This window comes from Thermoanaerobaculia bacterium (genome assembly GCA_018057705.1).
GTDB lineage: Bacteria > Acidobacteriota > Thermoanaerobaculia > Multivoradales > JAGPDF01 > JAGPDF01.
The window spans coordinates 92501-137908 of record JAGPDF010000004.1 but is presented as its reverse complement, the minus strand read 5'-3'; the positions used below and the strand labels follow the sequence as shown (position 1 = coordinate 137908).

The window sequence follows — 45408 nt, the reverse complement described above, 5'->3', positions numbered from 1 at the left end:
CGGCAGAGTGCGCGAATGCCCGGTGCTCGGCGTCAAGTTCGCTCTCCTCGGCCACAACGCCGAACGCGGCGCCGCCGGCGCGAGCCTGCTCAACGCCGAGCTCGCCGTGGCGACCGGCTGGTGGGCCTCACCGGCACCTTAGATCCCCGCCCCGGCAGCCGACCGGAGAGCGATCTTGCGAGCCCGGGCTGTCCCTTCTCGAGACGTGAAGGCGGAAAGGTCAGAAAGAGCTCCCTCGAGCTGCTCACGGGTCCGACCTCCGGAGTAGATTGACCAGAGCTCTGTTCGCGAGGAGGTGTCGCCGTGCGTCGACTGTCGAACCCGGCTCCCGGCAATGGTTTCCGGCGCTCCCTGGTGCCCGCGATCCTGGTGGGGGTCGCGCTCGCAGCCTGCGGCCGCCCTCCCGGTTCGCCGATTGTGCCCGACGAGGCCGCGCTCGCGCTGTCCGAGCCCGGTGCGCCCTACCGGCCTGCTGCGCCGACCGACTCCTGGACGGGGGGGTTCTCGTTTCAGAATCGCGTCTGGGTCGTCGAGAGCTCGAACGCCGTTGCGATCCGCTCGGTGCGGATCTTCCTCTGGGACGGCACGCTGGTGATGACTGGCCCGGGATCGGAACCGGCCTTCGGGCGCTGGATCTTCGAGCGCGGCAGGCTGCGGATTGTCGAAGCGGGGATCTCCTACGAAACCGACATCCTGGAGAGCTCCGGCAATCGGCTCCATCTCCGAATGAAGAGCCCCGGAGAGCCGGTGCTCCTGGAGATGCGCGACGCCCGCCCGCCCTGGGTCGACGCCGAAACGCGCTGAGCTCGCCGTGGCGACCGGCTGGTGGGCCGCCGGCTAGCGAGACAGGTGTTCCGCAGCCTCGGCGCGCCGACGGATCGCGGCGAGCCAGGTTCGGCGCAGGAAGGCGCTGCCGGGGTAGATCAGGCGCCAGTAGGCGGCGAAGCGGCGGCGGGCGCCGGGGCTCGTCGCGACGATGCGGGTCGAGGTCGACAGGCGCACCCAGCCGTCGCTGTCCTCTGTCCAGCGGAAGTTCATCGCCGCCTTGGCATAGCCAGGTGCGGTCAACGCCGCGAAGGCCTCGACGCCCGGGGCCGGCGGCGGTTGCGGCACTTTGCCGGTGGGAGCAATGACCAGGGTGCCGACGACGATCTCGCCCGGGACACGGGAGAGCTCGATGAAGCCGGCGCTGGTGGCGACAGCGAGAAGCGGGCGGTCGGACGGCGGCGCGAGGATGCTCGGCTCCTGGCGACTTCCGGGCAGGCGCGGATTGCGGATCCAGGTGAGCGTGCGGAAGCCGCGAATCTCGCCGGCAGTGACGGCGTCGATGGCCGCCTCGACCGCCGCGGCCGAAGCCCGGATACGCGTCGAGTGGACCTCGGAGAATTGCCACTCGGGGATCGCCGCGTCGAGCCGGGTCGAGGGCGCCGCGATGCGCGCCGTCCTCGCCGGCAGGAGCAGCGCAACCCCTGCGAGCAGCACCAGGCAACCGCCCAGCAGCAGGAACGTCGTCAACGACGGCTCACGGCTTGCGCGGCGCCGGCAGGTGCTGGCCGCCCTGGTGCAGGGTGAGCGAAGTGGCGCGCCCGTTCTCGAGGACGAAGTCGATCTGCGCGTCGACGAGCTTGAAGAAGAACCGGATCGTGGACTCGGGGTAGATCTCGAGCTTCTCCTGTCCGGTCGCCTGGGCGAAGAGATGATCGCCCTCCTGGGTGATGGCGATGTCGAAGCCCGGCGCCAGGGCGTAGACGCCGACCAGGGCAGCGTACGCCGCGCTATCGACCGCGACCTCCTTGAGCGGCGGTGGCACCGGCTCGTCGGTGCGCAGCGAGCGGAAGACCGGCCCGATTCCCTGGTCCACCATCAGGGCGACGACGCTGCCGCCGGCGCCGCGTGCGAAGCGCACCGGCGTCCCGCTGTCTGCGGTCTCGAAGGCGTCGGGCCCGATCGGCACGAGCGTCCGGAGATCGCCGCCGGTGCGCTGCAGACGGAGGGTCTCGCCGTCGCGGGAGACGATCCGGCGCACTCCCGAACGCTCCGGGACGAGGTAGACGCCGATGTAGGCGTCGAGCTCGGCGGCGGAGAGCTTCAAAGGGGCAGGCTTCTCCTTCTGTGGCACGCCGAGAACCGATTCGGCGACCCGATGCGCGAGGTCGTGGGTGTCCTGCGTCGGATTGTTCGAGAGGATCACGACGAGCAGCTCCTCGCCGGGCACACGCAGCAGGTCGCAGGTGAAGCCGTGGATGCCGCCGCCGTGCTCGTGCGTCGGGCGACCCGCCACCTCGGTCATGGCGTTGCCGAGGCCGTAGCGCGTCGCGACGCCGTCCTGGTCGCCGCCGCGAAGGACCGCGGAGGTGAACATCCGATCGCGCGAGGCCGGCGAGATCACCCGGCCGGCCTCGAGCGCGTCGCTCCAGCGCGCCAGATCGTCGACAGTCGACATCAGGGAGCCCGCGGCATAGGGCTGGGTGAGCGAGAGGTAGGGGGCGTTGGCCCAGCCCTCGGGTCCCTTCACGTAGCCGGCGACACGGCCGCGCACGATCTCTTCCTGGTGGCCGTACCGCGAGTCGGTCATGCCGAGCGCAGCGAAGAGCTCGCTCTCGACCACCTCTTCGTAGCTCTTGCCGGTCACCTTCTCGATCACCGCGCCGAGCAGGACGTAGCCCGAGTTGCTGTAGCTCCAGAGCGTCCCCGGCGGAAAGTCGAGCGGTTTGCTCTCGAAGAGCGCCATCAGCGTCTCGAGGTTCATGTCTTCGCGCCAGCGCGGAATCCACTCCGGCATATCGGTGTAGTTGGGCACCCCGGCGGTGTGGGCCAGCAGCTGCTCGAGCGTGATCGTCGCGCCGCCGAACGTGGCATCGGGAAGAAACTCTGTCAGCGGGTCGCTCAGGGAGAGCCTCCCCTGCTCCGCGAGTCGCAGCACGACCGCCGCGGTGAACTGCTTGGTCACCGACCCGATCTCGAACACCTGCTCCGGCACCACCGGAACTCCGAGATCCATCTGCGCCATTCCGTACCCCTTGCGCAGCACGATCTCGCCCTTCCACTTCACCAACACCGCCGCCCCGGGGCCGTCGGCGGGATAGGCCGCAGCCAGTAACGCGTCGGCTGCTTGGCGAACCTCGTCGAGGGGGGCGCGGTCCGCGGCGGCCGACAAGAGTGCGGGCAGGAAAGCGGTCAACAGGGCCAGAACTGCGATCGGTCGGCGCATGGAATCTCCGAGGGGGAAGAGCGGTCGCTTTCGCGCCATTCTAGCTACGGTTGCGCCGCGGAGTCGTAGCGTCGGCCGCGGTGGCGAGTGTCCTGGCGTGGCGCCCGAGGGCTGCGGCGAGCTCCTCCGGCTCTCGAATCTCGAGAGCGAACGGCAGGCGGGCGAGCTCGCGGGCGAGCCAGTTCAAGTCGTCGGTCTGGGAGTGGAGGAGGACGCCGCCGTTCACCTCCTCCAGTGTGCCCAAGGTTGCGAAGATCTGCCGCTTGGCCGTGGCGAGGTCGGTGTGGAGGAGGACCTCGGCGCGGTGGGCTCGGGGGAGGGTGGCGATGGCGGTCGAGATCGCGGCCAGGGTGTCGAAGTTCTCCGGGCGCGCGAAGGTCCGGCTGGTGCGCGCCACGCTCGGAATGCGGTCGACGCGGAAGGTGCGCGGGCCTTGCCGCAGGTGGCAGTGCCCGACGACGTACCAGCAGCCGCCGCGGTAGGCGAGGCCGTAGGGGTCGAGGTCGCGCTCGGTGCGGCTCCTGTCGGCGGCTTCATAGACCACGTGCACCGTGCGCTGCGCCTGCGCCGCGGCGGAGAGCGTCGCGAGGACGTGGCCTGCGGCCGGCGGACCGCTCGCCGGGAGGTCGAGCTGCATCGTCTCGTCGGCGGCGCGCAGGCGGCGTTTGAGGTCGGCCGGCATGACCCGTTCGAGCTTCGCCCGGGCGCTCGTGAGGCCGGCTGCGGTCTCGCCGAGGCCGAGCGCGCTCGCCGCCAGGAGACCCAGCGACAGCGCCAACGCTTCGTCGTCGGTGAAGAGCATCGGCGGCAGCTTGAAGCCCGCGACCAGGGCGTAGCCGCCGCCGGCGCCGCGCTCGGCGGTCACCGGGATGCCCATCTCTTCGAGCGCGACGATGTAGCGTCGCACCGTGCGCCGATCGACGCCCAAACGGCGGGCGATCTCGGCGCCCGAGAGCTGCCCGTGCGCCTGCAGCAGCTCGAGGACCGCGAGGATCCGGTTGGTCGGTGAACCCACCCTGGAAGGGTATCAACGAATAGGGCGGTATTCGCCCTCTATCGAATCCAGACTCCTCCTGTACGCGGGACTCCTTCCCGCGCCACGCATCGCAGGAGTGCTGCCATGGCCCCGGCTTCGTCCCTCTGGATCTTCTTCGGACTCGTCTTCGGCATCGTTCTCCTGCCCGGCCTCGACATGGCCTGTGTCCTCGCGAGTTCGCTCGGCGGCGGCCGGCGCGCCGGCCTGGCGTCGGTCGGCGGCATCGCCACCGCGGCGGTCGCGCATGTCGCGATCGGCGCCCTGGGGATCGCGGCGATCCTCGGTGTGGTGCCGGGCCTCTTCAACGCGTTGCTCGTTCTCGGGGCGGCCTACATCGCCTGGATCGGCCTCGCGCTCGCCCGCAGCGGCGTGACCCTGGCGGGCAGCTTCGGTAGCGCCTCGGGAGAGGGCGGGGCGGCGGGACGGGCGGCGAACGCGGTGACCACAGCTTACCGGCGCGGCATGGTGACCAATCTGCTGAATCCCAAAGCCTACGTCTTCATGCTGGCGGTCTTTCCGCAGTTCGTGCGCAAAGAGTGGGGGCCGGTCTGGGCGCAGGCGATCGTTCTCGGCGCCATCATCATCGTGACCCAGCTCGCGGTCTACAGCCCGCTCGCGCTCGCCGCGGCGCAGGCGCGCGGCTGGCTCGTCGATCGCCCGCAGGCGCTCGCGTCCGTCGGCCGCAGCATCGGAATCCTGCTGATCGCCGTCGCGCTGGTCTCCCTGTTCGAAGGCTGGCGGGGAGCGACCTGACTCAGGTTCGGCTTTCCCTGTCCCTTCGCCGGGCGATTCGGCGGATTCGGATCAGGAGGCTGCCATGGGCTGGATCGAAAAGGGTTGGGAGGAGCTGTCGAAGCGCCTGCGCGTGGCGCTCGAGCCCTATCGTGACGGCGAGGAGCTCGTCGGTGTCGTGCATGCCAATCAGCTGGGCCTCTTCTCGGCGCAGCTCTTTGCGATCGGGGTGACGCCGACGCGGCTCATCCTCCTGCCGCTCGATCGGCGGAGCGCCGCGGCCGGCGAGCCGGTCGTGCTGCGGGCAGCCGACATCGAGGCCTCGGCGATCTGGGGCTGGGGCGGGTCGGTCGGCGACTGGATTCAGGCGAGCTCGGGCCAGCAGCTCCGCTTCACCGCCGCCGGGCGGAAGTACAAACTGATGGTTCTCGGCGGCAACCTCCTCGAAGACGCCCTCTCCGGCCCCAGCCAACGCTCCGGCCTCCAAGCCCTCCTCGATTTCCTCCTCGCCGCCAGGAGCTGAGCCAGCTCCCGAGCGGGTCGTCGGCGCCGGCCTGGAGTTGGGGGCTCGCCTTTCACTCTTCGCCTGAATCCGGCGCGCCCGAAGCTCGAGGCGCTCGGCCGAGCTCCGAGTGGTGAGATGCCCTCCAGCGTCCTCGCGACGCCAGATGCAGAGGGCGATTTACGTCTTTACCCTGTGTCGTTGGACTTCCCCGAAGACGATCAGGTCAGCTGGAAAAAGGTTGACCAGGAGTGGCATTAATGGCACCATCGCTCGACAGGCGCTCTGCGGCACTTCTCCCTCGCCTGGAAGAGACACCCGGGAGCGTGACCTTTGCCGAGTTGCGGCGGTTCTGCGTCGCGGTTTTCGGGAGGGGCGGGAGGGGCGGGAGGGGCGGCGAAGGAAGGCAGGGCGGCGGAAGCCACCTGCTTTTTCACACGGGCCTGCGGGAGTTTCCGATCGTGAACATCCAGCCGCGCGGGAAGATGGCGAAGCCCTACCAGTGCCGGCAGGTGGCACGGGCCGCGAGGGCATGGCTCGCGAAAGGAGAGGGTTGAGGATGGAGCTCTCGGATCGATACTCCTACCGCGTCTTCTGGTCCGAGGAGGACGGCGAGCACGTCGCAGTTTGCGCAGAGCTACCCGGTCTCTCCTGGCTCGACAAGAAGGCGGAGCGGGCCCTCTCGGGGGTATTGCGCGCGGCACGCGAGGCGGTCGAGCTGCTACGCGAGGAGGGTGGGGCGGTGCCCGAACCGCTCATCGACCGGCGCTACAGCGGGACCTTCAAGGTGCGGATTCCCCCCGAGATCCACCGACGCCTGGTGCTCGAGGCCGAGGAGCAGAACATCTCGCTCAACCGGCTGGTCTCGGCGAAATTGAGTGCGCCGCTCGAGCGCCCCCCGGGTGCAGATCTGCGGGAGGCTCCGGCGAGGTATCGCGCCCCGCGTCACCCGCGAGCCTGACAGGAGTTGCGACTTCGGTCGCCCACTTGGCCCCGACTTCCGGTAGAAGCCGCACCTCCGAAAGAAGCACCTTCTCGGGGAGCCCTGACATGTCCGCACCTGTACCGATCTGTTTTCGCACCGCAGCCCTGGCGCCAGTCGTCCTCCTTGCGCTCGTCGCTCTGGCCTCGCCGGCGAAAGCCGTCGATGGCGATGGCGACCCGACGTTTCGCGGCACGGGCTGGTTCGTCGCCGATGTGCCGAGCCTCGGCGGCAAGGCCGCGGCTGTCGCACCCGACGGGCGGTTGCTCATCGGCTACACCGCCAACATCTCCGGCACCGATCGCGACCTGCGCGTCATGCCTGTGCCGGATACCGGCATCACGACTCACTGCCCGACGCTTCACCCGGACCTCGGCGGAACGAACGACGACCGCTTGCTCGACATCGCGGTCCATGGCAATCACGTCTATCTTGCCGGCCGAGCGGACGGGCCACCGGAAGATCCCGACCCTCAGGGAGTCATCGGCGCCTTCGACCTCGGAACTTGTCTGCTCTGGCCGACGTTCAGTGGCCCCGCCGGGCTGGCGTTCAACCCCGATCAGCCCGAGGAGCTTCCCGCTATCGCGATCGACTCTTTCGGCGCCGTGCGCGGGGCGCTGCTCTACGGACCCGCCGGCGACCGGGCGTTGGTGTCCTTTGGGCTCACCCCCAACGGAATCATCGACGACTCCGAGGTGGTGGACTTCGCCGCCTTTGGCGCCACGTCCTTCGAACCCAAGGGAATCGCCTTGCAGCCGAACGGCAAACGGATCGTCGTCGGCACGATGGTCCTTGCGGGTGGAGATCGGGACATCGGCGTCGCTCGATTGACGTCGAGCGGCGCCCTCGACACGAGCTTCAGCATCGACGGTCTCGCCGGCTTCTCCTACGACATCGTCGACTCCGGCGACGATGAAGGTCTCGCGGTCGCGGTGCTGCCCGGCGGGAGCATCGTCGTCGCCGGTCGGGTCGAACGGGCCTTGGGCTTCCAGGCGGCCGTGGCGATCCTCACCCCGACGGGGGGATTCCAGAACTCATTCGGGTTGGTCGGGCGCTACGCGTTCGATTTCCTTGCGCCGGATCGGCTGGACACCATTCGCGCTCTCGTCCTGCAGGGCGACGGCAAGATCGTCGTCGCCGGTTCGACCGCTCCGCTGGCGCCCCTGACGGACTCCGACTTCGCCCTGGCGCGGCTCTCCATCTCCGGCAGCCAGCCGCTCGATGCGAGCTTCGGTGGGGGAGGGACGGAGCGCGTCATCTTCGACCAGGGGGGCAACCTCGCCGACGTCGCCTACGACCTCACCCTCGGACAGGGCGGGAAGATCACCGTCGTGGGCGCCGTCGCTACCGACAACGGCACCGCCATCGCCGCCGCACGCCTCAAGAACTCCTACATCTTCGCCGACGGTTTCGAGTGGGGAAACCTGCTCGGCGGCGAGTGGGGCGGCGTCTGGGGTGGCAACGAGTAGCCGGATCGCGGGACGGCGCCCCGGCGGATAAGATTCGCCCGCGATGCGCGCGAGCCGATTCCTGCCGCTGTTGATTCTGCTGAGCCTCGCTCCCCTCCCGGCCCACGAGCCGCACAAGCCGGCGCTGCCGGCCGGTTCGGCGGCGGTCGCGGTGGCGGCGATCCCTCTCCCCGAAGGCTGGGTCGAGAGCCGGCCGCCGGCGGGGGCGGGGGCGTTCGCGCCGATGCTCGTGGCGGATGGGGACGGCTTCCTCGCCACCTGGATCGAACCGGTGACGCCCGCGGGGCACCGCGTTCGCATCGCCCGCTGGGATGGCCGCTTCTGGACCTTTCCCGCGACGATCCGCGAAGGTGCCGGCCTGTTCGCGAACTGGGCCGACGTGCCCGGGGTCGTGCGCGCGCCGGACGGTGCGCTCTACGCCTGGTGGCTCGAGAAGTCGGGCCCCGACACCTACGCTTATGACGTGCGCCTCGCGCGCTCGACCGACCAGGGTCGGACCTTCGAGCCTCTCGGGACGCTGCACGAGGACCGTTCGCCGGTCGAACACGGTTTCGTCTCGGCGGTGCGCGAGCGCGCCGGAGTGCGGTTCTACTTTCTCGACGGGCGGGCGACTGCGGGCGGCGGGCCGATGCAGCTGCGCACCGTCCTCGTCGAAGGGGATCGAATCGGTCCGTCCGAGCTCGTCGACGAGAGCGTCTGCGACTGCTGCGCGACTGCTGCGGTGGAGCTCGCGAACGGCTCGGCCGTCGCCTATCGCGACCGCACCGCGGGCGAGATCCGCGACGTCCAGGTCGTCCTCCGGCCGGAGGGCGCGGCGCCGCTCACGCAAGCGCCCGCCAAGGATGGCTGGAAGATCGCCGGTTGCCCGGTGAACGGCCCGGCGCTCGCCGCGAACGGCAGCCAGCTCGCGGTCGCCTGGTTCTCCGCCCCTGGTGACCGGCCGCGCATGGCCGTCGCGCGCTCGGCCGACGGCGGCGCGAACTGGAGCGCGCCGGAAAGCGTCGTCTCGTCCAAGCCGATGGGTCAGCTCGCGCTGGCCCCGCTCGACGCCGGTTTCGCCCTCTCGTGGTTGGAGGGAATCCCCGGCGGCTCCGAGCTCCGCCTGGCACGCCTCGAAGGCAGCGGCAAGCCCGGCCCGTCGCAGGCCATCGCCCGCACCGGCGCCGGCCGGAGCGCCGGCATCCCGCGCCTCGCCGCAGCCGGGAAGCCCGGGAAGCGGCTGGCACTCCTTTGGGTAGATGCCGGGAGTCCGAACGCGCCGATCCTGCGGTTCGCGACCCTGCCGGCGAACTAAGGCAGCTGAGATCTGGGGCTCGAACTACAAGCCCTGTCCGAGCAGCTCAGGATGGTCTCAGTCGAGGCGATCGGTCTCGGCCTCCTGGGGACACGCGAGGCTCTCGAAGATCTCGCTCAAGACGAAGTGGTCCGAACCGGCTCCCTCGGCGGGGCAATACATGACGACTCGTCGACCCCGATCGCGGGTGAGGTGGAGGTACTCGACATGGGCACAGTCGGTGACATGACTCGTGAAGTAGCCCAAGTCGTCGATGGAGCGCTGGGTTACGACGTTCAGAAGCAGCGCACTCTCGGCGGCGCTCAGCTCTCGCGACGCGCCCTGGCAAGTGAGTTGCCCCACACCCTTCGCGAACCGGATTTCGCGCCAGGATCTGCCGCTCCAGTGGCCCTTGGAAATCCAGGCGAAGATCTCGTCCGGGCCATCGGCGCGAAAGAGGTCCTGCCGCAGCGCGAGCTCCCGCTTCGAGATCGCGGAATCAGAGAGGCCTTTAGGGTCGCCAGGTACCGAGTGACCGAGAATCCAGGCCCGTCCCGGGTACTTCTGCCAGAGAATCTCGCGCGCGGTGACGCCGTCGTTTGTCTCCAGGTACCTCTCGGTGGCTTTGGAGACCGCGTCATCGGAACCCAGCAAGAGAGGCCTCACGAGCGAAGGTGGGAGCTCATGGTCGACGATGCGGGCCGCTGCGAAGAGCGCGATCCGACTCTCGGAGCTCCCCTCCTGGAGCACCTGTCGAATTGCCCGCGAATCCTGGAGCATGATCGCCCCGATTCCCTTCGAAACGCCCTCGCGCAGAAGCGACTTCCGAAGCAGCTCGAGGGCATTCGCGCGGACCGCCTCTCTTCGTAGCAGCAGCGCTGACGTAGTTGCGGCGTCGAGTCGCCCTGAGAGAAGGGCTTCAACGAAGTACTGGTCCAGAGCGTGGGATGTCCAGTCCGCGAGCAAGTGCTTCAAGCTCTCCGCCGTCCCCGGCTTGGTTGCTTCCAGGGTTGGGATGCGCGCCAGAAGCGACTTCGCCAGCTCTTCGGAGGGTTGAAAATCGCTCCTGACAACGAACTCGCCGATCTGCACAGCGAGGTCAAGCGGCGCCTCGCTTCCCATTGAAATGCGAGATTCGTAGATCTGCTCGCGGCCCGAGGCGGTCGAGGATTGCTCCGCGAAGCGCTCGATAGCATCGGACATCTCTACGACTGAGAATCCTCCGATCTCGACAAGTGCGCGAATGATTGCGTGCCGGAAATAGAACTCCGTTTCCCGCTGGAGAGCTAGTCGGAGGGCTGGGATCCCCTCGCGAGCGCCAAGACTCCCCAGCGTATCGGCAATGTACTGCGACCATTCGTCGCCGCGCTCGAGGGCGAGAATGAGCCCTGGAATCGCCTCCCTCAGTCCGACTTCATCGACGCTCTGTATCAGTCGAAGCCGGTCGGGAGCGTCGGACCAGGTCGGATCCGAGATCCATGGCAGTAGGGGACGCAGAGCATCCTCGCGGGCGCTCTCGAGCTGAAACCGGATCAGGATCCCGACTGCGTGGTCGTGAACAATTCGATTTGGACTTCCGACGAGTTCCGAGATGCGGGGGATCCAGAGGTCGGGGTCCTTCTCGACCGCGGTTGCGAGAGGAGCGAAGCCCCAGGAATCGTCCTGGAGATCTCCGAGGGAAGGGTTCTCCAGGAGCTGGTAGAACCAGGCATCGCGTCCATCCCAATTGGAGCTCAGGAGTGCCCGAATGGCGGAGTCGACCGCTCGTCCAGGAGCCTCAGCGTTCTCGGCAATTTGCCGGAGCTGATCCCGGAGCTCCGCGGCATGGCCGGCGTCGCGGTTGGCTTCCGCTCCTTCGTAGAGCAAAGCAAGGGCGAGGGCTGCGGTCCGCGGCGCATCACTGCGCGCGAGCTCCTCGAGAACGGGCGCGGCCGCCTTCCAGTCTAGTGCTGCGAGCGCTTCCAGGTGATCTGAGGCCTCGACGTAGCCGTCCTTGTCGATCGCCAGGCGAGCCGATCCGATCAGGTCGTCCCGGAAATACTCGCTGTGCGTCATCAGCCAGTCGTGAACGGCGGACTTCCAGGGCTCTTCGCACCAAGCCTCGCCGACGGATCGGTCATAGATGTTCTTTACGGCACTGAACACCTCTCGTTCCAGAGGCAGAGTCGGGATCAGGTCCGGCAGACGCGCAGGGTAGGCGGCGACGGCGTGGAGCAGAGCCGCTGTCGGGGGGTGAATGGCCTGGTTTCTCGGCGGGCGAAACCCAATGGCCCAGTATCCAAGAAGCGAGAGCTCGCTTCCCGCTCGGAGATCATCGGGGTCGGGTGGAGTTGGCTCGCGATACTGCATCGCGCGCTCAAACATGACAGGAGAAATCATCGCCAGCAGGTCATCGAGCATCGCGCCGGGCGAGTCCTTGCCGGTATCGAAGCCTGCCAAGGCGCTGGCGAATGTGAGCAAGCAGAGTCCGAGACAACAGGCTGATCGCAGCGAGGTTCTTCTCACAACCTCAAGCCTACGCCTTCGGCGGCGAGTCGCCGCACACGCTGAAGTACCAGCCGACTTGGCGGGCAGGAACGCGACTTGCCGCACCTCCGGCGTCAGACTCACTGGCAGCGACTTCGATTGACTCGCAGGGATCCCGGACCTATCCTGCCCGCGTGCCCTTCCGAGCCGGACAGTTCGCGGTAGTGGCGGCCCTCGCGATGGGAGTTCCACTGTTCGCCGATGCCGTGCCCGGCTGCCCGGCGAGCTTCGAGGATCTCGACGGCGTCGCGACCTATTACTTCGGCGACGGCGGCGGCAACTGCTCCTTCGCGCCGTCAGCGGACCTCATGTACACCGCGGTCGCGGCGCCGGACTGGGCGGGTTCGGCCGAGTGCGGGCGTTGTCTCGAGGTCTGGGGACCGGAGGCGCGCATTGTCGTGCGGGTGGTCGATCAGTGCCCGGAGTGTCCGTCCGGCCACCTCGATCTCTCGCCTCAGGCATTCGACCTCATTGCCGATCCGATCCAGGGCATCGTGCCGATCTCGTTCCGGTCGATCCCCTGCCCGGTCGCCGGCAATGTTGTGATCCATCAGAAGGACGGCGTCAACGCCTGGTGGTTCGCCATCCAGATTCGCCAGCATCGCTACGCGATCGCGACGGTCGAGCTGCGCGAATCGGGCTCTTCGACCTGGCAGCCGATGGCGCGCCAGGACTACAACTACTTCCTGCTCACCTCGGGCCCCGGTCTCGACTTCCCAGTCGACCTGCGGATCACCGATGTCCACGGGCATGCGATCCTCGAGAGCGTCGCGGCCGTCGCACCCGAAGGGGACACCCCAGGAGTCCACCAGTTTCCGCGCTGCGTCGGCCTCTTCGCCGACGGCTTCGAGAGCGCGACCGCCGCGCCCTGGTGGAGCTCCGGCACCCCTTGACCGGCTGCTGAGAGGTCCGGGTGGAACCGCGCGTGGCCTCGGCGCACCCTGGCCTGTCGTCTTCGCGGCCCTCCCGCCGTTCTCGAAGGAAAGCCCGGGCCTGCCGCCCGGGTTGAACTTCTCCGGAAGGAGAGTCCCATGGACTGCCAGAATCGCAGGTCCGCTCGCTCGCAGCCGCCATCGTTCGCCGCCCTGGCTCTCCTCGGAGCGCTCCTCGGTGCGTTCCCCGGTCTTGGGGCCCAGCCGGCGCGGGCCCTGGAGGTCGTCGAAGGCAAGGCGATCCTCGCCCACCCTGCCGGCAAGGCGGTGATCGAGGCCGGGAAGCTCCTCGAGGCGGGCCGGCTCGCCGAGGTCAAGAAGGCGAGCGCCAAGGATGTCCGCGACGAGTGGGCGGCGACGTCCGCCGCCGACCAGAAGGCGGCGGCGGAAGAGGCCGCCAAGAGCGCCCCCGCAGCGAAAGTCCTCGCAGCGGAGATCGCCCGTGGCGGCATCCTGACGGACTACGGCGACTCCGCGATGCTCCGCTCCGAGTCGGCGGACGGAAACAGCACCATCATCGCCTTCGTCGCGCTCGAGGACGGCAAGTGGAGAGTTACCGCCGGTCCGAAGACGATCGACACCACGCCGATCGAGGAGACCGCGCCGCCGATCGAGGGTGCGGCGATCCTCGAGCACGAGATCGGCAAGGCGGTCGTCGCCTTCGCGAAGGAGATCGCCGCCGGCAGGTTCGACGCCGCCGAGGCACTGCGCAGCGGTCCGGCAAGAGCCAAGCGGGCCACCGAGTCGGCGCAGGAGCGCAAGGAGAGCGACGCCTACTGGAAGTCGACCCTGCCGGCGCCCGCCGTTCTCGCCGACCAGATCCGCACCGGCGGCAAGATCACGTTCGTCGGTGAGAAGGCCTATCTTTCCGTCAGCCAGAACGTCGTCACCCCGAACGCCGACGGCAGCACCAGCTATTCCTCGAGCTCCATGTCCGTGCCGTTCGCGCTCGAGGGCGGCAAGTGGCGGGTCGCGGACTGAGCTCCGGCGCCCGGCTTGCCGTAGGCTCGGGGCGTGGAGATTCGGTTCCGAAGCCGGGGGGGAGGCGCGCGGTGTGCCGTTGTCGCCGCGAGCCTGGGGTTGCTCCTCGGGGGTTGCCGTGCCGCGCCGGAGGACGGACCGCAAGGCGGCTCCCAGCTCGACCTGCTGGCTCTCCTTCCAGAAGCGGAGCCGTGGTGTGAGACCGCGGAGCTCGACCTCGGTACGGCCGCTCCGGAGCCGGCCCTCATCGGCGGGTGGGGCGCGCCGTCGCGAGAGGTCGACACGTACCTTTGGGGCGCGGGTGAGCGCTCCGAGCTCACCCTTCGCCGCGCCGACGCGCGCGCCTTCCGCATCCGGATGCGCGGCTGGGCGCATCCGCGGCTGCCCGAAGGGCAGGACGTCGACCTTTCCCTGAACAACGTCGCTCTGCCGCGGGTCCGCCTCGGAGCCGCGCCGCAGTCGGTCGAAGTGGAGGTCCCCGAGGGCCTGGCGCGGCCCGGGCGGAACCGCCTGGTGTTCACCTATCCGGTCGTCGTCCCGACCGGTCGCTACGGTCAGCTCTACGGTCCGGCGTGGGACGGGTTCCGGTTCGACGGCGCCCGCGGCTCCACGGCGCCTCTCGCGCCGGCTGCGCCGGGAGGCGCGCTCGAGCTCCCTGCCGGCTGCGGGATCGACTTCTGGCTCGAGGCGCAGGGGGGCACGAGCCTCGTCGTCTCCGGCGTCGAGGAGCGCGGCGGAGCGCGACTCGAAGCGGACGCCGAGTGTGAAGGCGAGCCCGCGAGCTTCGGCGGCCTCGAGCGCTCGCGGCGCGGGCGGCGTGAACGTCCGCTGCGTGCCGCCGGTCTCTCGGTGGTGCCTTGCCGCGTCACGCTGCGCGCGGTGCTCGGCGCCGCAGGCGACTCCGCCGCCGCGGTGCGAATCGGCGCAGCCGGCGTGCACGGCGGGTTGCCTGCGCCCGAACCGCCTCGGCTCGCGGCGCCTGCGGCAGCCGCCGGCGCTGCCCCGGAGCCGAGCTTCGTGATCTACCTCGTCGACGCCCTGCGGGCGGACCGGCTCGGTGCCTACGGCGGTCCGCCGGGGCTCACGCCGGCGCTCGATCGCTTCGCGAAGCGGGCCGTGCTCTTCGAACAGGCGCGCGCCCAGAGCTCGTGGACGCGGCCGGCGGTCGCCTCGCTGTTCACCGGTCTCGCACCGCCGCGGCACGGCGCCACCGACGTCGAAAGCCGCCTGCCGGACGAGGTCGTGACGCTCGCCGAGCGCCTGCGCGAGCGTGGCTATCGGACGGGTTATGTCACGGCCAACGGCAACACCACCGAGGCCTTCGGCTTCGGCCAGGGCTTCGACGTCTTCCGCTGGCTTCATGGCCGGACCGAAACGGAGAAGGTGCGTTGGCGGTCGGTGCACGCGGCGGCACGGGAGTTCTTCGACAGCTTGCCGGCGGCGATGCCCTTCTTCCTCGTCCTGCACACCGTCGAGACCCACGCGCCGTACCGCCCCTCCCCAAAGCACCGCGCGCGCTGGGCGCCGGCGGCCGACCGTCAACTGGGGGAGCGCGACACGCTCGTCCTGCTTCCCGGGCAGGGGCCCGGGGAGGCGATCGTGCGCCAGGTGGGCGAGCTCTACGCCGCCGAAGTCGCGGACGCCGACGAGGGCTTCGCCGATCTCCTTCAGCTTCTGGCGGAGGCCGACCGGCGCGGGCGGCGCGCGCCGGCGTCGGTCCTCTTCCTCTCCGATCACGGCGAGGAGCTCTTCGACCATGGCAACGTCGAGCACGGCCGTACGCTCTACGAGGAGCAGCTGCGGATCCCGTTGCTCTGGTCCCTGCCGGACGGTGCCGGAGAGAGTGGAGACGCCGGGGGTGCCCCAGTTCCCGGCGCCGGCCGCAGGGTCGCTCTCCCGATCGACCAGATCGACATCGCGCCGACGCTGCTCGAGCTCGCGGGCTTGCCGCTCACGCCGGAGCTGCAGGGCCGCAGCTTCGCGGCCTTCCTGCGGGGTGGCGCGCCGCCGGCGCCGCGGTCGTCGGCGGCCTGGCTCGAGCGCCTGCACTTCCGCCAGGAGGCGGTCGCTTCCTCCGGCTTCAAGCTGATTCGGGATCTGCAGCCGCCCAGCGTGACCGCGATCGCCAGCGAGGAGCTCTTCGACCTCGCCGCCGATCCGCGCGAGCGCCAGCCGCTCGGCGAGGCAGGGGCGCTGCGTCTCGACTCCCTCCGAGCGCAGTTGCGGCGCTGGCGGGTCCTCACCGGCGCGCCCCTGGAGGCCGAGACCGCGGCGATCGACGACCGCCTGCGGCGCGAGCTCCAGGCTCTGGGCTACATCCAGTAGGCAGTTTGAAACGCTGGCGGTGGCGGTGCGTAGAATGGTCCAGGGAGGAGAAAGTCCATGGCCGAAGTTCGACTGCGTCGTTCGCGGGAGCACAAGGTGGTGGGTGGGGTCATCGGGGGCTTCGCGGAGTATTTCGACCGCGATCCGGGTCTGCTGCGGCTGCTGTATGTGCTGATCTCGATCGTTTCGGCGGCGTTCCCCGGCATCTTCGTCTATCTGATTCTCTGGGCCCTGATTCCCCAGACCGAAGCGTCGCGCGCGGTGGAGAGTCGCACCGCCTCCGATCCGATCGCAGTTCCCTGATTTCACGACCTTGCCCGAGGAGGGCGCCATGCTTCGAGCTCCAGACCTGTTCCGATCCAGCCTCGTTCTCGCGACGGCACTCCTGGTTTCGCTCTCCGCTGGGCCTCTCGGGGCGGCCGAAGCGAGCCCGGCCGCGGAGCGCGCGGTGATCGAAAAAGTGGTGACCGACGCCTACGTCGACGGGGTGCACAACTTCCGCGATCCGGCGGCGATGCGCCGCGGCTTCCATCCCAGCTTCGAGATGCTCTCGCTGCGCGACGGCAAGCTCGCCCGGTTGACGCTCGACAACTGGATCGAAGGGATGGAGGCGCGGAACTTGAAGGAGCCGCCGCCCAAGTTCTCGCCCGACGCGCCGCGCGAGACCACGGCGAAGTTCGTGGCGGTCGAGATCGCCGGCACCGCCGCGACCTGCAAGGTCGAGATCTGGCGCGGCGGCAAGCAGCTCTTCACCGACTTCCTGGCTCTCTACCAGTTCGCCGACGGCTGGAAGATCGTCGGGAAGACCTTCTACCGCCATCCCTAGGCGAGCTGGCCGTCAGTTCCGGCGCGCCGTGGTCTCCGGGTGGAAGGTCTGCCAGGAGTGCCAGAACTCCTGATAGCCGGGGAGCGGGGTGAGCGCGGTCCCGGCGCCGGGGCCGTCCAGGGCGACGCCAGTCTCGCTCCAGGAAGTGCCCGTCGAGCGGTCGCGGAAGCGGGAGGGGTCCGCGGTCGGCTCGAGGTCGACCGGGACGGCTCCGGACCGGGCATCGAAGACGAAGAACGAGGCGCCGTCGGCGCCCAGCAGCAGGACGACCGGCAGGTCGCCGATCCGATCCTGGATCACCCGCTCGCGGACGAGCTCGTTCCAGTCGAAGGCGCGCGCAACGGCACCCGCGATGACCCCTACCACCCAGGACTTCTCGCGCCAGCTTTCGCGATCGCGGCCGGTGAGCGCGCTCTCGTTCGTCCCGTCGTCGAAGCCTGCCATCCGCGCGTAACGGTCGGCGAACGCCGGATCGGGGTCCATGACGTCGGTCTCGGGATGCAGCGCCGCCCAGGCCGCCCAGGTCATCTGGCGCGAGGGGATCTCCTCGAGGCGCTTGCCTGCGCTTGAACCGATGACCGCTTCTCCGGTCGCCTGGCGCCACCAGCTGCCGGTCGTCGCATCCTCGAACAGCGCATTGAAATGGTCCATGCCGACCAGGCGGAAGCTCTCGACCTTGCCGTCGACGACCGGTCGAAAGACCCTGCCGGTGCGACAGACCGTGCAGTAGGTGACCATCACCGGCTGCCCGGCGACGACGTCGCGCACCTGGTGGTGATAGCCGATATAGCGGATCGGGTAGGCGCGCGAGCGGCGGGCACCGTCGGAAGCGACGAGCTCGATGCCAACAACCAGGGCGGAGGGCGGCAGAACCTGCGAACCGGCCTCCCGAAGTTCCCGGGCCGAAACGAAAGTGAGCTCCGAAGGCTGACGGAACATGACATCGGCCGACATCGGGCCGTTCACTTGATAGGTGGCGGCGCCCAGGCCGGCCAGCCCGAGCAGGGTGGCGATCCGCGCCCCCCGGCCGCCGCGCGCGAGGATCCGTGTCGCTGCCCAGAGGGCGACGGCGCCCGCGGCGATGCGGATCCCCCAGATGGCGCGATGGAGCGCGAAGGCGAGAGGAAGTGTCTGACCGCGCTGGCTGCCGGGGAAGGGCAGGATCCAGTAGACGCGCAGGATTTCAGCCGTGAGCAGCAACAGGAGCGCCGCGAGGAGGATCCAGCCGGTGGTGCGGACGGTGGTGCGCATGGTGATCTCTCCGGCCGGAAAGGCGACGACGCTCAGGCTTCGGCGGTGACGAAGAAGCTGGGGACGAAATCCGCCGCGATGCCGAGTGCGGCGAGGGTCCGGTAGTGCGAGCGCAGCTCGTCCTGAAAGGCGAGCGGCGCCCCGTTCGTGCCGTCGTGCTCGGCGACGAAACCGTCGTCGAGAAAGAACCGGTTCACTGCGTCGCCCAATGGCAGCAGGATCTCGGGCAGCTTGTAGTCGGGGAGCGCGGCATGGAAGGCGAGCCTTCCGAACCCGGCTTCACGCAGCATCTCCGCGAGCTCGGCGCGGGTGTAGGTGAAGCTGCGCAGCGGCTGGCCGCTCGCCGCCTGCCACTTGCGCAGGGCGAGCTCGCGGTCGAAGACCGCCACCTGCGACGCCCCGATGTGGTCGTCGGCTGCGCCGAGAAGGTACTTCAAGCCCAGACGATTCTCGATGCCGACGACCAGCTGCCCCTGCGGCGCCAGCAGTCGCCGGGCCCGCGCCAGGAATTCGACCTGCAACGCCCGCGGCTCGCCCGCGCGGAACTTCGGCACCCACTCGAGGACGCCGATACAGCAGGCGAGGTCGAACCGGGTCTCGAACTCGACGTCGAGGAAATCGGCCTGAACGAAGCAGAGGTTGGCGTCGACCCCCTCCTGCCGGGCGGCGGCGCGAATGAAGGCGAGGCGCTCCGGCGTCGGCTCGAGCGCCGTGACCGGGCCGAGATGGGCGAGCGGCAGGGCGATCTGACCCCAGCCCGAGCCGATGTCGAGGATCCGTGCGCCGAGAGGCGGCGGAAAGCGGCGGAAGAAGAGGTCGCGGGCGGGCGAGGTCACGATGGCGTGCAGCCACGGGTAGCTCTCGGCATAGCGCTCGGCGACGACCTCGCGCCAGGGCTCGCCCGCCTCGACCCGGTGCACGATCGCGAGCAGATCCGCGGCGCCGGTGTCGCGATAGGCGTCGCCCTGCCCGCTGGCGAACCAGGCCTCTCCGCCGCGTAGATGGACCGGCTCACCCCGGTGCTGAAACTCGATCATCGGAGCGCCCGCAGCGGTCGCGCCGCCGTGCGGCAGGAGGGAGCAGAGGTCGGTCGCATAGGCATCTTCCGACCGCCGATCGTATCGCTCGCGGCGCCCTTCTGGGTGCGGGAGAGCGCTGGCGCCGCCCAGCCCGATCCTCCGGCGGGGTGCCGGCGGGCTGCCGGCCCGGGGTTGCCGGACGTCTCAACCGGCCCGGGCCCTCCCGGTGGATGCACTGGCAATCCGGCCTCCGACCGTTACAATCGGCCAAATGACGGGACCGACCGAACGGCGCAGTGCGGGGCGGAAGCGGATTTCGGAGCCGGGGCCGCTGCGTCCGGTGACCGCAGGGCGATGGAGTTGCCTGCTCGCGGCAGGACTCCTGGTGGTCGCCTGCACCGGTAGCCCGTCGCCGCAAACGACCGCCGGCGCGGCGAGCCCGGCGGCGCCGGGCGGGTCGGCCGGGGCGGCCGGGGCGATCGCGTCGGGACCGGCCGGGTCTACGGGTGCGGTGCCGGTGCCGCCGCTCGCGGCCACGTCGTCCGCCCCCGTCGCGGACGGTGCACTGGCGCCGGCGAACGGCGCCGCCCAGGGGGTCGAGGAGCCGGGTTCGCTCGAGTTGCAGCCGGGAGACGAGGTCGAAACCGATGCCGGCCTCGACGGCGCTGCTGCCGTCGAGGCGGTCGCCGGAGACGATCCCGGCGCGCTCCTGCACGAGGCCATGGATGCCTATGCCTCCGCCGGGGTCTCCTGGGACCGCGGCGCCGCCGAGGAGGCGATCGCGACGCTCGATCACGCCTATGGGCTGCTGACGCGAATCGTCCTCGATCCCTCGCCGACCGGCGATGCCGTGCTCTCGAAGGAGAAGGACAACCTGCGGCGGCTGATCTCGCGGCGCATCGTCGAGATCTATGCCGCCCGCCAGACCTCGCTCGGCGACACCCAGGCGTCGATTCCGCGCGACATGAACCCGGACGTCGAGCGCGAAATCGCGAGCTTCCAGGGTCGCGAGCGCGCCTTCTTCCTCGAGGCCTACCGGCGCTCCGGCCTCTACCGGCCGATGATCGTCGCGCAGCTCCAGGAGGCGGGCCTCCCCGAGCAGCTCGCCTGGCTGCCGCTGGTCGAGAGCGGGTTCAAGGACCGGGCGCTCTCCTCCGCCCGTGCCCTCGGTCTCTGGCAGTTCATCGCTTCCACCGGATACCGCTACGGGCTGGACCGATCGAACTGGGTCGACGAGCGGATGGACCCGGAGAAGTCGACCAAGGCGGCAGTCGCTTATCTCACCGCCCTGCACGACCTGTTTGGTGACTGGCTGACGGCGCTCGCGGCCTACAACTGCGGCGAGCACGCGGTTCTGCGCCAGATCAACAACTCCAAGGTCAGCTATCTCGACCAGTTCTGGGACCTCTATTCGCGCCTGCCGCGCGAGACGCGGCGCTACGTGCCGCGCTTCCTCGCCACGCTCGCCATCCTCGAGGACCCGGCCCGCTACGGTTTCGAGCTCCCCGAACCGTACGCGCCGGTCCCTTACGAGACGACCGAGATTGCCCGGGCGACGCAGCTCGAGGCCCTGGACCGCGCACTGGCGCTCGAGAGCGGCACCCTGGCACGCTTGAACCCGGAGCTGCGCCGTAACGCCACGCCGAAGGAGCGCTACCTGCTCAAGGTGCCGCTCGGCACGGGTCCCGCGCTGGTGGCGAGCCTCGAGACTCTGCCGAAGTGGGAGCCACCGGCGGAGAGTGCGCAGGTCGAGGGCGCGACCTATCGCGTGCGGTCCGGAGATACCCTGTCGGGAATCGCGGCGCGCCACCGCACGAGCGTGTCGGCGATCAAGTCGGCCAACAACCTGCGCAGCGACCGCCTCGCCCTCGGGCAGCGCCTGCGGATCCCCGGCCGCGGCGGCAGCACCCGGTCCCCGGCGGCCGCGACATCTTCCGCAAGTCCGGCCAGCCCCGCCGGCGTCGCCCAGGCCGCAGCCGCCGCCGGGCCGGTCGCTCCGGCCGGCTCCGAGGTGCGCCATCAGGTGCGCTCCGGCGACAGCCTCTGGCAGCTCGCCTCGCGCTACGGCACCACGGTCGAGCGCATCCGGTCCGACAACGGCCTGCAGGGCAACGCGCTGCGTCCCGGCCAGGTCCTGGTGATCCGCGGCGTCGGAACGGCCGCGGCCGGCGGCGCCTGATCCTGAAGCTGTCCCCGCAGTGGCGCGAGCGGCCGGACGGCGCTCCAGAGCCAGCAGTGCGTGGAGTTCGCTGCCGGCCATCCGCCGCCGGCCGCCTGCGATAGACTCGCTCCGCCGTGCAGGCCCCCCTCAACTTCGAGGATCTTCCAGTTTCCTCTTCTCCCCTGCGGGCCGCGGTCCTGGGCTCGGGGAGCGGGGGAAATGCCGTCGTTGTCGAATCGGACGGTTTCCGGGTTCTCATCGACGCGGGCTTCTCCTGCAAGGAGCTCGAGCGGCGGATGCGCCTCCTCGGAATCGCCCCAGAGACGATCTCGAGCGTGCTCCTGACCCACGAGCACGAGGATCACGTCAAGGGAGTGGACCGTTTCGCCCGAAAGCACAAGCTCCCCGTCTTCCTCACCGCCGGGACGATGCTCGGGACCGTCCTCGGCGAAGAGGTCGTCCCACGCACGGTGCGGATCGAATCGGGCCGGCCTTTCGAGGTCGGCCCTTTCGCTGTCGAGGCGTTCTCGATTCCCCACGACGCCCGTGAGCCGGTCGGATTCGTCCTCCAGGACCGGGCCGGCCGGCGGCTGGGACTCGCGGGGGACATCGGCTGCCGCACGCAGCTCGCCTGGGGCCGGCTCGCCGACCTCGACTGCCTGCTGCTCGAAACCAACCATGACCTCGAGATGCTCCGCAGCGGCCCCTATCCCTGGGCGCTCAAGCAGCGCGTCGCCGGACGCCACGGGCATCTGTCCAACCGCGAGGCGGCGGACGGCCTGCCGGAGCTCCTCGCCGATCGCCTGCGCTTCGTCGTGCTCTACCATCTCTCGCGCACCAACAACCTGCCGGCGCTCGCCGGCGCGGAGGTCGCCGAGACCCTCGCGCGCGAAGGGTCGGCGGCCGAAATCGTGATCAGCAGTCAGTTCGAACCCTCTTCGTGGCTGGAGGTGGGGGCGTGAGGCCGGAAGCGGCCGCCCCGCCGGAGAGCCGCGCGGCAGAAAGGCGGGTGAAGTATGCGGGCTAAGGTGACGGTTTATCCGCGGCGCGAGATTCTCGATCCGCAAGGCAAGGCGATCCGCACCGCGCTGCAGCGCGTCGGCTTCGCGGAGGTCGTGGAGGTCCGGGCCGGCAAGAGCTTCGAGATCGACCTCGGTCCGGTCGAGCCGCAGCAGGCCGCCGAGCGCGTCGCCGCGATGTGCGAGCAGCTCCTCGCCAATACCGTGGTCGAGGAGTACGCGATCGAGATCGTCGGCGAAGCGCCAACGGGCGCGAAGCCTCCCGGCGCAGCGCCAACTGGCGCGGAGCCATCCAACAAGGCGCCTGTGGGCGCGGAGCCTTCCAACGCCAGGGGGAAGAGCTCGTGAGGTGCGGCGTCGTCCTCTTCCCCGGATCGAACTGCGACCACGACGTCTACCACGTGTTGAAGCACGTGCTCGAGCAGGACGTGGTCTACCTCTGGCACGAAGAGACGACGCTCAAGGGCTGCGACTTCATCGTCCTGCCGGGCGGCTGGTCCTACGGCGACTACCTGCGCGGCGGCGCGATGGCGGCCCTCTCGCCGGTGATGCAGTCGGTGCGCGAGCACGCCGCGAAGGGCGGACCGGTGCTGGGCATCTGCAACGGCTTCCAGGTGCTCACCGAGGCGCGCCTCCTGCCCGGAGCGCTGCGCCGTAACCGCGGACTGAAGTTCGAGTGCCGCGACACCTTCCTCCGGGTCGAGAGGAACGATCTCGATTTCACCAGCTGCTACCGGAAGGGACAGGTCCTGCGGCTGCCGATCGCCCATGGCGAAGGCAACTACGAGCATTTCCCCGAGGAGCTCGACCGGCTCGAGGCGAACCGGCAGATCGTCTTCCGCTACGTCTCGCCGGCCGGTGAGGAGGAGGACAGCTGGAACGCGAACGGCTCGGCGCGGGCGATCGCCGGCATCGTCAACGAGGCCGGCAACGTCCTTGGGCTGATGCCACACCCGGAGCGCTGCGCCGAGGAGGTGCTCGGCAACATGGACGGCCTCGGCCTCTTCCAGGGCATCGTGCAACCCGCGGCGCGCCTGGTCGGAGCGGCGCGATGACCGCCCCCAATGCCGCGACGCCCGCCGCGAACCCGCCGGTGGCCACGGCCGCCGAGCCGGTCGTCACCGTCGAGCTCGCCCGCGAGCACGGCCTCACCGCCGAAGAGTTCGCGCGGCTCCAGGGCTTTCTCGGCCGCAACCCGACGCTCACCGAGCTCGGCATCACCTCGGCGCTCTGGTCGGAGCACTGTTCGTACAAGTCGTCGAAGGTCTATCTGCGCGAGTTCCCGACTTCGGGTCCGCGGGTGCTGCAGGGGCCGGGCGAGAACGCCGGCGTGGTCGACATCGGGCACGGCTGGGTGGCGGTCTTCAAGATGGAGAGCCACAATCACCCGAGCTTCATCGAGCCGTTCCAGGGCGCCGCGACCGGCGTCGGCGGGATCCTGCGCGACATCTTCACGATGGGCGCCCGACCGATCGCCTGCATGGACTCCCTGTCGTTCGGCGAGATCGACGCGCCGCGCATGCGGTCGCTCGTCGACGGCGTGGTGCGCGGCATCGGCACCTACGGCAACTGCATGGGGATCCCGACGGTCGGTGGCGAGACGCGCTTCCACGCCGGCTACAACCAGAACATCCTGGTGAACGCCTTCGCGCTGGGCGTGGCCCGCCGCGAGCGCATCTTCAAGGCCAAGGCCTCGGGGCCGGGCAACACCATCCTCTACGCCGGCAGCCGCACTGGCCGCGACGGCATCCACGGCGCCTCGATGGCTTCGGAGTCGTTCGACTCCGAGAGCGCGAAGAAGAAGCCGACCGTGCAGGTGGGCGACCCGTTCGTCGAGAAGATTCTGCTCGAGGCCTGCCTCGAGGCGATGCGCTCGACCGCGATCGTCGCGATCCAGGACATGGGCGCCGCCGGCCTCACGAGCTCGATCTTCGAGATGGCCTCGCGCGGCCAGATCGGCTTCGTGCTCGACCTCGACAAGGTGCCGCTGCGCGAACCCGGGCTCTCGGCCTACGAGATGATGCTCTCGGAGTCGCAGGAGCGCATGGTCCTGGTGGTGAAGCGCGGCCGCGAGGAGGAGATCGCCAGGGTCTACCGTAAGTGGGGGCTCGAGGTGGCGACGGTCGGCGAGCTGCGTCCCGGATCGCGTGCCGAGATCCGCCACCGCGGCAAGGTCGCTGCCGAGATGCCGATCGCCCCTCTCACCGACGACGCGCCGGTCTACGAACGCCCGGTCGCCGTGCCCGCCGACCTCGCGCGCCGCCAGCAGGCGCCGGAGATCCCGCCGGTCACGAATCCGGCCGCAACGCTCGAGGCGCTGCTCGGGACGCCCGAGCTCGCGAGCTCGGAGTGGATCTGGCGCCAGTACGACCACACCGTGCGCACCAACACGGTCATCGGACCGGGTGGCGATGCGGCGGTGCTGCGGCTCAAGGGGACCCCCTCCGGCCTCGCCATGACCTCGGACGTGAACCCGGTCTACTGCGGGCTCGATCCGCGCCGCGGCGGCATGCAGGCGGTGGCCGAGGCGGTGCGGAACCTCGCCTGCGTCGGCGCCGATCCGGTCGGCGTCACCGACTGCCTCAACTTCGGCAACCCCGAGAACCCTGAGATCCTCTGGCAGTTCCGCGAGGCGGTGCGCGGCATCTCCGAGGCCTGCCGCGCCTTCGCGGTGCCGGTCATCTCGGGTAACGTCTCGCTCTACAACGAGACCGAGGGCCGCTCGATCCCGCCGACCCCGACGGTGGCGATGGTCGGGGTGATCGACAATCTGGGCGAGATGCCGGTGGCGCACTTCCGCAAGGCCGGGGATCGCATCGTCCTGCTCGGGACGGACCGTTCCGAGTTCGGCGGCTCGGTCTACCTGCGGCTGCTGCACGGCATCGAGCAGGGGATGCCCCCGGCGGTCGATCTCGCCGCGGAGGCGCGCCTCGCGCGGCTGCTGCGGCAGGCGATCGCGGGCAGCGCCGTCCATACAGCGCACGATCTTTCGGAGGGCGGCCTGGCCTTGGCGCTCGCCGAATCCTGTATCGGCGGCTTCGGGGCGGGCCAGACGGGTGCGGCCGGGCTCGGGGCCAGCATCACCGTCGAACTTCGGCCGCTCGACCTCTTCTCGGAGACGCAGGGGCGGGCGCTCGTGGCGGTGCCTCCGGCGCGGCTCGAGCGCCTGATGCGATTGGCGGAGGAGAACGGTGTGCCGGCACAGGAGGTCGGCGAGGTGGGCGGCAGCGACCTGGTCATCGTAGCCGACGGCGAGACGCTCCGGTCGCCGGTCGCGCGGCTGCACGAGATCTGGTCGACGGCGCTGCCGAAGGCGCTCGGACTCTAGGAACTGCGGCAGGGCAGGGGACTTCAGGGAGGCGGGGCGAACGGACCATGTGCGGCATCTTCGGCATCGACAACGCGGACGACGCGGCGAACCTCGCCTATCTCGGCCTCTATGCGCTGCAGCATCGCGGCCAGGAGAGCTCCGGCATCTGCGCCTGGGACGGCGAGCGCATGCACGTCGAGCGCGGCATGGGGCACGTTGCCGAGATCTTTCCGGACAAGGTGCTGGCGCGCCTCCCGGGGCGGCGGGCGATGGGCCATACGCGCTACTCGACGGCCGGCTCATCGGTGGTCGCCAACGCCCAGCCGATCGTGGTCAAGACCTCGATGGGGCCGGTCGGCATCGTGCACAACGGCAATCTCACCAACGCTGCGGCGATCCGCGCCCAGCTCGAACAGGGCGGCTCGATCTTCCAGACCACCAGCGACACCGAGGTCATCCTGCACCTCATGGCGCGCAATCCGCGCGCCGACGTCGTCGAGTCGCTGATGGTGGCGCTCGCGGAGGTCGAAGGGGCGTATTCGCTCCTCCTGGTCACCGACAGCTGCCTCATCGCGGCGCGCGATCCGCACGGTTTCCGGCCGCTCGCGATCGCCGAGTTGAACGGCTTCTACTGCTTCGCCTCGGAGTCGTGCGCCTTCGACCTGCTGGGAGCGAAGAAACTCCGGGAGCTCGAGCCCGGCGAGGTCGCCGTTTCGCGCGGTGGCCGGCTCGAGTCGTTTCGCCTGGCGCAGAAGGCCGAGCCGTCACGCTGTCTGTTCGAGCACGTCTACTTCGCGCGGCCCGACAGTGTGGTCTTCGGCGACTCGGTGGCCGAGGTCCGCCGCCGGCTCGGCGCGCAGCTCGCGCGCGAGGCGCCGGCCGCCGCCGACATCGTCGTGGCGGTGCCCGACAGCGGCCTCTATGCCGCGGTGGGCTACAGCCGAGAATCGGGTCTGCCGTTCGAGCTCGGCATGACGAGGAACCACTACGTCGGCCGGACGTTCATCGAGCCCAAGCAGTCGATCCGCAACTTCGGCGTCAAGGTGAAGCTCAACCCGGTGCGCTCGATCATCGCCGGCCGGCGGGTCGTGCTGATCGACGACTCGATCGTGCGCGGCACGACCTCACGCAAGATCGTGCGCATGATGCGCGAGGCCGGCGCTGCCGAGGTCCACCTGCGCATCTCCTCGCCGCCGACGCGCTGGCCCTGCTACTACGGCATCGACACTCCGCGCCGCACCGAGCTCATCGCGGCGCAGCAGAGCGTCGAAGAGATCCGCGCCTTCGTCGAAGCCGACTCGTTGGGCTACCTCTCCCTCGAAGGCCTGGTGGGCTGCATGGGCGGCGCCAAGGCGAGCTACTGCACCGCCTGCTGGAGCGGCGACTACCGCGTCCCCATCTCCGCCCACGACCGCCGCCAGAGCCTCCTCTTCCCCATCCGCGCGGAAGAGGAGTCGTAGCCGCTGGCCTCGACGCGGGTTGCGCGCCTGTCGCCCCCTCGGCCGGAACCCCGTTCTTCGATGTATGGGCGACTCCAGGTGGAATCGGCAGGAACGGAAGCACTCGGTGGGCGGGCGGGGAGCCCGGAGAGTCGCTCTTCTGCTGGTCGTCTGCACCGGCCTGCATCCGGGCGTGCTTCCCGCTCTCGCCCAGGAGGGCGACCCCGACCCGACCTTCAGTAGCGACGGCCGGGCGTACGTCACCTGGGGCGCGGAGGCGCGCAGCACGGCGGTCGAGGCGTTCGGGAACGGCAAGCTCCTCGTCGCCGGCGCCCTCGGTGCGGGTCCGAATGTGTTCGACGAATGGGCCGTCATGCTGCTCGGGCCGACCGGACTCCCGGATCTCCTCTGGTCCGGGAGCTTCGTCCCCTTCGATTTTGCCGCCGACGGCAGCGACGCCGTCGGGCCGATCCTCGACCTTCGGCGCGACGCGTCGGAGCGCACGCTCCTCGCGGGATCGGTCCTCGTCAGCGGGCAGGATTCGGACATCGTCCCTGCCCTGGCGCGCCTCACGGCGAGTGGCGAGCTCGACCCGACTTTTTCCGGCAACGGTCTGCAGGTGATCCCGGTACCGGCCGGCTGGTACTTGAACAGCATCGCGGCGGCGGAGATTCTCCCCGACGGCCGCGCCTACTTCGTCGGCACCTGCCAGTCCTGCTCGCCGGGCGGCGGTGTCAGCGCCTTCGCGCTGCGCACGTCGGCCAACGGAAACCCGGATCCCTCTTTTTCGTTCGACGGCTGGACGACTTTCTCGCTGGTCGTGGCGGACCTCACCTTCGGCCGGGCGCTGCGCACCGACACCGCCGGGAAGCTCACGGTGGCCTGCGCGGGGTTCAACAACGGCGCCGACTGGTCCAGCGTCCTGGTCCGCTTCGACGCGGTCGGCCAGCTCGACGTCGCGTTCGGCGGTGGCGACGGTGTCGGAAATCTCCTCGGCCCACTCGAAGGGCTACCCACCGATCTCGAGATCGATCGCGGCTCTGGACAGATCTACCTGTCGATCGGTAGCTCCTTCGACATCGCGAACGGCGGCATTGCGGGATTCACCGGGAACGGCAGTGTCCGCAGCGATTTTGGCGTCAACGGACTCGTCGACCTCGACCTGGAAGAGGGAGCAACGGTTTCGGCGATCGAGATCCAGGACGACGGAAAAGTCGTCGCCGCCGGCACGATCAACGCGACGGGCACGCAGCCAGCGGGATTCTTCGTCGCGCGCCTCCTGCCCTCCGGAGCGCTGGACTCGAGCTACGACGGCAACGGCGTGAACCGGATCGAGCTCGACCGCACCGCCGAAGCGGTCGATCGAAGCTACGCGGCGACCCTCTCGGCGGGGCGACTCGTCGCGGTAGGAAGCGCGGCGCACATCTCTCTCGAGGACGCCTTCGCGGTGGTCCGCGTCGAGAGTGCGCTCATCTTCGCGGACGGATTCAACCAGGGGAACGCCGCCCGCTGGCCTGGGAACTGACTCGCGTCCCGAATTGAATTCGAGCCGCGCCCGGCCGCCCCCAAACGGTCGTACCGCCGCGCTCAGGTTCCAGCCGAGCTCGAGTGTGGGGCGATCGAACTAGGTCCGGGTGCCGGCCGCGAGACGGGTGGCGAGAGGGGCGGCGGGCCACTTGCGGTCGGCGAGGGCGATCTCGGTGGACCAGAGGGCGACGCGCATTCCGGCGCGGGCGAACATGACCAACTGCTGGGCGAGGACGAGGGCGAAGAGGATGACGCCGCCGCTCGGTGGCAGGAGTCCGCGGAAGGCGAGGTAGAGCGCCGAGATGGCGGCGAAGGCCGCTGCCAGCGGCAGCCAGACCGCGAGTACCTGCCAGGGGCGGCGCAGGACGGAGCGCAGCGTCTGGCGAAAGACGCGGACGCCTTTCCTGACATCGTCGCGCGCCACGCGGATGCGGGCGAGGTCGAGAGCGAGCTGGACAAGCAGAATCGCGAGCAGGGCCACCAGGAGGCCGGCGAGGCCGAGCCAGAACTTGGCGCCCTCCGCCGTGTCGTCAAGGCTGGCGCGGATGCCGAAGATCGGTCCGGCGAGGATGCCCGCGACGAGGAGCGCCGCCAGTGCCGCCGCGAGGCCCATGCGCAGGAAGCGGCCGAAGAAGCGGCCGGCGCCGCGGCCGAAGCGGTGCGCCATCCGCGAGGGGTCGCCGGAGAGCAGGCTTTCGAGCGCGCCGCCGGCGGCGAGCACGTTCCACAGCAACGTCAGGACGACGACCAGCGTGACGAGCTGCCCGAAGCCCTCGAACCAGGCTCGCCCGGTGCGCATCAGATCGCCGAAGAGCGGCAGCGAGAAGCGACGCAGGAACTCGTCCCCGGCCGGTGCCTTGGCGAGCGCTCCGTTGAGATGGCGAAACAACGGATAGAAGGCGACCGCGGCGATCGCGAGGTGCGCGCCCCACAACAGCAGGACGAGGCGCGGTGTCCGGGCGGCAGAGCGCAACGCGCGGTAGGTTTCGGTCAGCGGCTTCGTGCGGGAGTTCATGCGGCTCACATTCCCAGCAGGGCCATGCCCTGCTGCACCCAGAAGAGGAAAGTCGTCGCGAGCTTTCGGGCCGACGCCGGATCGGGCTCGATGCGGCGGGTGTTGTTCAGGCGGTCGGCGTCGAGGGCGAGCTTGCCGTCGGGATCGAGGCGGACTTCGAGGAGCTTCTCGGGGCGCTCGTACTCCCACTTCGCCCAGCGGCGCCCGTCGTCCCAGAGGCGGCGCTCGGGCTTCTGGCCTTCGAAGGTGAGCTCGACCTCGACCGGCAGGATCATCTCGCCGCGGTGGCGCAGCTCGAGGACGCTGCGGTAGCCGCGGGTCTCGCTCTCGTCCGCCGCGCGTTCGAGCTCGACGGCTTTCTTCTCGTCGATCTCGATCTCGGCGCCGTCGACGAGGACCTTGCCGCGCGCCTGTTCCGCCCTCTTGCTCGTCAGGTCGAGGATCGCCGGATCGAGGACTCCGGGGCTCTCGACCGTCTGGGCGAAGAAGCCGTCGAGATCGCGGCCGGAGACTTCCTCGGCGACGGCGTAGAAGTCGGTGCCGCGCGGGTGAGCGAAGCGGAAGCGCTCGTGGTACGTCCGCATCACCCTCGCCATGGTTTCGGTGCCGAGCATCCCCTCGAGGGTCGAGAGCATCAACGCCGGGCGGGCATAGGCGTTGAATCCGTACTGGTTACGCGAGAACTTCCAGGCGAGGGTGGCGATCTGGTCGTAGCGGCGCTCGAGGCTGTTCTGCGCACGGTCGGCCTCGACGGCTCCGAGCTCGAGGCCGAGGAAGTCGACGAACGACGCGTCGCTGCCGTAGCCCAGGTCCATCACTTTGGCGGTCGAGTAGGTGGTGAAGCCTTCGTCGAGCCAGGCCTCCTCGAACTCGTTGCTGCCGACGAGGCCGTACCAGAACTGATGGCCGAACTCGTGGACGGTGACGATCTCCGCCGAGCGCAGGAGACCCTTGCCCGGCCAGTAGTTGTGGAAGTAGTCGGTGCCGCAGAAGAAGAGAGTCGGGTACTCGACGCCGGAAGCGCCGCCCGCTCCGGGCGTCGGATCGACCAGGGTCAGGGTCGGGTAGGGATAGCGGCCGTACCAGAGGCCGTACCACTTGAGGGCGAGCTTCGCCGCCTCGAAGTGTCGGGCCATCTGCGGCTCGTGTCCCGGTTGCAGGAGAAGCAGGATCTCGACGTCCCGGAGCTTCACCTCTTCGAGGCTCCGGTCGAGGAGCTTCGCGGTTGCCGCGTACTCCTCCGGCGTGACATCGCCCTCGGCGGAGAAGCTCTCGCGGTAGGCGAGGAAACGCGGGTCGGCAGTCCAGGCGAAGTCGTGCACATCGGCCTGCTCGTGGACGTAGGTCGTCGTGCCGTCGGGATTCTCGCGGCGGTCGACCTCGGGCCCGGTCGCGCCGACCACGAAGTGTTTCGGAACCGTGATCTCGACCTTGAACCGCCCGTAGTTGGCGTAGTACTCGGTGTTGGCGTGGTACTGGTGGCAGTTCCAGCCGCTCGTCTCGCGACCGCGCATCCCCGCCGGCTCGTAGACGCCGAGCTTGGGGAACCACTGAGTCACGGCGAAGAAATCGCCCTTGTAGCCGGCGCGTGCGAAGACCTTGGGAACCCGGGCGTGGAACTCGACGTCGATCGTCACCTCGCCGCCGGGCGGCACCGGCGAGGGCAGGAGCACCCGCGCCACGGTGCGGTCCTCGGTGTTGTCGTCGTCGGGATGCTCGAAAGTGAGCGTCGGCAGGAGATCTTCGCCGGTCGCGAGCTCGAGCGCGGTGATCTCCGTCCAGCCCCAGCCATCGGCCTGCGCCTCGTCGTCACGCAACTTTCCGCCGGACTCGCGGAAGAAGGTGCTGCGATTGTTGCGGAAGGCGTTCCAGTAGAGATGGAACCAGAGGTCGGAGACGGCGTCCGCGGGATCCGTGGCGGGATTCCTCCAGACGATGCGCTGGCGGCCGGTGATCTCCTTCTTCTCGGCGTCGAGCGTGACCGCGATGTCGTAGGAGACGAGCGGGTCGGCGGCGGCGGGAAGCCGCGAGAGCGCCGGTGCCGGCGCCGGTTCGGAGGTCGGGGAGGCGAAGAGCGCAGGGCCGACGAGGAGCGTCGCGAGGGCGACTCCGGTCGCACGTAGGTGAACTCGCATGGATAAGTGAAGTCTCCGGCGGGTGGCTTCTTCTGTCAAGGCGTCGGCGGCGACAACCGGGTCGGTTCGCCGCGCCGCGGGAGGGGCAATCCCGCCGGAAGATGCTGCGCTTCGGCTTCCGGCGCGCCCGGGGAATGCGCCGGGGCAATTGACTTCACTGGCCCAGTCTGCTGCGATGGAGTTGCAGGGCGGAGGGCCGAGGCTATGGCCAGGATCGCCTTCTTGAAAGCTCCGGTCGGCGGCATACTCGGGCTCGAGATGCTGACCTTCGTCGAGCCGCTGGGTCTGATCTGCGTCGCCGGTGGGCTCGAGGAGGCCGGGCACGCCTGTCGAATTCACGACCTGCGCCTCGACGGCGAGGAACGCGGTCTCGCCGACTGCCGCAGCTTCGATCCCGACGTCGTCGGCCTGCAGTGCAACTTCACCACCGAACGCCGAAGGGCCCTGCGGCTGGCGCGGCTCGTCCGGCGCGAGCTGCCCCGGGCCTTCGTCGTCCTCGGCGGGCATGACGCCTCGCGCGATCCAGCGTGGTTCAACGATCCCGCGATCGACGCCATCGCCGTCGGCGACGGCGAGGAGATCATGCTCAATCTCGTCGGCACTCTCGAGCGCGGTGGCGACCTCGCGCACGCCCCGGGCCTGGTTCTGAATCGCGGTGGCGCGCAGACCGCGACCGGCCACGCTCCGGAGCGCCGCGACCTCGATTCCCTGCCGATGCCGGCGCGCCACCTGATCGCGCGATACGCGCCGCACTACTACATCAACTTCCGCAAACCGCTGGCTCTCATGGAGACGGCGCGCGGTTGCCCGTTCAAGTGCAGTTTCTGTTCGGTCTGGAAGTTTCACGAGTCGAGCTTTCGCGAGAAATCGCCCGCCCGCGTGGTCGAGGAGCTGAGGCAGATCGAGGCCCCGAACGTCTTCATCACCGACGACATCTTCTGGATGAACGTGAAGCGCGGCGAGGAGATGGCGAAAGCGATCCAGGCCGCCGGTATCAAGAAGTACTTCACCGTGCAGACCCGCACCGACATCATCTGCAGGTTCCCGCAGCTCATCGAGATGTGGAAGGGATGCGGCTCGCTGGCGATCTTTCTCGGGCTCGAGTCGGTCACCGACGAGGGGCTCGCGAGCATCAACAAGAAGAACACCGCCGCGACCAACGAGCGGGCGATCTCGATCCTGAAGGAGCTGGGAGTCGGCTTCACGCCCAATTTCATCGTCGACCCGGCCTGGGATCACGAGGACTTCACGCGACTGCGCGAGTGGATCTCGCGCACCGGGGCCTACAACAGCGGCTTCTCGGTCCTGACGCCGCTGCCTGGAACCGATCTCTGGTCGGAGGCCAAAAACCGGGTGACGACCGACAACTGGGAGATGTTCGACATCATCCACGCCGTGCTGCCGACGAAGCTGCCGCTCGAGGAGTTCTATCGCGAGTACTCGAGCCTCTGGAAGCACGTGCTCGAAGTGCGCTACGAGTTGCGCGGCAAGGCGCGGACCTACCTGCAGTTGGGCGCGGCTCTCGCGACGGGAAAGGTGAGCCTGGGCTCGGTCCGCAAGGGGATGAACCTCGCCAAGGTGTTCAGCCGGCCGGAGACCTTCCTCGCGGCCCACACCGCGAGTGCCGACCGTCCCGCCCCGATGGCGCCTGGTCGCTAGTCCGGGCCTAGATGACCCGGTCGCTGCCGCCGTCGACGGGGATCTGCGCGCCGGTGGTCTTGGCGAAGTGGTCGGTCGCAAGGAGGGCGGCGAGCTCGCCGACGTCGCGGGCGGTGATCTCGCAGCCGAGGAGATTCCTCCGCTTGTACTGCTCGACCGTGAGCCCGTAGCGCGCGGCGCGTTTCGCGAGCATCTCGGGCGTCCAGAGGTCGGTGTCGAAGACGGCATCCGGGTGGAGCATGTTCACCCGCACGCCGCGCGGCGCGAGCTCGAGCGCGGCGACCCGTGCGAGCTGGACGAGCGCCGCCTTCGAGGCCGAATAGGCGGCCGCTCCGGGCCCAGGAGCGTGGACATTGCGCGAGCCGATGACGACAACGGAGGCGCCGAACGGCGCCAGCGCGAGGTAGGGCGCGGCGGCGCGCAGCAGTCGGAAGTTGGCCTCGACGTTGACCTCGAAGGCCCGCCGCCAGAGCTCGTCAGGAAGGCTCTGGATCTCCTCTCCGGCGGCGAAGAAGCCGAGGTTCAACACCAGAATGTCGAGACCGCCGAAGGTCTCGACCGTGCGATCGAGGGCGCGACGGAGGGTCTGCTCGTTGGTTGCGTCGCCCTGGAGCGCGAGGAGATCGACGCTCGCCGAAGCGAGCGGGTGGCGGTCGAGGCCGGCGACCGAAGCAGACCGCCGGAGGAGCGCCGCGACACAGGCTTGGCCGATGCCGCGGGCGGCCCCGCTGACCAGCGCCACGCGGCCGCCGAGTTCCGGGCCTGGACCCGGGTCGCCGGCGGCCCGGAGCTTGGCCTGTTCGAGCTCCCAGTACTCGACCTCGAAGAGCTCGGCCTCGGGCAGGGGCCGGTAGCCGCCCAGCGACTGCGCTGCCTGCGCGGCTGCCAGCGTATGGCGCGCGATGGCGAGCGCCGCATTGGCGGCGCGGGCCGTGTCGCCAAAGGCCGCGACGCCACCGCCCGGGAGGTACGCCACGCGCGGCGCGAGGTCGAGGCGCGTGAGCGGTCGATCGGCGCGATGAGCAGAAAAGTAGGCCGCGTACTCGTGGCCGAACTGCGCCACGGCCGGTGCCGAAGACTTCGGGTCGGTCAGGCAGAGCGGCCAGGGCTTGGTGCGCAGGGTGTGGTCGGGAGTGAGCGGACCGCGCGCGGCGGCACGCCGGAAGCGGGCGTCGGCGATCGCAGCGCGCGCCGCTGGGCTCGCGTCGAGCCGGGCGATCAAGGGCCTGCCGGCGAGCATCGAGACCTCGCAGCGCAGCGCCGCGACATCGAGACTCGACCAGCTCCCCTCGCGTCCGGTCGCTCGTGCCCGGACCGCCGACCGGGCAGGGTTGCGCCCGGCGGGCGGGATACGTTTGCGGGCTCGCTCGACGCTCTCGAGCATGCGCTCGTAGCTCTCCCGCGCCGTCGCTCCGAAGGTGAAGAGACCGTGGTTCTCGAGCACGATGCCGGTCCACCGCGCCGCGCCTTCACCGGCCGCGAGCCACAGATCGCGCACCCGCCGTGCGAGATCGAAGCCGGGCTTGGCGTAGGGCACGATCATGTGGTCGACGCCCCAGAGCTCCTCTGCCAGCCGCTTGCCATGGCGCGAGTCGAGCACCGCGAGGACCGAATCGGCATGCGTGTGGTCGATGAATCGCGCCGGCAGAAAGGCGTGCAGAAGCGCCTCGCACGAAGGTGTGGGCGCGTCGGGGTCGAGGCGCAGGAGGCGCAGCTCGCGCAGCAGGGCGGTGTCCGAGAGCGTCGGCAGCTCGAGCAGGCGGCGGGCACCCGCGAGGTCGACCGGGGCGAAGCCTGCGGCTGTGACGTCGGCGAGGTCGGCGCCGCTCCCCTTCACCCAGAGCACGGCGCGGGGCTCTCCGAAGGGGTCGCGGAGCGTCGACTTGAGCGAGGTATTGCCGCCGCCGCAGAGCAGCAGCGCCGGTTCGGCGCCGAGGAGCCGCGAAGTGTAGATGCGCTCGCCGAGATCGGAGTCGGCGGTCGTCCGCGCCCAGTCCTCGGCGTCGGCGGCGTTCCAGCGCGAACGCACGCGGCCGAGCGGAAGGGCGGCGGGGCGCATCGACACGGTTTCCGGCCGGCCTCAGGCGGGGAGCGCGACCGCCGCCCTGGGCGACGGCGCGGGCTCGAAGACGGCGCTGAAGTGGCGCAGCGCCGGCGACTGCTCGACGATCCGGATGCCGGGGATGCGCTCGCGGTGCGCAGCGATTTCGCCGAGTGCTTCGATCACGTAGTCGATGTGGCTCTGGGTATAGACGCGGCGCGGGATCGCCAGCCGCACCAGCTCGTGGTCGGAGAAGTGCTCCTCACCGGTCACCGCGTCGCGCCGCCCCATCATCACCGAGCCGATCTCGACGCTGCGAATTCCGGCGTGGCGGTAGAGCTCGACGGCGAGCGCCTGCCCGGGGTAGTGGGCGCGCGGGATGTGCGGCAGGAAGGCCCGCGCGTCGATGTAGATGGCATGGCCGCCCGGTGGCTGGAGGATCGGCACGCCGGCCGCGGCGATGCGCTCGCCGAGGTACTGCACCGACGCGTGCCGGTACTCCTGGTAGGAGAGATCGAGCGCCTCGTAGAGGCCGACCGCGATCGCCTCGAGGTCGCGTCCGGCGAGTCCGCCGTAGGTCGGGAAGCCCTCCGTGAGGATGAGCAACTCCTCCTCGTGGCGTGCCACGGCGTCGTCGTTCGAGCACAGGAATCCGCCGATATTGGCCATGCCGTCCTTCTTGGCGCTCATCGTGCAGCCGTCGGCGAGCGCGAACATCTGACGCGCGATCTCGATCAAGTCGAAGTCGGCAAAGCCGGGCTCGCGCTTCTTGATGAAGTAGGCATTCTCGGCGAAGCGGCAGGCGTCGAGATAGAACGGTACGCCGCGCCCCCGACAGATGGCCGAGGCGGCGCGCAGGTTGGCCATCGAAACCGGCTGTCCGCCGCCGCCGTTGTTCGTCACCGTGACGAAAGCCACCGGCACGCGCCCCGGGGGATTGGCGAGCAGCGCCTCGAGTGCGTCGAGATCGATGTTGCCCTTGAACGGATGAGAGTCGCCGAGCCTGCGGCTCTCGCGGCAGGGCAGGTCGATCGCGGTGGCGCCGACGGCCTCGATGTTGGCGCGCGTGGTGTCGAAATGCGTGTTGTTCGGCACGCAGTCTCCAGGCAGGAGCATCGTCGAGGCGAGGATCCGTTCGGCGGCGCGCCCCTGGTGGGTCGGGATCACGTGCTTGAAGCCGGTGATGTCCTTCACCGCGGCCTCGAAGCGCCCGAAGCTCGGACTGCCGGCGTACGACTCGTCTCCGATCATGATTGCGGCCCACTGTGCGGCGCTCATCGCGCCGGTGCCGCTGTCGGTGAGCAGGTCGATGACGATCTGCTTCGAGGGCAGGCGGAAGAGGTTGTAGCCGGCCGCTGCGAGGAGCCCGGCCCGCTCTTCGGGCGTCGTCATGGAGATCGGTTCTACGCTCTTGATGCGGAACGGCTCGATGATCGTCTTCACGCCGTCGACTGTAAAACCGGGCCGGCGGGGCCGCCCCGTCCATCGGGGCGGGGGGTCAGAGCGAGAGCAGGTCGGCGGCGGAGAATCCGCCCAGCTCGGCGAGCAGGGTGACCAGGATCCGCCCCGCGACCAGGCCGCGATAGTCGGCCGTCGAGCGCAGGTCGTCGATCGGGCGGATGTCGCGCGCGAGGAGTGATTCGCGGGCCTCGGCAGCGGCCGTCGCGTCGAGCCTGCGGCCGAGGAGCGCGCCCTCCGCGGCGAAGGCGCGCACGGTGGTCGGCGCCACGCTGCCGAACGCGATGCGCGCCGCCCGTCGTCCGACAGGGGTGCCCGGCGCCGTCAGGGCGACCGCCGCGACGACCTTCGAGATCGCCTGCGCCCGGCGCGTCCCGACCTTGCGGTAGGCGTACCGCCAACCGGCGAGCGCCTCCGCCGGAATGAGAATCGACGTCACGAGCTCGTCCGGTCGTGCCGCAGTCGCGCGGTAGCCGGTGAAGTAGGTCGACAGTGGCACGATGCGGCGCTCGACGCGCCGTCCCTCGCGCCGCGCGAGCTCGACCGAGGCGTCGAGCGCCAGCAGGACCGGCGCCGGGTCGGAGGCTGGCGACGCGTTACCGAGGCTGCCGCCCAGGGTGCCGCGATTCTGGATCGCGGCGGCGCCGACGGTGGCGGCCATCTCGGCGAGAACGGGGGCGCGGCGGAGAATCGTCCGGGAGCGACGCAGCTCGGTGTAGGTGGTGCGAGCGCCGATCCGCAGTCCGGCGGGCGAGCGCTCGATGCCCCGGAGCTCGTCGAGTAGCGTGAGGTCGAGGAAGCGGCGCGCCGGTTGCCTGCCGTCGTTGAGCAGGACGAAGAGATCGGTGCCGCCGGCGAGCGGCATCGGTCGCTCGGGCTCAGCGAGCGCCGCGAGCGCCGCCGCGAGGCGTCGTGGCCGGAGGACTTCGCAGGCGGTGAGATCGCCCCTCACCTTGCGCCGCGCGCCCTGCGCCGTTTCGGGGCGCGTTTCGTTCCTCCGGCGGCCGCGGCGACCGCCTCCACGATCTTGACGTAGCCGGTGCAGCGGCAGAGGTTGCCGGCCAGCCCTTCGCGAATGGCGGCCTCCGAAGGCTGTGCATTCGCGGCGAGGAGCGCCACCGCGGCCATCAGCATCCCCGGTGTGCAGATGCCGCACTGTGCGCCGCCGCGCTGCCAGAAAGCCTCCTGGATCGGATGCAGCCCGCCCTCGGTGCTTTCCAGCCCTTCGACGGTACGAACCCGGGTGCCCTCTGCCTGGCATGCCGCGACGAGGCAGGAGTTGACGAGCTCGCCGTCGAGGAGCACGGCGCAGGCGCCGCATTCTCCTTCTCCGCACCCCTCCTTCGTACCGGTCAGCGCGAGATCCTCGCGCAGGACATCCAGCAGGCGCTTCATCGGCGGGACCACGACCGAGCGCCGCCGCCCGTTCACGTCCAGTCTCAGTCTCAGGCGGTCCTCCCGGCGCTGGAGCGGGCGCCCCAGGCCTTCGCGATCCGTTCCGCGGACGCGGGAATCCGATCAAGGTCGATCGCCAACGCGTCCGCGATGGCGTTCAACGCCGCTGGAGCGCCGCCATCCATCGGCAGCTCTCCGATGCCTTTGGCGCCGAATGGGCCGTGCTCCCAGGGGCGCTCGAGCAGGACGAGGTCCATCGGCGGAGTGTCGATCGCCGTCGGCAGGATGTAGTTGGTGAACTGGCCGTTCGCCATACGGCCGTCGCGCATCACGACCTCTTCGAACAGCCCCCAGCCCAAGGCCTGGGCGATACCGCCTTCGAGCTGCCCCTCGGCGAAGCGGGGATGGATCGCGCGGCCGATCTCCTGCGCGCTCGTGACCCGTCGGACCGCGACTTCGAAACTCGCGAGGTCGACCTCGACCTCAACGACGGTCGCGGCCCAGGCGTAGGCGGCGTAGGCCTCGCCGACGTAGCTCACGTCGTCGAAGCGCTGGTTCGATGGGTTGGCGAAACGGGCGCGAAAGAAGGGCTCGCCGCCCGCCGCGAGATGAGCGTCGCCGGCGCGGATGAAATCCCGCACGCTCCAGGGGCTGCCGCACTCGCGGCCGGCCTTCGCGGCGAGCGCCCGGTCGAGCGCCTGCGCGGCGTCGGCGACGATCCGGCCGACGATCGCGACGGTGCGCGAGGCGACCGTCGGGCCGCTGTCCGGCACGAGGGCCGTGTCGGGGTCGAAGGTTTCGACGCGATCGCAGGGCAGGCCGAGAGTCTCGGCCACGATCTGCGCGAAGACGGTGCGCGTCCCCTGGCCCATCTCCGTCGACGAGGTCCGGACACGGACGTAGCCGCCCTTGAGCAGCTCGACCGCAGCAACCGAAGCGAGCCGGATCTCGCCGCTGCCGGTGAAGCCGGTGCCGTGAAAGTAGCAGGCGAGACCCAGGCCCCGCCGCTTCGTGGCGTTCTTGCGGTTCCACGCCCGGTGCGCCTGCTTCGTCGCCGCCCACTGCGACCGCGCCAGCACGGCGTCGAGGGCCTCCCGGCTCGCGCCGGCGTCCGCCACGGACTGCCCGGTGGCGGTCGTGCCGCCATCCGCGAGGAGGTTTCGCCGCCGAAGCTCGACAGGATCGATGCCGATCTGCCCGGCGACATGGTCGAGGTGGCGCTCGAGTGCGAAGGCGACCTGCGGCACGCCGAAGCCGCGGAAGGCGCCGTTCGGCGGGGTGTTGGTCTTCGCGACCCGGCCGGTGATGCGCAGGTGGTCGCAGCGGTACGGTCCCGCGGCGTGCAGCAGGGCGCGCGAGAGAACCACGGGCGAAAGCGTGATGTAGGCGCCGCCATCGAGCAGCACGTCGATCTCCATGGCGAGGATGCGACCGTCGGGATCGAGCGCGGTACGGTGGGTGACCCGGCTGGGGTGGCGCTTGGTCGTCGCGGTCATGTCCTCGGCACGGTCGTAGAGCATCCGCACCGGCCGGCCGCAGGCCTCGGCGAGGAGCGCCGCGTGGCCGGAGATCATGCTCGGGAACTCCTCCTTGCCACCGAAACCGCCGCCCGTCGTGACCTGCACGACGCGGATGCGCTCGGGCGGCTCGCCGAAGAGCCGGGCGAGCGCCGACACGATGTAGAACGGACACTGCATCGAGCCGCGCACTTCGCGCAGGCCGCCGCGCGCGGCATCCGGCGGAAAGGCGACGACGCCGTTGTTCTCGATGTAGGCCTGCTCCTGGTGGCCGCTGCGGTAGGTCCTCGCGACGATCCGGTCGGCGCGCCGGAAGGCCTCCGCGGGGGTCCCCTTGTGGATCGCGAGCTCCTTGAAGGTGGTGCTCGCAGTCTCGAAGTCGAGCTCGGCCGGGAGCGCTTCGTAGCACGCTTCGAGGTGAGCGGCGGCCCGCTCGGCGGCCTCGCGCGACGGTGCGGCGACGAGCGCCACGGCCTCCTCGGGATGCTCGACGAGGCCGGCAGCGAGGAACGGCTGATCGTCGCCGATCAACGAAACGATGTTGGTCCGGCCGGCGCGCGCGAGGTCGGCCGCGGTCACGACGACCGCGCCATCCCAGTCGAAATCGGGGTCCCGCCGGATCTCGAGCAGGCGCGCGCGCGGCAGGGTCGACCGCAGCGTGGTTCCCCACCAGGCGTCCGCCACGTCGAGGTCCGCAGCGTAGAGCGCGCGGCCGGTGAGCTTCTCGTAGCCCTCGCGACGCAGCACGTTCGTGCCGACGACGCGCAGGGCGCGAGTCCGGAGCTTGGCTTGGCGAGGCGGCTCTCGCTTCACGAGGAGGGGATTCTAGACCGGCTCGAGACCGAGGGAGAGGTCGCGGTAGACTTGACCCTCACCATGAAAGAAAAGACGCGCAGTGCCTATTCGGTGGCCGGGGTCGACATCGAGGCGCAGAGTCAGGGTTTGCGCGAGGTCGGCAAGCTCGCCCGCGCGACCTTCACGCCCGGAGTGCTCTCGGACATCGGCAGTTTCGGCGGGCTCTTCCGCCCGGATCTCGCCGGGATGACGGAGCCCGTGCTCGTGGCTTCCGCTGACGGCGTCGGGACGAAGCTCGCGGTGGCCCGCATGGCCGGCGACTACTCGACCGTCGGGCGCGACCTGGTGAATCACTGCGTCAACGACATCCTCGTGCAGGGCGCGCGGCCGCTGTTCTTTCTCGACTACGTCGGTGCGGGCGTCCTCGAGCCGAAGAAGATGATCGAGCTCGTGCGTGGCGTCGCGGACGGGTGCCGGGAAAACGGTTGCGCTCTGCTCGGCGGCGAGACCGCCGAGATGCCAGGCTTCTACCAGCCCGGCGACTACGAGCTCGTCGGCTTCATCGTCGGCCTCGCCGACCGCGCCAATGTCCTCGACGGCTCCCGGGTCGCGGACGGCGATGTCCTGCTCGGCCTGCCTTCCGCGGGGCTGCACACCAACGGCTATTCGCTGGCGCGCCGGGTGCTCTTCGACCAACTCGGCCTGAAGCTGACCGATCGCCTACCGGGCCTTGCGAGCAAGCTCAAGGTGGGGGAATGGCTGCTGGCGCCACATCTGTCCTACCTCGCGCCGCTCTCGCCACTGCTTGCCGAACCCGGGCTGCACGCCCTGGCGCACATCACCGGCGGTGGCCTCACCGACAATCTGCCGCGCGTCCTGCCGGACGGGCTCGCGGCGGAGATACGTGTCGGCAGCTGGGAGATCCCGGAGCCCTACCGTTTGCTGCAGGACAAGGGTGACATCGAGCTCGAGGAGATGTTCCGGGTGTTCAACATGGGGATCGGCATGGTCGCCATCGTCGCTCCCGAAGCGGTCGCAGAGCTCTCGCGGCGCCTCGCAGCAGCGGGGCAGCGGGCGCTGCCGATCGGGCGGGTCGTGTCGGGTCTCACCGGCGTGGCTTACGACCTCGGCCTCACCGGTTTCGACGGCTTCGACGGCCGCGAATCGTGAAGGCCACCGCGGCCGCTCCACGAGCGCGCCTCGCAGTCCTGCTCTCCGGGCGCGGGAGCAATTTCGTCGCCCTGGCTGAGGCTCTGGCGCGCGGCGAAGCGCCGGCCGACATCGTCGTCGTAGCGAGCAACGTCGAGGCTGCGCCGGGACTCGCCCGGGCGCGCGGCTTCGGCATCCCGACCGTCGTTCTGCCTCACAGCGGCTTTGCGTCTCGTGGCGCGCACGAAGCCGCACTCCTGCAGGCTCTGCGCGAGGCCCGCGCCGACTGGATCTGTCTCGCCGGCTACATGCGGCTGCTCAGCCCGGAGTTCGTCGCGGCCTACGCCTTTCGCATCCTGAACATCCATCCGAGTCTCCTGCCGGCCTTCCCGGGGCTGCACCCGCAGCGCCAGGCTCTCGCGGCCGGGGTGCGGGTCTCCGGCTGCACGGTACACCTGGTGGACGGTGGCCTCGACAGTGGCCCGATCGTCGTTCAGCGCCCGGTGCCGGTCGAGGACGGCGACGACGAAGAGACTCTGGCGGCGCGCATCCTCGCGGAAGAGCACCGGGCCTACGTCCTGGCGGTGCGGCGGCTGCTGACGGAGAGCTGGATCGTCGATGGTCGGAGGCTGCGTTTCCTGGGCGCAAAGCCTCGAGGGCGGCAGGTCGCGGCGGTCCCGGCCCGGTAGAAGGAGGCCCGGGCGAGAATCGCACCGAAAATGAGAAAAAAGTTTGCCGAAGGGGTTGACAGGAATTGAGGGGTTTCCTATGATTCATCTCCCGCGGCGCTTCGAAAGAAGCCGGCCTCGACAGAGGAAGCGGGAGGCAAGGCAGGAAGCAAGACTGGTCGTTCTGCAGCAGTCTCCGAGAGCTCAACGCTCCCCAGGAACAGCAGCAGCAGTCGGAAGTGACGAAGGGAGCGAAATCGGCTCCGGGTGTTGACAAGAGTTCGTCGCTTCTGTAGTGTCACAAATCCGCGCCCCGAAGGGGGACGGCTAGATTGCAGTCGGTTCTTTGAAAACTGAACAGAGGAAACAAAGTACCAACGTCAATTTTCTGTTCACTTCGGTGGACAATTTGGCTTCAAAACATGTTGCCCGAGTCCTTAGCCGGCTCGAGGCAATTACAGGATCTAAACTGGAGAGTTTGATCCTGGCTCAGAATGAACGCTGGCGGCGTGCTTAACACATGCAAGTCGTGCGCGAAAGCGACTTCGGTCGCGTGTAGAGCGGCGAACGGGTGAGTAACACGTGGACAACCTGCCCAAGAGTTGGGGATAACCTGGGGAAACCCGGGCTAATACCGAATACGTTCGTGGGGTTTCGGCCCTGCGCAGAAAGGTGGCCTATGCTTGCAAGCCACCGCTCCTGGAGGGGTCCGCGTCTGATTAGCTAGTTGGCGGGGTAATGGCCCACCAAGGCGACGATCAGTAGCCGGCCTGAGAGGGTGATCGGCCACACTGGAACTGAGACACGGTCCAGACTCCTACGGGAGGCAGCAGTGGGGAATATTGGACAATGGGGGAAACCCTGATCCAGCAACGCCGCGTGGAGGATGAAGGTCTTCGGATTGTAAACTCCTGTTAGGGGGGACGAAGGGATGTCGGCGAACAGTCGGCAAACTTGACGGTACCCCCAGAGGAAGCCCCGGCTAACTCTGTGCCAGCAGCCGCGGTAATACAGAGGGGGCAAGCGTTATTCGGAATTATTGGGCGTAAAGGGCGCGTAGGCGGCCTTGTAAGTCTTGGGTGAAATCCCTCAGCTCAACTGAGGAACTGCCTCGGATACTGCAAGGCTTGAGGCCGGGAGAGGGTAGTGGAATTCCCAGTGTAGCGGTGAAATGCGTAGATATTGGGAGGAACACCGGTGGCGAAGGCGGCTACCTGGACCGGTTCTGACGCTGATGCGCGAAAGCGTGGGTAGCAAACAGGATTAGATACCCTGGTAGTCCACGCTGTAAACGATGGGTGCTCGGTGTCGCGGGTATCGACCCCTGCGGTGCCTTAGTTAACACGTTAAGCACCCCGCCTGGGGAGTACGGTCGCAAGGCTGAAACTCAAAGGAATTGACGGGGGCCCGCACAAGCGGTGGAGCATGTGGTTTAATTCGATGCAACGCGAAGAACCTTACCTGGGCTCGAACGGTGGTGGACAGCGGTAGAAATACCGACTCTCCTTCGGGAGCCGCCATCGAGGTGCTGCATGGCTGTCGTCAGCTCGTGTCGTGAGATGTTGGGTTAAGTCCCGCAACGAGCGCAACCCCTATCCTTAGTTGCTAACAGGTGAAGCTGAGCACTCTAAGGAGACTGCCCCGGAAATCGGGGAGGAAGGTGGGGATGACGTCAAGTCCTCATGGCCTTTATGTCCAGGGCTACACACGTGCTACAATGGACGGTACAAAGGGTTGCAAAGCCGCGAGGCAGAGCTAATCTCAAAAAACCGTCCTCAGTACGGATTGCAGTCTGCAACTCGACTGCATGAAGCTGGAATCGCTAGTAATCCCGGATCAGCATGCCGGGGTGAATACGTTCCCGGGCCTTGTACACACCGCCCGTCACATCACGAAAGCCGGTTGTACCGGAAGTCGGTTCGCTAACCGCAAGGAGGCAACTGCCCATGGTATGGTCGGTGATTGGGGTGAAGTCGTAACAAGGTAGCTGTAGGAGAACCTGCGGCTGGATCACCTCCTTTCTAAGGGATGTTCTTGTCGCGTCGCCGAGCTTGCTCGGATCGATGTCGGCAAGTTCCACCTAGGTCGATCGTTGGACTCATCCTCTGTTCAGTTTCCAGGGAATCGGCAGATTCCTGGACTGGGCCTATAGCTCAGTTGGTCAGAGCGCACGCCTGATAAGCGTGAGGTCGGTAGTTCAAATCTACCTAGGCCCACCAAGGTAGCGGTGGCGCCGGGTGATCGGGCTGCCGGCGAGACGAACGCGGGGCTGTAGCTCAGCTGGGAGAGCACCTGGTTTGCAACCAGGGGGTCGTCGGTTCGATCCCGATCAGCTCCACCAGTCGGCCCGCAGGAAGGTAGCTTCGAAGTTCGGAGCCCGGGGATGCGCGATTGCGAGCCACTCGCAGATGCGGATCCCAGTGATCCTGAAGTCGATGTTCATTGACAACTGAATCGAATTTGTAAGTTTGTAAGCAGGATTGTAGCGACAAGATTCGCCGGTTAGTAAGACACTCAAGTTTGGTCAAGCTATTAAGGGTGCACGGTGGATGCCTTGGCGAAGAGAGGCGACGAAGGACGTGGCAAGCTGCGATAAGCCTCGGGGAGCCGCAAGCAGGCTTTGATCCGGGGATTTCCGAATGGGGAAACCCAACTGGAGTCATGTCCAGTTATTCAGACGTAAATTCATAGCGTCTGAAAGCGAACGAGGGGAAGTGAACCATCTCAGTACCCTCAGGAGAAGAAAGCAAACGCGATTCCGTCAGTAGCGGCGAGCGAACACGGAACTAGCCCAAACCGAGAAGGTGCGATAGCCCACAAGCGTTGCCTTATCGGTGTTGTGGGGCGCTGTGCGATCCGATTGTGGTCGGGTCGGGGAGTTACCAACTATCTGTCTAGTCAAATGTGCCTGGAAAGGCCAGCCATAGAGGGTGAAAGCCCCGTAGGCGAAAGGCAAGATAGCTCCTTATCAGCGTTCCCGAGTACCACGGGGCACGTGAAACCCCGTGGGAATCTGGGTGGACCATCACCCAAGGCTAAATACTCCTCTTCGACC

34 protein-coding genes, 2 tRNA genes and 2 rRNA genes (1 of these 38 running past the window's edge) are annotated in these 45408 nt (G+C 69.0%); 25 read left to right on the top strand and 13 right to left on the bottom strand.

Annotated features, from left to right (window positions below; translation table 11 throughout):
- Positions 1-303: 303 nt before the first annotated feature.
- Positions 304-804, top strand: coding sequence for a hypothetical protein (locus KBI44_02500; GenBank protein ID MBP9143327.1), 501 nt, complete (start codon positions 304-306; stop codon positions 802-804).
- Between the two features lie 33 nt (positions 805-837).
- On the opposite strand, the gene KBI44_02495 is transcribed toward KBI44_02500, so the two are convergent.
- From KBI44_02495 to KBI44_02485, 3 genes are read right to left on the bottom strand one after another with little or no spacing between them, the layout of a single operon-like run.
- A complete protein-coding gene (locus tag KBI44_02495) occupies positions 838-1515 on the bottom strand; it encodes a hypothetical protein (GenBank protein MBP9143326.1) in 678 nt (225 codons plus the stop codon).
- A 7-nt stretch (positions 1516-1522) separates the two neighbouring features.
- Positions 1523-3211 (bottom strand): serine hydrolase, encoded by a 1689-nt coding sequence (locus KBI44_02490; GenBank protein MBP9143325.1) that lies wholly within the window; start codon positions 3209-3211, stop codon positions 1523-1525.
- A gap of 40 nt (positions 3212-3251) precedes the next feature.
- Positions 3252-4226 carry a YafY family transcriptional regulator gene (locus KBI44_02485; protein ID MBP9143324.1) on the bottom strand — a complete coding sequence of 325 codons (975 nt, stop codon included), beginning with the start codon at positions 4224-4226 and terminating at the stop codon, positions 3252-3254.
- A gap of 105 nt (positions 4227-4331) precedes the next feature.
- On the opposite strand from KBI44_02485, the gene KBI44_02480 reads away from it, so the two are divergent.
- From KBI44_02480 to KBI44_02460, 5 genes are all read left to right on the top strand, one after another.
- Positions 4332-5000 carry a LysE family translocator gene (locus KBI44_02480; protein MBP9143323.1) on the top strand — a complete coding sequence of 223 codons (669 nt, stop codon included), beginning with the start codon at positions 4332-4334 and terminating at the stop codon, positions 4998-5000.
- 64 nt (positions 5001-5064) lie between these two features.
- Positions 5065-5502 (top strand): hypothetical protein, encoded by a 438-nt coding sequence (locus tag KBI44_02475; protein MBP9143322.1) that lies wholly within the window; start codon positions 5065-5067, stop codon positions 5500-5502.
- 538 nt (positions 5503-6040) lie between these two features.
- Positions 6041-6442, top strand: coding sequence for a toxin-antitoxin system HicB family antitoxin (locus KBI44_02470; GenBank protein MBP9143321.1), 402 nt, complete (start codon positions 6041-6043; stop codon positions 6440-6442).
- 89 nt (positions 6443-6531) lie between these two features.
- The gene (locus KBI44_02465; protein ID MBP9143320.1) at positions 6532-7932 is read left to right on the top strand and encodes a hypothetical protein; all 1401 of its coding nucleotides are present in this window, start codon (positions 6532-6534) and stop codon (positions 7930-7932) included.
- A gap of 43 nt (positions 7933-7975) precedes the next feature.
- Entirely contained in the window at positions 7976-9226 is a 1251-nt protein-coding gene (locus KBI44_02460) for a hypothetical protein (GenBank protein ID MBP9143319.1), read from the top strand.
- Positions 9227-9283: 57 nt separating this feature from the next.
- On the opposite strand, the gene KBI44_02455 is transcribed toward KBI44_02460, so the two are convergent.
- Positions 9284-11815 carry a hypothetical protein gene (locus KBI44_02455; protein MBP9143318.1) on the bottom strand — a complete coding sequence of 844 codons (2532 nt, stop codon included), beginning with the start codon at positions 11813-11815 and terminating at the stop codon, positions 9284-9286.
- A 95-nt stretch (positions 11816-11910) separates the two neighbouring features.
- On the opposite strand from KBI44_02455, the gene KBI44_02450 reads away from it, so the two are divergent.
- The 5 genes from KBI44_02450 to KBI44_02430 all read left to right on the top strand — a co-directional run bounded on the left by KBI44_02450 (position 11911) and on the right by KBI44_02430 (position 16795).
- On the top strand, positions 11911-12624 hold the full coding sequence (locus KBI44_02450) for a hypothetical protein (GenBank protein MBP9143317.1): 714 nt from the start codon (positions 11911-11913) through the stop codon (positions 12622-12624).
- A 138-nt stretch (positions 12625-12762) separates the two neighbouring features.
- Complete coding sequence (locus KBI44_02445) at positions 12763-13644, top strand: hypothetical protein (GenBank protein MBP9143316.1); 882 nt, start codon at positions 12763-12765, stop codon at positions 13642-13644.
- Between the two features lie 99 nt (positions 13645-13743).
- Positions 13744-15969 carry a sulfatase gene (locus KBI44_02440; protein ID MBP9143315.1) on the top strand — a complete coding sequence of 742 codons (2226 nt, stop codon included), beginning with the start codon at positions 13744-13746 and terminating at the stop codon, positions 15967-15969.
- A 57-nt stretch (positions 15970-16026) separates the two neighbouring features.
- The gene (locus KBI44_02435) at positions 16027-16272 is read left to right on the top strand and encodes a PspC domain-containing protein (protein ID MBP9143314.1); all 246 of its coding nucleotides are present in this window, start codon (positions 16027-16029) and stop codon (positions 16270-16272) included.
- A 28-nt stretch (positions 16273-16300) separates the two neighbouring features.
- A complete protein-coding gene (locus KBI44_02430) occupies positions 16301-16795 on the top strand; it encodes a nuclear transport factor 2 family protein (GenBank protein ID MBP9143313.1) in 495 nt (164 codons plus the stop codon).
- Between the two features lie 12 nt (positions 16796-16807).
- Here the strand turns inward: KBI44_02430 and KBI44_02425 are convergent, their stop codons facing one another.
- Both KBI44_02425 and KBI44_02420 read right to left on the bottom strand, forming a co-directional pair.
- Complete coding sequence (locus KBI44_02425) at positions 16808-18046, bottom strand: DUF3179 domain-containing protein (GenBank protein MBP9143312.1); 1239 nt, start codon at positions 18044-18046, stop codon at positions 16808-16810.
- A gap of 32 nt (positions 18047-18078) precedes the next feature.
- Positions 18079-19083: a class I SAM-dependent methyltransferase gene (locus KBI44_02420; GenBank protein MBP9143311.1), complete on the bottom strand. Its 1005-nt coding sequence runs from the start codon at positions 19081-19083 to the stop codon at positions 18079-18081.
- A 253-nt stretch (positions 19084-19336) separates the two neighbouring features.
- On the opposite strand from KBI44_02420, the gene KBI44_02415 reads away from it, so the two are divergent.
- From KBI44_02415 to KBI44_02385, 7 genes are all read left to right on the top strand, one after another.
- Positions 19337-21244, top strand: a complete 1908-nt coding sequence (locus KBI44_02415; protein ID MBP9143310.1) for a LysM peptidoglycan-binding domain-containing protein — start codon at positions 19337-19339, stop codon at positions 21242-21244.
- A 116-nt stretch (positions 21245-21360) separates the two neighbouring features.
- A complete protein-coding gene (locus tag KBI44_02410; protein MBP9143309.1) occupies positions 21361-22188 on the top strand; it encodes an MBL fold metallo-hydrolase in 828 nt (275 codons plus the stop codon).
- Between the two features lie 54 nt (positions 22189-22242).
- A complete protein-coding gene (gene purS, locus KBI44_02405) occupies positions 22243-22593 on the top strand; it encodes a phosphoribosylformylglycinamidine synthase subunit PurS (GenBank protein MBP9143308.1) in 351 nt (116 codons plus the stop codon).
- Positions 22590-23300 carry a phosphoribosylformylglycinamidine synthase subunit PurQ gene (purQ, locus tag KBI44_02400; protein MBP9143307.1) on the top strand — a complete coding sequence of 237 codons (711 nt, stop codon included), beginning with the start codon at positions 22590-22592 and terminating at the stop codon, positions 23298-23300. Before purS ends, purQ begins: the two co-directional genes overlap by 4 nt.
- Positions 23297-25573 (top strand): phosphoribosylformylglycinamidine synthase subunit PurL, encoded by a 2277-nt coding sequence (gene purL / locus KBI44_02395; protein MBP9143306.1) that lies wholly within the window; start codon positions 23297-23299, stop codon positions 25571-25573. The genes purQ and purL overlap by 4 nt, the downstream gene beginning before the upstream one ends.
- 47 nt (positions 25574-25620) lie before the next feature.
- The gene (locus KBI44_02390) at positions 25621-27015 is read left to right on the top strand and encodes an amidophosphoribosyltransferase (GenBank protein MBP9143305.1); all 1395 of its coding nucleotides are present in this window, start codon (positions 25621-25623) and stop codon (positions 27013-27015) included.
- Between the two features lie 106 nt (positions 27016-27121).
- Positions 27122-28519, top strand: coding sequence for a delta-60 repeat domain-containing protein (locus KBI44_02385; GenBank protein ID MBP9143304.1), 1398 nt, complete (start codon positions 27122-27124; stop codon positions 28517-28519).
- Positions 28520-28618: 99 nt separating this feature from the next.
- Here the strand turns inward: KBI44_02385 and KBI44_02380 are convergent, their stop codons facing one another.
- Together KBI44_02380 and KBI44_02375 are read right to left on the bottom strand one after the other, a co-directional pair.
- Positions 28619-29536 (bottom strand): hypothetical protein, encoded by a 918-nt coding sequence (locus KBI44_02380; protein ID MBP9143303.1) that lies wholly within the window; start codon positions 29534-29536, stop codon positions 28619-28621.
- 5 nt (positions 29537-29541) lie between these two features.
- Positions 29542-31671 (bottom strand): M1 family metallopeptidase, encoded by a 2130-nt coding sequence (locus KBI44_02375; GenBank protein ID MBP9143302.1) that lies wholly within the window; start codon positions 31669-31671, stop codon positions 29542-29544.
- A 222-nt stretch (positions 31672-31893) separates the two neighbouring features.
- Here KBI44_02375 and KBI44_02370 point away from each other — a divergent pair, with 222 nt between their 5' ends.
- Entirely contained in the window at positions 31894-33330 is a 1437-nt protein-coding gene (locus KBI44_02370; GenBank protein ID MBP9143301.1) for a cobalamin-dependent protein, read from the top strand.
- Positions 33331-33337: 7 nt separating this feature from the next.
- Here KBI44_02370 and KBI44_02365 read toward each other — a convergent pair whose 3' ends face one another.
- Genes KBI44_02365 through KBI44_02345 form a run of 5 tightly spaced genes read right to left on the bottom strand, consistent with a single transcriptional unit; the run spans position 33338 to position 40554 of the window.
- Positions 33338-35389, bottom strand: a complete 2052-nt coding sequence (locus KBI44_02365; protein MBP9143300.1) for an SDR family oxidoreductase — start codon at positions 35387-35389, stop codon at positions 33338-33340.
- A gap of 21 nt (positions 35390-35410) precedes the next feature.
- Positions 35411-36814, bottom strand: a complete 1404-nt coding sequence (locus KBI44_02360) for a tryptophanase (protein ID MBP9143299.1) — start codon at positions 36812-36814, stop codon at positions 35411-35413.
- A gap of 55 nt (positions 36815-36869) precedes the next feature.
- Positions 36870-37781, bottom strand: coding sequence for an FAD binding domain-containing protein (locus KBI44_02355; GenBank protein ID MBP9143298.1), 912 nt, complete (start codon positions 37779-37781; stop codon positions 36870-36872).
- On the bottom strand, positions 37778-38278 hold the full coding sequence (locus tag KBI44_02350; GenBank protein ID MBP9143297.1) for a (2Fe-2S)-binding protein: 501 nt from the start codon (positions 38276-38278) through the stop codon (positions 37778-37780). The genes KBI44_02355 and KBI44_02350 overlap by 4 nt, the downstream gene beginning before the upstream one ends.
- On the bottom strand, positions 38275-40554 hold the full coding sequence (locus tag KBI44_02345; protein MBP9143296.1) for a xanthine dehydrogenase family protein: 2280 nt from the start codon (positions 40552-40554) through the stop codon (positions 38275-38277). The genes KBI44_02350 and KBI44_02345 overlap by 4 nt, the downstream gene beginning before the upstream one ends.
- A gap of 63 nt (positions 40555-40617) precedes the next feature.
- Between KBI44_02345 and KBI44_02340 the strand changes: the two genes are divergently transcribed.
- The 6 genes from KBI44_02340 to KBI44_02315 form a co-directional block, all read left to right on the top strand.
- Positions 40618-41706 carry a phosphoribosylformylglycinamidine cyclo-ligase gene (locus tag KBI44_02340; GenBank protein MBP9143295.1) on the top strand — a complete coding sequence of 363 codons (1089 nt, stop codon included), beginning with the start codon at positions 40618-40620 and terminating at the stop codon, positions 41704-41706.
- The gene (locus KBI44_02335; GenBank protein MBP9143294.1) at positions 41703-42374 is read left to right on the top strand and encodes a phosphoribosylglycinamide formyltransferase; all 672 of its coding nucleotides are present in this window, start codon (positions 41703-41705) and stop codon (positions 42372-42374) included. The genes KBI44_02340 and KBI44_02335 overlap by 4 nt, the downstream gene beginning before the upstream one ends.
- Positions 42375-42819: 445 nt before the next feature.
- Positions 42820-44374, top strand: a 16S ribosomal RNA gene (locus tag KBI44_02330).
- Positions 44375-44495: 121 nt separating this feature from the next.
- A tRNA-Ile gene (locus tag KBI44_02325) sits at positions 44496-44572 on the top strand.
- Positions 44573-44618: 46 nt separating this feature from the next.
- Positions 44619-44694: transfer RNA gene (locus KBI44_02320), tRNA-Ala, on the top strand.
- 181 nt (positions 44695-44875) lie between these two features.
- Positions 44876-45408, top strand: a 23S ribosomal RNA gene (locus KBI44_02315); it runs 2473 nt beyond the window's last position.
- The 16S and 23S rRNA genes sit together here with 2 tRNA genes alongside, the layout of an rRNA operon.

Bases quoted from the DNA above. Each gene is read 5' to 3' on its own strand.
- purL (MBP9143306.1), top strand. From the start codon at position 23,297: ATGACCGCCCCCAATGCCGCGACGCCCGCCGCGAACCCGCCGGTGGCC.
- KBI44_02430 (MBP9143313.1), top strand. From the start codon at position 16,301: ATGCTTCGAGCTCCAGACCTGTTCCGATCCAGCCTCGTTCTCGCGACG.
- KBI44_02445 (MBP9143316.1), top strand. From the start codon at position 12,763: ATGGACTGCCAGAATCGCAGGTCCGCTCGCTCGCAGCCGCCATCGTTC.
- KBI44_02425 (MBP9143312.1), bottom strand. From the start codon at position 18,046: ATGCGCACCACCGTCCGCACCACCGGCTGGATCCTCCTCGCGGCGCTC.
- KBI44_02465 (MBP9143320.1), top strand. From the start codon at position 6,532: ATGTCCGCACCTGTACCGATCTGTTTTCGCACCGCAGCCCTGGCGCCA.
- KBI44_02475 (MBP9143322.1), top strand. From the start codon at position 5,065: ATGGGCTGGATCGAAAAGGGTTGGGAGGAGCTGTCGAAGCGCCTGCGC.
- KBI44_02435 (MBP9143314.1), top strand. From the start codon at position 16,027: ATGGCCGAAGTTCGACTGCGTCGTTCGCGGGAGCACAAGGTGGTGGGT.
- KBI44_02460 (MBP9143319.1), top strand. From the start codon at position 7,976: ATGCGCGCGAGCCGATTCCTGCCGCTGTTGATTCTGCTGAGCCTCGCT.
- KBI44_02415 (MBP9143310.1), top strand. From the start codon at position 19,337: ATGACGGGACCGACCGAACGGCGCAGTGCGGGGCGGAAGCGGATTTCG.
- KBI44_02365 (MBP9143300.1), bottom strand. From the start codon at position 35,389: ATGCGCCCCGCCGCCCTTCCGCTCGGCCGCGTGCGTTCGCGCTGGAAC.
- KBI44_02340 (MBP9143295.1), top strand. From the start codon at position 40,618: ATGAAAGAAAAGACGCGCAGTGCCTATTCGGTGGCCGGGGTCGACATC.
- KBI44_02375 (MBP9143302.1), bottom strand. From the start codon at position 31,671: ATGCGAGTTCACCTACGTGCGACCGGAGTCGCCCTCGCGACGCTCCTC.
- KBI44_02490 (MBP9143325.1), bottom strand. From the start codon at position 3,211: ATGCGCCGACCGATCGCAGTTCTGGCCCTGTTGACCGCTTTCCTGCCC.
- KBI44_02450 (MBP9143317.1), top strand. From the start codon at position 11,911: ATGGGAGTTCCACTGTTCGCCGATGCCGTGCCCGGCTGCCCGGCGAGC.
- KBI44_02390 (MBP9143305.1), top strand. From the start codon at position 25,621: ATGTGCGGCATCTTCGGCATCGACAACGCGGACGACGCGGCGAACCTC.
- KBI44_02470 (MBP9143321.1), top strand. From the start codon at position 6,041: ATGGAGCTCTCGGATCGATACTCCTACCGCGTCTTCTGGTCCGAGGAG.
- KBI44_02480 (MBP9143323.1), top strand. From the start codon at position 4,332: ATGGCCCCGGCTTCGTCCCTCTGGATCTTCTTCGGACTCGTCTTCGGC.
- KBI44_02380 (MBP9143303.1), bottom strand. From the start codon at position 29,536: ATGAACTCCCGCACGAAGCCGCTGACCGAAACCTACCGCGCGTTGCGC.
- KBI44_02420 (MBP9143311.1), bottom strand. From the start codon at position 19,083: ATGATCGAGTTTCAGCACCGGGGTGAGCCGGTCCATCTACGCGGCGGA.
- purS (MBP9143308.1), top strand. From the start codon at position 22,243: ATGCGGGCTAAGGTGACGGTTTATCCGCGGCGCGAGATTCTCGATCCG.